Source organism: Methylobacterium sp. ap11, from assembly GCF_900110515.1.
Taxonomy (GTDB): Bacteria; Pseudomonadota; Alphaproteobacteria; order Rhizobiales; family Beijerinckiaceae; genus Methylobacterium; species Methylobacterium ajmalii.
In genome coordinates this window covers 1-54625 of record NZ_FOEB01000016.1, presented here as the reverse complement: position 1 = coordinate 54625, position 54625 = coordinate 1, and the positions used below count along the sequence as shown (strand labels likewise).

General features: G+C 66.2%; 56 protein-coding genes, 1 tRNA gene and 4 pseudogenes (1 of these 61 cut by a window edge). 24 read left to right on the top strand and 37 right to left on the bottom strand.

The genetic code is table 11. The annotated features are described in order from the left end of the window. The 3 genes in view from aspS to BMX97_RS21325 are tightly spaced (at most 9 nt apart) and all read left to right on the top strand, a layout consistent with a single transcriptional unit that may run on beyond the window. Nucleotides 1–356, top strand: the 3' portion of a protein-coding gene (gene aspS / locus BMX97_RS21335; protein ID WP_091753272.1) for an aspartate--tRNA ligase. It extends 1459 nt beyond the left edge of the window; only the last 356 of its 1815 coding nucleotides appear in the window; its start codon lies beyond the left edge, outside the window; it ends in the stop codon at nucleotides 354–356. Between the two features lie 9 nt (nucleotides 357–365). Next, nucleotides 366–1265, top strand: a complete 900-nt coding sequence (locus tag BMX97_RS21330) for a glycosyltransferase family 2 protein (RefSeq protein ID WP_091753271.1) — start codon at nucleotides 366–368, stop codon at nucleotides 1263–1265. Then, the gene (locus BMX97_RS21325) at nucleotides 1259–2410 is read left to right on the top strand and encodes an acyltransferase family protein (RefSeq protein WP_244538567.1); all 1152 of its coding nucleotides are present in this window, start codon (nucleotides 1259–1261) and stop codon (nucleotides 2408–2410) included. Before BMX97_RS21330 ends, BMX97_RS21325 begins: the two co-directional genes overlap by 7 nt. 11 nt (nucleotides 2411–2421) lie before the next feature. On the opposite strand, the gene BMX97_RS21320 is transcribed toward BMX97_RS21325, so the two are convergent. Further along, nucleotides 2422–3060 (bottom strand): immunity 50 family protein, encoded by a 639-nt coding sequence (locus BMX97_RS21320; RefSeq protein ID WP_244538566.1) that lies wholly within the window; start codon nucleotides 3058–3060, stop codon nucleotides 2422–2424. Between BMX97_RS21320 and BMX97_RS21315 the strand changes: the two genes are divergently transcribed. The 4 genes from BMX97_RS21315 to BMX97_RS21300 all read left to right on the top strand — a co-directional run bounded on the left by BMX97_RS21315 (nucleotide 3054) and on the right by BMX97_RS21300 (nucleotide 7230). After that, on the top strand, nucleotides 3054–3350 hold the full coding sequence (locus BMX97_RS21315; protein ID WP_091753269.1) for a nucleotidyltransferase family protein: 297 nt from the start codon (nucleotides 3054–3056) through the stop codon (nucleotides 3348–3350). The two genes, BMX97_RS21320 and BMX97_RS21315, sit on opposite strands and share 7 nt — an antisense overlap. Next, nucleotides 3350–3718 (top strand): HepT-like ribonuclease domain-containing protein, encoded by a 369-nt coding sequence (locus tag BMX97_RS21310; RefSeq protein WP_091753268.1) that lies wholly within the window; start codon nucleotides 3350–3352, stop codon nucleotides 3716–3718. The genes BMX97_RS21315 and BMX97_RS21310 overlap by 1 nt, the downstream gene beginning before the upstream one ends. Before the next feature lie 90 nt (nucleotides 3719–3808). Further along, nucleotides 3809–6289: an NAD-dependent DNA ligase LigA gene (gene ligA / locus BMX97_RS21305; protein ID WP_091753267.1), complete on the top strand. Its 2481-nt coding sequence runs from the start codon at nucleotides 3809–3811 to the stop codon at nucleotides 6287–6289. Nucleotides 6290–6321: 32 nt separating this feature from the next. Then, nucleotides 6322–7230, top strand: a complete 909-nt coding sequence (locus BMX97_RS21300; RefSeq protein WP_091753330.1) for a 3'-5' exonuclease — start codon at nucleotides 6322–6324, stop codon at nucleotides 7228–7230. Nucleotides 7231–7387: 157 nt separating this feature from the next. Here BMX97_RS21300 and BMX97_RS21295 read toward each other — a convergent pair whose 3' ends face one another. The 4 genes from BMX97_RS21295 to BMX97_RS21280 form a co-directional block, all read right to left on the bottom strand. Further along, nucleotides 7388–7612 carry an AsnC family transcriptional regulator gene (locus BMX97_RS21295; RefSeq protein WP_091753266.1) on the bottom strand — a complete coding sequence of 75 codons (225 nt, stop codon included), beginning with the start codon at nucleotides 7610–7612 and terminating at the stop codon, nucleotides 7388–7390. A 185-nt stretch (nucleotides 7613–7797) separates the two neighbouring features. After that, nucleotides 7798–8010, bottom strand: coding sequence for a cold-shock protein (locus tag BMX97_RS21290; protein ID WP_060846239.1), 213 nt, complete (start codon nucleotides 8008–8010; stop codon nucleotides 7798–7800). 226 nt (nucleotides 8011–8236) lie between these two features. Continuing rightward, nucleotides 8237–8443 carry a hypothetical protein gene (locus tag BMX97_RS21285; RefSeq protein ID WP_091753265.1) on the bottom strand — a complete coding sequence of 69 codons (207 nt, stop codon included), beginning with the start codon at nucleotides 8441–8443 and terminating at the stop codon, nucleotides 8237–8239. A gap of 27 nt (nucleotides 8444–8470) precedes the next feature. Continuing rightward, on the bottom strand, nucleotides 8471–8842 hold the full coding sequence (locus BMX97_RS21280) for a DUF6496 domain-containing protein (protein WP_091753329.1): 372 nt from the start codon (nucleotides 8840–8842) through the stop codon (nucleotides 8471–8473). Nucleotides 8843–9009: 167 nt separating this feature from the next. Here BMX97_RS21280 and BMX97_RS21275 point away from each other — a divergent pair, with 167 nt between their 5' ends. Further along, on the top strand, nucleotides 9010–9396 hold the full coding sequence (locus tag BMX97_RS21275) for a hypothetical protein (protein WP_048429110.1): 387 nt from the start codon (nucleotides 9010–9012) through the stop codon (nucleotides 9394–9396). A gap of 70 nt (nucleotides 9397–9466) precedes the next feature. Here BMX97_RS21275 and BMX97_RS21270 read toward each other — a convergent pair whose 3' ends face one another. The 3 genes from BMX97_RS21270 to BMX97_RS34215 all read right to left on the bottom strand — a co-directional run bounded on the left by BMX97_RS21270 (nucleotide 9467) and on the right by BMX97_RS34215 (nucleotide 10649). Continuing rightward, entirely contained in the window at nucleotides 9467–9685 is a 219-nt protein-coding gene (locus tag BMX97_RS21270; protein WP_060846237.1) for a hypothetical protein, read from the bottom strand. Between the two features lie 134 nt (nucleotides 9686–9819). Further along, nucleotides 9820–10317, bottom strand: coding sequence for a gene transfer agent family protein (locus BMX97_RS21265; protein ID WP_244538565.1), 498 nt, complete (start codon nucleotides 10315–10317; stop codon nucleotides 9820–9822). A 203-nt stretch (nucleotides 10318–10520) separates the two neighbouring features. Next, nucleotides 10521–10649, bottom strand: coding sequence for a hypothetical protein (locus BMX97_RS34215; RefSeq protein ID WP_280142810.1), 129 nt, complete (start codon nucleotides 10647–10649; stop codon nucleotides 10521–10523). A 169-nt stretch (nucleotides 10650–10818) separates the two neighbouring features. Here BMX97_RS34215 and BMX97_RS21260 point away from each other — a divergent pair, with 169 nt between their 5' ends. Beyond that, nucleotides 10819–11916 (top strand): GSU2403 family nucleotidyltransferase fold protein, encoded by a 1098-nt coding sequence (locus BMX97_RS21260; protein ID WP_091753264.1) that lies wholly within the window; start codon nucleotides 10819–10821, stop codon nucleotides 11914–11916. A gap of 13 nt (nucleotides 11917–11929) precedes the next feature. Here BMX97_RS21260 and BMX97_RS21255 read toward each other — a convergent pair whose 3' ends face one another. The 9 genes from BMX97_RS21255 to BMX97_RS21210 all read right to left on the bottom strand — a co-directional run bounded on the left by BMX97_RS21255 (nucleotide 11930) and on the right by BMX97_RS21210 (nucleotide 18052). Next, entirely contained in the window at nucleotides 11930–12334 is a 405-nt protein-coding gene (locus tag BMX97_RS21255; protein WP_091753263.1) for a DUF3168 domain-containing protein, read from the bottom strand. Next, complete coding sequence (locus tag BMX97_RS21250) at nucleotides 12331–12891, bottom strand: hypothetical protein (RefSeq protein ID WP_091753262.1); 561 nt, start codon at nucleotides 12889–12891, stop codon at nucleotides 12331–12333. The genes BMX97_RS21255 and BMX97_RS21250 overlap by 4 nt, the downstream gene beginning before the upstream one ends. Further along, nucleotides 12888–13448, bottom strand: coding sequence for a BrnA antitoxin family protein (locus BMX97_RS33840; RefSeq protein ID WP_244538564.1), 561 nt, complete (start codon nucleotides 13446–13448; stop codon nucleotides 12888–12890). The genes BMX97_RS21250 and BMX97_RS33840 overlap by 4 nt, the downstream gene beginning before the upstream one ends. 86 nt (nucleotides 13449–13534) lie before the next feature. Further along, complete coding sequence (locus BMX97_RS21235) at nucleotides 13535–13870, bottom strand: head-tail adaptor protein (RefSeq protein WP_091753260.1); 336 nt, start codon at nucleotides 13868–13870, stop codon at nucleotides 13535–13537. Nucleotides 13871–13872: 2 nt separating this feature from the next. Beyond that, a complete protein-coding gene (locus BMX97_RS21230; protein ID WP_091753259.1) occupies nucleotides 13873–14469 on the bottom strand; it encodes a head-tail connector protein in 597 nt (198 codons plus the stop codon). After that, nucleotides 14469–14750: a hypothetical protein gene (locus BMX97_RS21225; RefSeq protein WP_058619505.1), complete on the bottom strand. Its 282-nt coding sequence runs from the start codon at nucleotides 14748–14750 to the stop codon at nucleotides 14469–14471. Before BMX97_RS21225 ends, BMX97_RS21230 begins: the two co-directional genes overlap by 1 nt. An 11-nt stretch (nucleotides 14751–14761) precedes the next feature. Continuing rightward, entirely contained in the window at nucleotides 14762–16015 is a 1254-nt protein-coding gene (locus BMX97_RS21220) for a phage major capsid protein (protein ID WP_091753258.1), read from the bottom strand. Between the two features lie 71 nt (nucleotides 16016–16086). Beyond that, nucleotides 16087–16797 (bottom strand): head maturation protease, ClpP-related, encoded by a 711-nt coding sequence (locus BMX97_RS21215; RefSeq protein ID WP_091753327.1) that lies wholly within the window; start codon nucleotides 16795–16797, stop codon nucleotides 16087–16089. Beyond that, on the bottom strand, nucleotides 16769–18052 hold the full coding sequence (locus BMX97_RS21210; protein ID WP_091753257.1) for a phage portal protein: 1284 nt from the start codon (nucleotides 18050–18052) through the stop codon (nucleotides 16769–16771). Before BMX97_RS21210 ends, BMX97_RS21215 begins: the two co-directional genes overlap by 29 nt. Nucleotides 18053–18382: 330 nt before the next feature. Here BMX97_RS21210 and BMX97_RS21205 point away from each other — a divergent pair, with 330 nt between their 5' ends. Continuing rightward, entirely contained in the window at nucleotides 18383–19147 is a 765-nt protein-coding gene (locus BMX97_RS21205) for a response regulator (RefSeq protein WP_091753256.1), read from the top strand. Between the two features lie 29 nt (nucleotides 19148–19176). Here the strand turns inward: BMX97_RS21205 and BMX97_RS21200 are convergent, their stop codons facing one another. From BMX97_RS21200 to BMX97_RS21150, 10 genes are all read right to left on the bottom strand, one after another. Continuing rightward, nucleotides 19177–20922 (bottom strand): terminase large subunit, encoded by a 1746-nt coding sequence (locus BMX97_RS21200; protein WP_091753255.1) that lies wholly within the window; start codon nucleotides 20920–20922, stop codon nucleotides 19177–19179. A 6-nt stretch (nucleotides 20923–20928) separates the two neighbouring features. Beyond that, complete coding sequence (locus BMX97_RS21195; RefSeq protein ID WP_091753254.1) at nucleotides 20929–21387, bottom strand: P27 family phage terminase small subunit; 459 nt, start codon at nucleotides 21385–21387, stop codon at nucleotides 20929–20931. A 108-nt stretch (nucleotides 21388–21495) separates the two neighbouring features. After that, the gene (locus BMX97_RS21190; RefSeq protein ID WP_177202301.1) at nucleotides 21496–21843 is read right to left on the bottom strand and encodes an HNH endonuclease; all 348 of its coding nucleotides are present in this window, start codon (nucleotides 21841–21843) and stop codon (nucleotides 21496–21498) included. After that, nucleotides 21761–22558: a DNA-methyltransferase gene (locus BMX97_RS21185; protein WP_244538563.1), complete on the bottom strand. Its 798-nt coding sequence runs from the start codon at nucleotides 22556–22558 to the stop codon at nucleotides 21761–21763. Before BMX97_RS21185 ends, BMX97_RS21190 begins: the two co-directional genes overlap by 83 nt. A 202-nt stretch (nucleotides 22559–22760) precedes the next feature. Next, a complete protein-coding gene (locus BMX97_RS21180; RefSeq protein ID WP_091753252.1) occupies nucleotides 22761–23060 on the bottom strand; it encodes a hypothetical protein in 300 nt (99 codons plus the stop codon). Then, on the bottom strand, nucleotides 23053–24156 hold the full coding sequence (locus BMX97_RS21170; protein WP_244538562.1) for a recombinase family protein: 1104 nt from the start codon (nucleotides 24154–24156) through the stop codon (nucleotides 23053–23055). The genes BMX97_RS21180 and BMX97_RS21170 overlap by 8 nt, the downstream gene beginning before the upstream one ends. A 79-nt stretch (nucleotides 24157–24235) precedes the next feature. Beyond that, the gene (locus BMX97_RS21165) at nucleotides 24236–24526 is read right to left on the bottom strand and encodes a hypothetical protein (RefSeq protein ID WP_091753250.1); all 291 of its coding nucleotides are present in this window, start codon (nucleotides 24524–24526) and stop codon (nucleotides 24236–24238) included. 130 nt (nucleotides 24527–24656) lie between these two features. Further along, nucleotides 24657–25904: a pilus assembly protein TadG-related protein gene (locus tag BMX97_RS21160; protein ID WP_091753249.1), complete on the bottom strand. Its 1248-nt coding sequence runs from the start codon at nucleotides 25902–25904 to the stop codon at nucleotides 24657–24659. Nucleotides 25905–26304: 400 nt separating this feature from the next. Then, nucleotides 26305–27147 (bottom strand): hypothetical protein, encoded by an 843-nt coding sequence (locus tag BMX97_RS21155; protein ID WP_143074673.1) that lies wholly within the window; start codon nucleotides 27145–27147, stop codon nucleotides 26305–26307. A gap of 86 nt (nucleotides 27148–27233) precedes the next feature. After that, nucleotides 27234–27644, bottom strand: a complete 411-nt coding sequence (locus tag BMX97_RS21150) for a hypothetical protein (protein ID WP_091753247.1) — start codon at nucleotides 27642–27644, stop codon at nucleotides 27234–27236. Nucleotides 27645–27845: 201 nt separating this feature from the next. On the opposite strand from BMX97_RS21150, the gene BMX97_RS21145 reads away from it, so the two are divergent. The 4 genes from BMX97_RS21145 (at nucleotide 27846) to BMX97_RS21130 (ending at nucleotide 31878) form a co-directional block, all read left to right on the top strand. Next, nucleotides 27846–29504 carry an ISL3 family transposase gene (locus tag BMX97_RS21145; RefSeq protein WP_091753246.1) on the top strand — a complete coding sequence of 553 codons (1659 nt, stop codon included), beginning with the start codon at nucleotides 27846–27848 and terminating at the stop codon, nucleotides 29502–29504. A gap of 304 nt (nucleotides 29505–29808) precedes the next feature. Beyond that, nucleotides 29809–30480, top strand: a complete 672-nt coding sequence (locus BMX97_RS21140; RefSeq protein ID WP_091753326.1) for a recombinase family protein — start codon at nucleotides 29809–29811, stop codon at nucleotides 30478–30480. Nucleotides 30481–30785: 305 nt separating this feature from the next. Next, nucleotides 30786–31463: a recombinase family protein gene (locus tag BMX97_RS21135; protein ID WP_091753245.1), complete on the top strand. Its 678-nt coding sequence runs from the start codon at nucleotides 30786–30788 to the stop codon at nucleotides 31461–31463. A 118-nt stretch (nucleotides 31464–31581) separates the two neighbouring features. After that, nucleotides 31582–31878, top strand: coding sequence for a hypothetical protein (locus BMX97_RS21130; protein WP_091753244.1), 297 nt, complete (start codon nucleotides 31582–31584; stop codon nucleotides 31876–31878). Nucleotides 31879–31981: 103 nt separating this feature from the next. On the opposite strand, the gene BMX97_RS21125 is transcribed toward BMX97_RS21130, so the two are convergent. The 3 genes from BMX97_RS21125 to BMX97_RS21115 all read right to left on the bottom strand — a co-directional run bounded on the left by BMX97_RS21125 (nucleotide 31982) and on the right by BMX97_RS21115 (nucleotide 36215). Beyond that, nucleotides 31982–32761 carry a hypothetical protein gene (locus tag BMX97_RS21125; RefSeq protein WP_091753243.1) on the bottom strand — a complete coding sequence of 260 codons (780 nt, stop codon included), beginning with the start codon at nucleotides 32759–32761 and terminating at the stop codon, nucleotides 31982–31984. A 508-nt stretch (nucleotides 32762–33269) separates the two neighbouring features. Beyond that, nucleotides 33270–34292, bottom strand: coding sequence for an IS110 family RNA-guided transposase (locus tag BMX97_RS21120; RefSeq protein ID WP_091753242.1), 1023 nt, complete (start codon nucleotides 34290–34292; stop codon nucleotides 33270–33272). 453 nt (nucleotides 34293–34745) lie between these two features. Continuing rightward, the gene (locus BMX97_RS21115) at nucleotides 34746–36215 is read right to left on the bottom strand and encodes a protein kinase domain-containing protein (protein WP_091753241.1); all 1470 of its coding nucleotides are present in this window, start codon (nucleotides 36213–36215) and stop codon (nucleotides 34746–34748) included. Nucleotides 36216–36637: 422 nt separating this feature from the next. Here BMX97_RS21115 and BMX97_RS32975 point away from each other — a divergent pair, with 422 nt between their 5' ends. The 4 genes from BMX97_RS32975 (at nucleotide 36638) to BMX97_RS21100 (ending at nucleotide 42803) form a co-directional block, all read left to right on the top strand. Next, nucleotides 36638–36811, top strand: a complete 174-nt coding sequence (locus BMX97_RS32975) for a hypothetical protein (protein WP_177202300.1) — start codon at nucleotides 36638–36640, stop codon at nucleotides 36809–36811. Between the two features lie 67 nt (nucleotides 36812–36878). Next, nucleotides 36879–37274: a hypothetical protein gene (locus tag BMX97_RS21110; protein ID WP_091753240.1), complete on the top strand. Its 396-nt coding sequence runs from the start codon at nucleotides 36879–36881 to the stop codon at nucleotides 37272–37274. 83 nt (nucleotides 37275–37357) lie between these two features. Next, complete coding sequence (locus BMX97_RS32970) at nucleotides 37358–37522, top strand: hypothetical protein (RefSeq protein ID WP_177202299.1); 165 nt, start codon at nucleotides 37358–37360, stop codon at nucleotides 37520–37522. Continuing rightward, nucleotides 37515–42803: a phage tail tape measure protein gene (locus BMX97_RS21100; protein WP_091753238.1), complete on the top strand. Its 5289-nt coding sequence runs from the start codon at nucleotides 37515–37517 to the stop codon at nucleotides 42801–42803. The genes BMX97_RS32970 and BMX97_RS21100 overlap by 8 nt, the downstream gene beginning before the upstream one ends. A 100-nt stretch (nucleotides 42804–42903) precedes the next feature. On the opposite strand, the gene BMX97_RS21095 is transcribed toward BMX97_RS21100, so the two are convergent. Further along, entirely contained in the window at nucleotides 42904–43083 is a 180-nt protein-coding gene (locus BMX97_RS21095; RefSeq protein WP_091753237.1) for a hypothetical protein, read from the bottom strand. A gap of 464 nt (nucleotides 43084–43547) precedes the next feature. Between BMX97_RS21095 and BMX97_RS21090 the strand changes: the two genes are divergently transcribed. After that, nucleotides 43548–43751: a ribbon-helix-helix protein, CopG family gene (locus BMX97_RS21090; RefSeq protein ID WP_177202298.1), complete on the top strand. Its 204-nt coding sequence runs from the start codon at nucleotides 43548–43550 to the stop codon at nucleotides 43749–43751. Nucleotides 43752–43899: 148 nt separating this feature from the next. Here the strand turns inward: BMX97_RS21090 and BMX97_RS32250 are convergent, their stop codons facing one another. After that, nucleotides 43900–44433 (bottom strand): hypothetical protein, encoded by a 534-nt coding sequence (locus BMX97_RS32250; protein WP_143074672.1) that lies wholly within the window; start codon nucleotides 44431–44433, stop codon nucleotides 43900–43902. Further along, complete coding sequence (locus tag BMX97_RS21080; protein WP_348273130.1) at nucleotides 44433–44687, bottom strand: helix-turn-helix domain-containing protein; 255 nt, start codon at nucleotides 44685–44687, stop codon at nucleotides 44433–44435. Before BMX97_RS21080 ends, BMX97_RS32250 begins: the two co-directional genes overlap by 1 nt. An 80-nt stretch (nucleotides 44688–44767) precedes the next feature. On the opposite strand from BMX97_RS21080, the gene BMX97_RS21075 reads away from it, so the two are divergent. Next, nucleotides 44768–45079 (top strand): hypothetical protein, encoded by a 312-nt coding sequence (locus BMX97_RS21075; protein ID WP_244538561.1) that lies wholly within the window; start codon nucleotides 44768–44770, stop codon nucleotides 45077–45079. A 326-nt stretch (nucleotides 45080–45405) separates the two neighbouring features. On the opposite strand, the gene BMX97_RS32965 is transcribed toward BMX97_RS21075, so the two are convergent. Beyond that, complete coding sequence (locus tag BMX97_RS32965; RefSeq protein ID WP_177202296.1) at nucleotides 45406–45591, bottom strand: hypothetical protein; 186 nt, start codon at nucleotides 45589–45591, stop codon at nucleotides 45406–45408. Nucleotides 45592–45862: 271 nt separating this feature from the next. Continuing rightward, complete coding sequence (locus BMX97_RS32245; protein WP_143074671.1) at nucleotides 45863–49867, bottom strand: NACHT domain-containing protein; 4005 nt, start codon at nucleotides 49865–49867, stop codon at nucleotides 45863–45865. Nucleotides 49868–49951: 84 nt separating this feature from the next. Here BMX97_RS32245 and BMX97_RS33835 point away from each other — a divergent pair. Both BMX97_RS33835 and BMX97_RS21070 read left to right on the top strand, forming a co-directional pair. After that, a pseudogene (locus BMX97_RS33835) lies at nucleotides 49952–50325 on the top strand (transposase); the annotation flags it as partial. Between the two features lie 222 nt (nucleotides 50326–50547). Next, nucleotides 50548–52206, top strand: a pseudogene (locus tag BMX97_RS21070) (ISL3 family transposase). Nucleotides 52207–52677: 471 nt separating this feature from the next. Here the strand turns inward: BMX97_RS21070 and BMX97_RS21065 are convergent. Further along, nucleotides 52678–52755: transfer RNA gene (locus BMX97_RS21065), tRNA-Pro, on the bottom strand. Nucleotides 52756–53099: 344 nt separating this feature from the next. Here BMX97_RS21065 and BMX97_RS32960 point away from each other — a divergent pair. Next, the gene (locus BMX97_RS32960; protein ID WP_177202297.1) at nucleotides 53100–53264 is read left to right on the top strand and encodes a hypothetical protein; all 165 of its coding nucleotides are present in this window, start codon (nucleotides 53100–53102) and stop codon (nucleotides 53262–53264) included. Nucleotides 53265–53300: 36 nt separating this feature from the next. Here the strand turns inward: BMX97_RS32960 and BMX97_RS21055 are convergent. Then, nucleotides 53301–53605 (bottom strand): annotated as a pseudogene (locus BMX97_RS21055) (integrase core domain-containing protein); the annotation flags it as partial. Between the two features lie 44 nt (nucleotides 53606–53649). Here BMX97_RS21055 and BMX97_RS21050 point away from each other — a divergent pair. Further along, nucleotides 53650–54531, top strand: a pseudogene (locus BMX97_RS21050) (helix-turn-helix domain-containing protein); the annotation flags it as partial. Nucleotides 54532–54625 lie beyond the last annotated feature (94 nt).

Sequence of the window (54625 nt, the reverse complement as noted above, 5' to 3'; positions counted from 1 at the left end):
AGTACGACATCGTCTGCAACGGCATCGAGCTGTCGTCGGGCGCGATCCGCAACCACCGTCCCGAGGTGATGGAGAAGGCCTTCGGCCTCGCCGGCTACCCCAAGGAGGTGCTGGAGGAGAAGTTCGGCGGCATGCTGAACGCGCTCAAGCTCGGCGCTCCCCCGCACGGCGGCATCGCGCCGGGTGTCGACCGCATCGTGATGCTGCTCTGCAACGAGCCGAACATCCGCGAGGTCGTGCTCTTCCCGATGAACCAGCGCGCCGAGGACCTGATGATGGGCGCGCCCTCCGAGGTCGGGCTCAAGCAGCTGCGCGAGCTGCACATCCGCCTCAACCTGCCGCAGAAGCAGGGCTGATCGGAGCCGGTGCCCGGTCTCGTCGCGGTCGTCGTCGCGCATGACAGTGCCGGCGTGTTGCCGGCCTGCCTCGCGGCGCTCGCCCGCGAGCACGTCCCGGCGCTCGTCGTCGACAACGCGAGCCGCGACGGCTCGGCGGACCTCGCCGCCACGTTGGGCGCGCGGGTCCTGCGGCTGCCCCGCAACGAGGGCTACGGCCGGGCCAACAATGCCGGCATCTGGGCGGCGGGACGCGCCGAGTACGCGCTGATCGTCAACCCGGACGTCGAGCTCCAGCCGGGCAGCGCCGACGCGCTGCTCGCGGCGGCCGAGGCCTACCCGGATGCCGGACTGTTCGCCCCCCGCATCGTCGAGCCGGATGGGCGCTTCTTCTTCCAGCCGCGCTCGCTGCTCGCGCCCTACCTCACCAACCCGGGCGGTCGGCTCCATCCGCCGGAGGGCGATGCCTGCGCGCCGTTCCTGTCGGGCGCCTGCCTGATGGTGCGCCGCGACCTCTTCCTGTCGCTCGGCGGGTTCGATCCGAACATCTTCCTGTTCTACGAGGACGACGACCTCTGCCGGCGCATCGCCGATGCGGGCCGGGCGCTCGTCCACGTCCACGGCGCGGTGGCGCTTCACGGCCGCGGCGCGTCGAGCGCCTCGGTGCCCGGCCGGGTGCGCCGCTCGCGCTGGCACCAGGCCTGGTCGCGCGCTTACGTCTCGCGCAAGTACGGCCTGCCCGACCCCACGGGGGCGATGCTGGCGAAGAACGGCGTGAAGGCGCTGCTCGCCGCGCTCGCCTTCCGCCGCTCCGGGATCGAGCGCTACGGCGGCTCGGTCGCCGGTGCCTGGGCGGCCCGCAACGGCCGCTCCGCGCTGGCGCAGGAGGGCCTGACGGAAACGCCGCCGCAGGAGGCCGCGCCGTGGTGACGGTCGCGGCCGGCTTGGCCAAGCCGCACAACGCCTTCGGGGCGGTGCGCCTGGCGCTCGCGCTCCTCGTCGTGGTCTCGCACGGCTTCAGCGTCACCACCGGCGCCGTCCTCGACGAGCCGCTGGCGCGCCTGACCGGCTACACGCTCGGCGAGCACGCGGTGAACGGCTTCTTCGCCGTCTCGGGCTTCCTCGTCACCATGAGCCTGATGCGCCGCGGCCCGCGCGACTACGTCGTCGCCCGGGCCTTGCGCATCGCCCCCGGGCTCGTGGCGGCGACGCTCGCCGTCTCGCTCGGTCTCGGCAGCCTGATGACGACCCTGCCGCTCTCCGCCTACTGGGCCGATCCAGGCCTGTGGCGGTTCGTCCAGGGCACGCTCACCACCTTCAAGAGCAACGCCGCCCTGCCGGGCGTCTTTTCGGAGAATCCCTTCCGCTTCCCGATGGGGACGGTCTGGACGCTCAAGTACGAGGTGCTGTGCTATCTCGGCCTCCTGGCGGCGGGGCTCCTCGGGACGCTGCGCCGGCGCTGGCTCTGCCCGCTGCTGATCGCCGGCCTCGCGGTGGCACTGGCTTTGGCCGGGATGCGGGCGGGCGAGATGCCGAAGGGCCTCGAGACCTCGTTGCGGCTGCCGCTGATCTTCGCCACCGGCGCGGCGCTCTTCCTCTACGCCGACCGGGCCCGCCTGAGCTGGCCGCTGGCGCTGGCGGGCCTCGCCCTGGCGGCGCTCCTGCACGGGACCGCCCTCTACCCGCCGGCGCTGTTCCTCGCCGAGGCCTACGCGGTGCTCTGCCTCGGCCTCGTCCCCCCGGTGCGCCACCCGGCCCTCGACCCGCGGGCGGACCTCTCCTACGGCACCTATCTCTACGGCTGGCCGGTGCAGCAGGCCCTGCACGCGCTGATGCCCGCCGCCTCGGCCTGGGCGCTGCTCGGGCCGTCGCTGGTCCTCACCCTCGCGGTGGCGGCCCTGTCCTGGCACGTCGTCGAGCGGCCGGCGCTGGGATGGAAGGCGCGGCTGATCGGGACGCGCGTGGCGGCGGAAGCGGCCGTAGCATTCCGGCCCCCAGGGGGCCGCGATGCGAAGGGAGACACACCTCATCCGCGGCCGGTCGCTACCGGCACCACATACGGGGAGGATGGATGATCGCGCGGGATTCAGCCTTGCGGCTTGCCCGGTTGCACGGTGATGGATAGCGTGCGCGCACGGATGAACCCGCTCAAGCCGTAGCAAGGTAGAAGCTCGATCTCGAAATCTTGCGGCAGCGGGGGGAGCGAGAGATGCTCCCGGCGTTCCGGACGATGGAGTGCCCGCCGCAAGATCAGGCCGTAAATCACGTTCTGATGATTGAAGCCCTCGATCTGTAGATCGACGACTTCATCGAAGCGAAAAATTACGATCGCGTGTCGATCGAGAGCGATAGAGCCGTTTTCAGTGATCTCGTTCGTCATGATCCAACCGTGAATTTTCAGCTCACTCTGCCCATCGCGACGCAGATCGAGACTGAGAATTTCGGCATCGTGGAAGGCCGGCACTTCACCGAACCACTGCAGAAGCTCCGTACCGCCGGGGATCTCTCGGTAGATTGCGTGATCGTCTGCCATGAGCGCAACTCCCGACAAGGGCCGACGGTCCACGACGCACCGACGGGTAGCAACCTCGGCGACCGTACCGGCGATTTCGCCATGAACCCAATCAATGGTTCCGCCCGCTACCCGCAGCAGGGAACCTTCGCCTGTGGAGACGTCGGCGGTGGCGTCGCGCCGGTTCGCGCGATACCCTGCGCGCCATGACACGCGGCGACGCCATCTCCCGGCTCCGGGCCCATGCCGACAGCGTGCGGGCGATGGGGGCCACGTCCCTGTTCCTGTTCGGATCGACGGTCCGGGACGACGCCCGACCCGACAGCGACCTCGACCTGTTCATCGACTACGATCCCGAGAGCCGCTTCAACGGCTTCGATCTCGTCGGCATCAAGCTCTTCCTCGAAGACCGGCTCGGGACCGCGATCGACGTGACCACCCGCGACGGCCTGCATCCGCGCCTGAGGGATCGGATCGAGCGATCGGCGGTCCGGGTCTTCTGATGGCGCCGCGCGAGTTCCGCCACGCTCTCGACGACATGCTTGCCGCAATCGACGGCATTCTCCGTGCGACGGCAGGCAAGACCCTCGCGGATTACACCGGGGATTGGCTGCTCAAGCACGGCGTCCAGCGCGGCATCGAGATCGTCTCCGAGGCCAGCCGCGCGGTTCCAGACGACATCCAGATGCTGCGGCCGGACGTCCCGTGGCGCAAGATCCGCGGCATCGGCAACGTGCTGCGGCACGAATACCACAGCCTGTCCGATCGTATCATCTGGGGCATCGTCGTCGACGAGCTTCCATCTCTGCGGGAGGCCGTCGCGTTCCTGTTGTTGTACTCGAGTCGCGGTGACGGGCCGGGCGCTCCGTGAAGCCCCCTCTCTGCCGGGACAAGACGCAGGATCTGCATAACCCTCATCCTGTATCACACGCCGCAATCGTTGATTCGCGTAAGAGCGTCCATGCCCCCCACCCGCGACCCCGCCCTCGACGACCTCGACCCCAGGAGCGCGCAGAGCCTCCACGCCGCCCTCTCGGCGGAGATCGCGGAGCACGACCGGCGCTATCACGGCGACGATGCGCCGACGATCCCGGATGCCGAGTACGACGCCCTGCGCCGCCGGCTCGAGAGCATCGAGGCGCGCTTCCCCGATCTCGCCGGCACCGGCGAGGCCTCGGCCAGCGTCGGCGCCAAGGCGTCGGACAAGTTCGCCAAGGTGCGCCACGCGGTGCCGATGCTGTCCCTCGGCAACGCCTTCTCGGACGAGGAGATCGGCGACTTCGTCGAGCGGGTGCGCCGCTTCCTCGGTCTCTTGGGCGGGGAGCCCGTCGCCTTCACGGCCGAGCCGAAGATCGACGGCCTGTCCCTGTCGCTGCGCTACGAGAACGGGCGCCTCGTCACCGCGGCGACGCGCGGCGACGGCGAGGTGGGCGAGGATGTGACCGCCAACGTGCGGACGATCGAGGAGATTCCGGAAGGGCTGGTCGGCGCGGACTGGCCGGAGGTGTGCGAGGTGCGCGGCGAGGTCTACCTGTCGCATGCGGACTTCGCCGGCATCAACGCGCGCCAGGAGGCGGCCGGCAAGCCGCTCTTCGCCAACCCGCGCAACGCCGCCGCGGGCTCCCTGCGCCAGCTCGATTCCAGCATCACCGCCTCGCGGCCCCTGCGCTTCTTCGCCTACGCGGCCGGCGAGATGTCGGACCAGCCGGCCGACAGCCAGTTCGAGATGATCGAGGCGTTCCGCGCCTGGGGCCTGCCCGTCAACCCGCTGACGGTGCTGTGCGCCGACGCGGCCGCGATGCTGGCGCATTACCGGACGATCGAGGCGCGGCGCGCCGATCTCGGCTACGACATCGACGGCGTCGTCTACAAGGTCGACGACTTCGCGCTCCAGCGCCGCCTCGGCTTCGTCGCCCGCGCCCCGCGCTGGGCGCTCGCCCACAAGTTCCCGGCCCAGCGCGCCACCACCGTGGTCGAGGCGATCGACATCAATGTCGGGCGCACCGGCTCGCTCAACCCGCTGGCGCGCCTGACGCCGGTCACGGTCGGCGGCGTCGTGGTGTCGAACGCCACGCTCCACAACGAGGATTACGTCCACGGGGTCGATGCCGACGGAGCGCCGATCCGCAGCGGCGTGGCGATCTGGCAGGGCCAGACCCTGCGGGCCGATCTCGACCTCGCGCAGGGCTCCGACGTGCGCGTCGGCGACACCGTGGTGGTCTTGCGCGCCGGCGACGTGATCCCGAAGGTCGCCGACGTGGTGCTGGAGCGCCGCCCCGCGGAGGCCGTGCCCTACCGCTTCCCCGAGACCTGCCCGGCCTGCGGCAGCCACGCGGTGCGCGGCCTCAACCCGCGCACCGGCAAGCTCGACGCGGTGCGCCGCTGCACCGGCGGCCTGATCTGCCCGGCGCAAGGCCAGGAGCGGCTCAAGCACTTCGTGTCGCGCAACGCCTTCGACATCGAGGGCTTCGGCGAGACCTACATCGAGACCCTGTTCGAGGCCGGCCTGGTGCGTCAGCCCGCCGACCTGTTCCGCCTGGACTTCGAGCCCCTGAAGGCCGCCGTGGTGGCGCGCCGCCAGGCGCTCTCGGCCGAGCGCGCCGCGGCCGCCGGCAAGGAGGTCAAGAAGGCGGCAAAGAAGAAGGACGACGAGGACAAGGCGATCAAGAACCTGCTCGCCGGGGTCGAGGCGCGGAGAAAAATCCCGCTCAACCGGTTCGTCTTCGCGCTCGGCATCGAGCAGGTCGGCGAGGCGACCGCCAAGGCGCTGGCCAAGCATTTCTCCGACATGCCGGCCCTGATGGCGGGTGTGGCGGCGGCGGCCGCCTGCCAGCCCGGACCGGACTGGATCGCGCTCGCGAGCCTCGACCGGGTCGGCGCCACCACCCGCGACCGGCTGCTCGCAGCCGCCGCCGACTCGCCCGACGCGGACCTCCTGGCCGGCGGCGCGGTGGCGCGCCTGTCGACGCCGCAGCGCGCCGCCCTGGTCGAGGCCTACGGCGATGCGGCGGGCGTGCGCGCGGCGGTGGAACGGGCGATCGCCCAGGTCCCCGGCGACGCCTACCGGGCGCTGGCCGACGACGGCGAGGTCGGCGCGGTGACCACCGCCTCGCTGATCCAGTTCTTCTCGGAGGCGCACAACGTCGCGGCGGTCGAGGCCCTGCTCGCCGAGGTCGAGACCGAGCGGGCGGCCCCGGCGGCGCAAGGAGCGGCCTTCGCCGGCAAGACCGTGGTGTTCACCGGCACCCTGGAGAAGATGACCCGCAGCGAGGCCAAGGCGACGGCCGAGCGGCTAGGCGCCAAGGTCTCGGGCTCGGTCTCGGCCAAGACCGACCTGGTGGTGGCGGGGCCGGGCGCCGGCAGCAAGCTCAAGGATGCCGAGAAGCACGGCGTGAAGGTCGTCTCGGAGGACGAGTGGCTGACGATGGTCGCCTCCGCCTGAAATTCGGCGTCTTCGCCGGGGAGAGCGCGGGGATGAGCTTTTCCCGCACCCTCGCGATCGACTTCGAGACCGCCAACGAGCGCCGCGACAGCCCCTGCGCGGTCGGCCTCGCCTGGATCGAGGACGGCCGGGTGGTGCGGCGGGAATCGCGGCTGATCCGCCCGGCGGAGATGCGCTTCTCGCCCGGCAACATCCGGGTCCACGGCATCCGGCCGCGGGACGTGGAGCGGGCGCCGTCCTTCCCGGAAGCGATGGCGCCGTTCCTGCCGGAGATCGCCGGCAGCCTGGTGCTCGCCCACAATGCGAGCTTCGACGTCGGGGTGCTGGCGGCGACCCTGCGGGCCTACGGCCTGGCGCAGCCGGCCTATACCTCGCTCTGCACGGTCCAACTCGCCCGCCGGCACTGGCCGGGCGAGGGCGGACGGGGGCAGGGCACCTACCGGCTCTCGTCGCTCGCCGCGCGGGTCGGCGTGACGTTTCGCCACCACGATGCCGGCGAGGACGCCTATGCCTGCGCCGAGATCGCGCTCGCGGTGATGCGGGAGGCCGGCGCGCCCGACGTCGCGAGCCTCGCCCGCCGCCTCGGCCTCACCCGCGAGCGGGCCGGGGAGGGCGCGCGTGCGCCGGACGGCCTCGCGGCCCGCGCCCTGCGGGGCATCGCGGCCCCGAGTGCGACCCAGGATGCGGGCCGCGCCGCGGCGCCGCGCCAGGCCCGCGCGCCGCTGCTGCATTTCGTCGTCCGGGGCAGCAGCGGCACGCCCTACGACGTGCGGCTGGTCGAGGGCCGCGACGGCCCGCGGCTGCGCTGTTCCTGCGCCGGGGCGCGGTTCCGGCCGGATTGCCGGCACGTCCGGGCGCTCGCCGCCGGCGAGATCGACGCGCTCCTGTCGGACAATCCGGGGGACGTGGCGCAGCTCGCCGGGCTGCTGCGGGTGGGGTGAGGGATCGGACGCTCGTCCGCCCGTCCCGGCCGCCGCGATGTCCGCCCCGGGCCGAGCATGACGAAAACGACGGTCCAGACATGACAAAGGCGGGTCCGCGCTCGCGCGCGGCCCGCCTCGTACGATTGACGGCGGTCTGTGACGACCCGCGCGGCCCTCAGTGGGCTTCGCGCACGGCCACGGCACTCGGCGTCAGGCCGAACCGCTCGGCGAGATGCCAACGCAGCTCGCGGGACGAGTGGTATCCGTAGCTCTTGTCGATCAGGTGGCTCACATCGGTGGAGCCGCCATCGCCGAAGCGATTGATCTGGTCGACATGGAAAGTGGGGCCGTCGTTGAAAACGGTGGGCGCGCCGTCGCGCCGGGTGAACTCGAACAACATGGATGTCTTTTCTTCTATCTTTTCGGCGCTCCGCGCGGGAGCGACTGTGCGTGGCGGGCGGCCAGGGGGCCGCCGGCGGAGCGTAACCTGAGCCCGCAAGCTCATAACGCTCCAGTGCGGCCTGGGTTCCGTAACCTTAACGGAATTAGCGTTAAGATCACGTTAACCCGGGCCGGGGGCCGCCTTTAGGCGACCTGCAGGTTCACGGCAGACATCTTGCTGCTGTCGCGACGGTCGGCCTGCAGCTCGTAGGAGACCTTCTGGCCCTCGACGAGGCCGCGCAGGCCAGCCCGCTCCACCGCGGAGATGTGGACGAAAACGTCCTTGCCGCCATCATCCGGCTGGATGAAGCCGAAGCCCTTCTGGTCGTTGAACCACTTAACAGTACCAGTATTCACGCGGTCGTCCTCGTCTCGTTAGAAGCCGCAACGCTCTGCCCTCGCGTGAGAGCATGACGGTGCGACAGCGCCAATTGTCCGGGTGGGAGCTTCGATGGCCGGGGCCCACTGGGTCCCGGCCGGGCACGATGCCCGAGGCCGCCCGCCCGTTGCCGCTGGACCCCATGTAGGGGTGCAGTCTGTCCGGAACAAGGCAGGGCGGCCGCGACAACGCGCACCCCGCGTGTCAGCGGTTGGTGCGCCCGCGCTGGTTGGGGTCGACGCCGCCCTGGGGCGTGGTGTCGTTGGCGACGTCGCCCTCGTCGGTGTTGGCCCCGGCGAGATCCTCGGGATCGCCGCCGGACATGGTCATCCCCTTGGACGCACCGATGCCGGGATTGCCCTTCAGGTCGGCGTCGGTCGGGGTCGTGGTCTTCGGCTGCTTCGAGGTCATGCACGAACTCCTGTCGGAAGAACGCGCCTAACGGTTGAGCGCCCGCTCGAGTTCGCCGCGGGTCATGCGCGAGCGGCCCTTGATGTCGCGGCGCTTCGCCTCGTCGTAGAGCGCGGCGCGGGTCGCCTGGGACCGCGTGTCGCGCTCCTTGGACCGGGTGCGGAGAAAATTCGTGCGGTTGCCGGACGGGCTCTCCCGGTTCGACGCGCCGGCCTCCCGCAGCGCGATGGCGACGGCCTGGCGCCGGTCGGTGACCGGCTCGCCGTCGCCGCGCGCCAGCTCGCCTTCCTTGAACTCGTGCATCACCCGGGCGATCGTGCCCTTCTGGGCGTCCGTCGTCTTGTGTGGGCTGGCCTTGCGTGGGCTGACCTTGCCTGAAGTGATCTTGCGTGCGGCCATGGTCGTCATCCGCTCGTTTCGGGCGTCCGGCGCCCCGTTCCGGCGGATCAACGCCGCGGATCCGGCGTCGTTTCGCGCGATGCAGGCCGGCCCTGCGCGCGATTCCCTGTCGCGTCGGGCGGAGCGCTCCCATATACGGGCGACAATTCTACGGTGTCGGACTGTCAATGGCGGGTATCTCGGTTTCCCTCGAAGGCTCGAACATCCAGCTCTCGTTCCAGAAGGACGACCAATCGACCGCGGTCATCATGGATGCCAGCGCGGCCCGCGCCCTCGTGCGCGCGGTGGGTCAGCTCCTCACGGTGATGCACGAGCCGGACGAGGCCGAGATGGACGACCTCGGCGAGGACGAGGCCGCGATGCTCGACGTGACCTCGCCGGCGATCGAGGTCGGCACCGACGAGCAGGGCCAGGCGGTGGTGGCGCTCCAGGCGGGCGGCCTTCCGCCGTTCCAGCTCCGCCTCACCGACGAGGAGGCGCGCCACGTCGCGACCTCTCTCAACGAGATCCTGAACGCCCCGCGCGACGTGCGCAGCTCGCATGGCGGGCACTGACGCCGCCGCGCGAGGGAGACGGGACGACGCAGTGACGAAAAAGGGCGCCCGACGGGCGCCCTTCGTGTTTTCAGAACCGCGTGCCGGGATTGCTCGGCCCGCCCGGGAGATAGTCGGGCTCGGAGCCCGGCCCGGTCGGATCGGTGATGCCCGGATCGTTGACCGGGTAGGGCGAGCGCGGCCCGGTCGGGCCGGTATCCGGCAGATCGTCGGGGGTAATCGGCGGCGGGATATCGCCCGGAATCCCACCGGGAACCGGCTCGTGGCCGGGCAGGCCTGGATTGGCCATGGTCGTTCCTCCTGTCCGTCTGGGCATGCGGGTCAACCGGCCCGGGCAGGCGGGGTTCCGCGGCGGCAGAGGGCGGGGACGGGGACCGGAACCGGCCAGGGCAAGGGCGTCGACCGCCCGGGGCGTCAGCCCCATCATGCCGCCGGCGCGGTACCAGACGGAGAGGTCGCCGGGGCGTCGCTCCTCCCCTCCGTCACCCCGTTTCCCTCCGGCTCCACCCCGGCCACCGCGGCCGAGAGCAGGTCGGCGGCGAGCTGCAGGTGGGTGGCGAGCGGCTGCTGGTCGAAGTTGAAGCGCATCAGCGCCTCGGCCCCGGCCAGGTCTTCGCCGCCGCCGATCAGCCCGAGGCGGATCGTCTCGCGCAGGTCGGCGGCGTAGAAGCGGTGGCTGGCGAGCCTGAGCTGGATCTCGCCGATGCCGGCGGTGCAGATGCGCTCCAGCTCGCCGATGCAGCCGAGGGTAAGTTGCAGCTTGCGGTGCCGCCCGCCGAAGGCGGCGTAGACGGCGGTGCGGGAGGTGTCGGGCGCCATCAGCTCCGCCGTCCAGGCGAGGGGCCCTTCGCCGCGCAGCTGGCCGCTGAACTTCACCACGCCGTTGTCCTGCGAGGAGAGCTTCAGGTTCTCGAACCACACCGCGCCGTCCCAGCGCCCGCCGCCGGCGGCCGCGACCTTGGCGACCAGGACCTGGGTGTAGGTCGGCGGTCGCGCCGGCCTGGAGGATGCGGAAGCCCTTGGCGTCGGCGATGTCGGAGAACGAGGTGTTCCAGGCCCGGGCCCTGAGGAAGGAGCGGCGGCTCGGCACCTGGTCGGGGGCGTCAGTCTCCGGCACGGTGGCGTCATCGAACTCGTCGACCCGCTCGATCTCCTTGGTGGTGATCATCGCCACGAAGTCGGGGGGTGTCGGCGGCGGAGTCCTTGAGCAGGACGCGCAGGTCCTTGCCGCCGAAGGGGACGGTCTGGGTCATCGGGTTCGCTCCGGTGACGGGGGCTCGGCGTGCCGGCCGGGTGGACCCGGGGCGTGCGGGACAGGTGACGGCCTTGTTACCAAACCGCCGTTTTTGGTAACAAGGCGCTGGCTGGATCGGGTCCGGCTTGTTACCAATCACCCTGATTTGGTAACAAGGTCGTCGGTTCGTGCGCGCACTCTCCCACCTCGATCAGGTCGCCTTCGCGGACCTGTGCTCGAAGGCGTTCGACGCCCAGTTCGACCTGCGCTTTCCTGCGAACGGCAATTTCCTCAAGCAGAAGCGCGGCAACAAGGAATATTTCTACTACAAGGGCTACGAGCGGGCGGCCGAGGGCGTGCCCGGTAAACACAAGCTCATCTATGCAGGTCCTGCCGACGACCCGGAGGTTCAACGGCGCGTCGAGAATTTCGGGCGCAACAAGGACCTCTATCGGGCCCGGCGCGAGCTAACTGGAAAGCTCCGCCATTCCGGCCTGCCGGCACCGTCCCCGATCGAAGGCAGGATCCTGGAGGCCTTCGCCAGCGTCGACGCCTGGAGCAGGGTCGTGCTCGTCGGCACGCTGGCCTACCAGAGCTACAGCGGCCCCCTGGCCGCCGTGCTGGGTGAGGCCGAGTACCGGACGCAGGACGCGGATTTCGCCGAGTTCGTCGTTCCCGCCGCCCAGGACATGATCGACCTGCCCGCGCTGCTGCAGACGGTCGACCCGACCTTCGAGCCGGTGTTCCATCCGGCCGAGGCCACGGTGCCGGTCGGGTTTCGCAACCGGATGGGCTACAAGGTCGAGCTGCTGGTTCCCTCCAAGGGCGGTGCGAGCCCGGTCTACCCGTCCCGCGTCATGGCGAACATGGGAGCCCAGGCCCTCAAGTACCTGGAGTTCCTGGTCAGGGATCCGGTCCGGTCGGTCGCCCTCTACGATGCCGGGATCCCCGTCATGGTGCCCGCGCCCGAGCGCTTCGCCGTTCACAAGCTGATCGTGACCTGCCTGCGCGCGAGCCACGACCAGGCCAAGGTCGCCAAGGACATCGCCCAGTGCGGCGCGATCATCGATGCCAAGCGGCTCGCCGGCATGACGATCGACCTCGGCCTGGCCTGGGCGGAAGCGCATGGCCGCGGGCCGAAATGGCGCAGGTTCCTCGCCCTCGGCGCGGCACGGCTCTCCGACGACCGGCGGGCGACCCTGGAGGAGGGGATCCGCAAGCTGGCGCAGGTCGAAGGCAAGGACCCGGCCCCCTTCATTCCCTGGCTCGCGCGTCCGGGTGGATAGCCCGGCCGGTGCGTCATCCGTCCAGCATCACGGCGGCGACGTCGAAGAACACCGCCTTGACGGTGAGCGGGCTGATCACGTCGCCGGCCTGCCGCACGCTCAGCCGATCACAGAACCCGGCCTCCGGCGGCGGCTCGAACCCCTCGACCGCCCACATGCCCGCCCGGGCGAGGCTCCAGGTCTGGTCGCGGTCGAAGGCCGCCGACTCGATGAAGATCCGCAGGCGCAGGTCCCAGGCCGGCAGGCCGCCCACCTCGAGGCGGGTCGCGTTGAGCGGCCCGGCGAAGATCCAGGGCAGGTCCGGCTCGCCGTCCGCCGGCACGTCGTCGTAGATTTTTTCGCACACCACCGCGCTCACCGCCGGCGTCGTTCGCAGGCAGCCCAGCAGCGCGTCGCGCAAGCGCAGCTCCGGCGTCATGTCAGGCCCTCGCGGTTGGCCGCCTCGTTGATCAGCGCATCCGCCGCCAGGCCGCGCTCGGCCATCACCTCGTTGACCGAGGGCCAGAAATACGGGTGCGGGGGCGTGCCGGGATGGGTACGGCGGGTGCGCCGGTTGGCATCCGCCCTCCGGTAGCGCCGGCCGGTGCGCGGGTTGACCGCCAGCGCCCCGTCCGGGTCGCGGGGGCCGAAATAAGCCGCATCCGCCACCCGCTCGCCGCGGACCCCCGGCCAGGTGCCGTGCTCGACCAGGAAGGCGTAATCCATCTCCCGCGGGTCGCGCGGGTTGACCGCGCTCGCCTGCACGCCCCACACGCCGTCGACCTCGGTGGCCTCGATGCCCGAGAACAGCCGCCCGGTATCCTGCGGGACCCGGGCGCGGGCGCGCTCCACGATGTCCTCGGCCGCCTGCCGGTCGAGGGCGCGGCCGCGCAGGGCGAGGTGCAGGCCCATCCGGGTCAGGCTGGCGACCAGGGCGTCGACCCCGGACACGGCCGCGTAGCCGAGCCGGGCGAGGCTGACGAGCTCGCCGATCACCGGCCGGGCTGCTCCAAGGCCTCGCGCAGGATGGCGTTGATCCGGGCCTGCCAGCCCGATCCCGTTGCCCGGAAGCCCTCGATCACGTCCGCGTCGAGCCGCAATGTCACCTGCCGCTTCGGATTGTCGAGCCTGGGACGGCCCCGGCCGCGGCTGACGAGGCGGCCGGCCTCGTGCCGGTCTGCCGTTCCCACATCGACCTCCGACAGATCCGGCAGGTCGTCATATTCCTCCACCTTAGTCCCGTGCGCGTCCAGCGCCGCGAGATCGACAAGTCCCGTCTTCTCGTCAAAGAAGGGAGGCGTATTTCTTCTGCTCGCGCTCATTGGCTTTCGCATCGTGAAGACCCTGCGCCGATCGTCGCACTCGGTCCATCCCACCACGACCATCCGCCCGCGCAGCCGGCCGATGGTGATGAAGCGCCGCTCGCCGTAATCGCGCCGCGTGTCCTCGGACGTGTAGGTCTCGCCTTCGAACACCTCGTCGGCCGACGCGAAATCGAGGCCGCGTTCGGCCAGGGTCCTGTCTCGCTTCGCGGGATCGAACGGCTCGATCATGTGATTTTTCGTAGTGCCAAGAATTAGCTGCGTCAAGGAATTATGGCACTACAATAAATCGGAAGGAGGCGAAACGGCTCATGCGATCACGTCGAGGCCGCCCGGCGGCGCGAGACGCTGAGCGAGAGCCAGCCGGAGCGATGCGCGATCGGCACCGACTCGATCGCGAAGTCGTGGCCGGCGATGGTCACCCGGTCGGCCACGGTGGGGCCCCGCGTGCGGGCGGTCTCGCGCACGATCAAGGTGCCGTCGATCCCGTCCGTCACCGCCCCGGCCTCGACCAGACGCCGGCCGGCGAGCGGGCGCCAGGCGCCCCAGGCCCGGAACAGGTCGGCATAGTCGCCCGGCACTTGGCGGCCACCGCGGGTGATCAGGGCGCGGCCCCGGAAGGTGACGCGCTTGTCGAGCTGGCCCGGATCCATGGTCAGGCCTCCGAGGGCTGGTAGCGGGCGAGCAGGCGGGCGATGGTCGGGTTGTCGGTCAGCGTCGCGAGCTGCTTGCCGCCGCGGTTGTCGAACAGGTCGGCGGCGATGAGCAGGATCGCCGCCTGGATCGGCGGGGGCACCTCGGCGGGCGTGGCGTAGCCGGCGCGGAAGCGGATGCGCCAGGCCGCCGGGTCGGGATCCGCGGGCGGCCAGCGGGTGCCGGGCGCCGGCAGCAGGGCGAGGCTGCCGCGGCGGTTCGGCGACAGGGAGCGCCAGGTGGACACCGGGAGGTAGGCGCCGCCGGTCAGGGCCTCGACCGAGAGGACTGCCGCCACCGGCGGCAGGTCGAGGAGGAAGCCCGGCGCGTCGCCGCACCCGCACGGGCCCGGCGCGGGCGCCGTCGCCTCCCAGGTCTGGGCGAGGAGAGCGTGTCGGAGCGTCCCGGACCAGCCGTCGAGATGCTCCTCGGCCGCCGCGACGGCCGCCGTGACGGCCTCCGCCTCCTCGGTATCGGGCTCGAGCTTGAGGTGGGCAAGCGCCCGCGCGAGCCCGACGACGCGGCCGGCCGGCGGCGTCAGCCGGGCATAGCTGAGCATCACGCGGCCGGCGCCGCAGCCGCGAGCTGCGCCGCCAGGGCCTCGACCTGGTGGCGCAGGGCGTCGCGGTCGGCTTCCGCCTCGGCGAGCCGCGCGGCGAGGTCCTGGACCTGCGCCCGCAGGTCCTTCGCCGCCCGCTCGGCCGCCTCGGCCCGGGGCGGCGCCTCGGCGAGGCCCGCCGCCTTCCAGGCCTCGCCGATCGCGTCGGGCACCGTGACGGTCTCCCCGGCCTGGTAGGAGAAGCTGTCGCCGGCCATGCCGGTGAGCATCCGCACCTGCATCGTCGCCGCCCTCAGCTCGCCGGGTGCTGGAACGCCTTGATGGCGTCGTTGCTGGCGTCGATCAGGTTGCCGTCGTGGCGCGACCAGGCGAGGAACGCCACCTGGCCCTTCTCGAGGTACTTGCTGTCGGCGAAGCGAAACAGCGTCACCGCCATCACGTCGCGGATCAGGTACTTCTTGAAGTCGCCGAACAGCAGCGAGCGGGCCGAGGCGCCCATCGGCGCCATGTGCTGGTTGACCGTGTAGCCGTAGCCCAGGATGTCGGAGGGGTCGCCGCCGGTGACGCCCGGGCGCCAGAGCGGCCGGCCCTGGCCGTCCTTCAACTTCTTGAGCGCCTTCAGGGTCGTGTCGTGGAACATCCAGCGGCCGGAGGTCCGGTAGGCCGGATCGACCGCGTGCTCGAGGTCGACCAGGTCGTCGTAGGTGACCGCCGCGAGCTGGCCCGCCGCCCCGGTCTTGCCGGCGGCCGCCGCCGTGACCACGCCGCGGGGCTGGCCGGCGCCGGTGCCGGTCGTGAAGTGTCGGTTGGTGATGCGGGCGATGCGGGTGGCGAGCGCGACGTTGATGTAGGGCTCGATGTCGATGCGGCTGTCCTGCAGCAGCTCGAGGGGCACCACCACGGTCTTCGAGCTGTACTTGTAGGCGCCGATGCTCACCGTGCCGAAGGCGATGTCCTGGCCGCTCGCCGCCAGGCTCTCGCCGACGATCTCGCCCTCCTGGCCGGTCTCGTCCACGGTGGCGTAGTCGATGGCGTTGCCGCCGTCGGTCTGGATCACGGTGGCGACCGCCCGCATCCCGCCGAAGGCCGCCATGCGCTCGAGCATGGTCTCGGCGAAGTCGCGCGGGACCAGGTAGCCGCCGGCCGCGCCGGTGCCGACGGACTGGGCGCCGTAGACGCGCTGCGCCTCGTCGCGGCGTGCCTTGACGTGGGCGCGCTGGTCGTCGGTCAGCGCCTCGGCCCCGCCACGGGCCCAGGCGGAGAAGATCGCCTTCTCGGCCCGGATCGTGGCGGCGTTCTCGTCGACCGAGCGGCCGTTCCTCTCCGAGAGCACCCGGCCGCGCTGCTCGAGGCTGTCCTCGATGGTGAGCACGCGCTCGACCCGCGCGATCTGCTCGTCCAAGCGGTCGATCGCGGCGTAGATCGAGTCGACCTGGTCCTTCACCTCGGGGGTCCAGTCCTTGCCGGTCTTGGCGTCGAGGAGGGCGCGGGCCTCGCGGGCTTTCGCCGTGCGCTCCTCGCGCAGGGCCTGGATCGACTGCGTCATGGTGGGGCTCCGAAAACGACAAAGCCGCCCGGATGGGCGGCTCGCGAGGGTGGGAACGGGGGTTGGGTGGATCAGGCGGCGCGCTCGTAGAGGGCGAGGCGCGCGGCGTAGCGGCCGTGCTCGGCCGCAGCCGCCGCGAAGGTGTCGGGCGGGCGGTGGGCGAGGGCCGCCGGCGGGTTGCGGTAGGCGGCGAGGTTGAAGGCGTTGCCGATCGCCGGGGCCTCGGCCTTGCGGTCGGCCAGCCCCGCGGCGATCGCCTCCTCGGCCTCGAACCAGGTCTCGGCCTTCATCAGCGCCAAAACCTCGTCCTGCGGCTTGCCGGTGCGCCGGACGTAATCGGCCGCGATGGCGAGCCCGACCTTGTCGAGGAGGTCGGCCGAGCCGCGCAGGTCGTCGGCGGTGCCGAGCGCCAGCGACCAGGGCTCGTGGATCATCACGAAGGCGCCGGGCGCGATCGCGATCTCGTCGGCGGCCAACATCAGGAACGAGGCGGCGGAAGCCGCGAGCCCGTCGACATGGGCCACCACCCGCGCCGGGTGCTGCTCCAGGGCGGTCTTCATGGCGCGAGCGCCGAAAACGTCGCCGCCGGGCGAGTTGATCCGCAGATGGAGCGTGCCGGCGGTGACGCCCTGGAGGTCGCGCACGAAGGCCTGCGGATCGACCCCATAGGCCTCGCCGATCGCGTCGTAGACGTAGAGCGTCGCGCTCTCGCCATCGGCGGCCCGGACCAGGCGGTGGCCGGCGCCGCGGTTGCTATTCAGGAGCTGGATCAGGCGGTGCATCGGCGGCGGGTTCCGGTGGGGTGGTCGGGGCCTTCCAGGCGGCGAGGCTGTCGCCGTCGGGGCGGGCGCGGTCGTTCTGCTTGCGGCGGACCTCGTTGGGGGTCATCCAGCCCGGGCCGGAGGAGCCACCAAGCGCCAGGCGGTAGGCCTTGAACCGGCTCTCGATGTTGCCGCGGACCAGCACGTCGCGGTCGAACTCGCCGAGGAAGCGGGGTGGGTTGCGCCCCGGCCGGGCGGGCCGGCCGCGGCCGTAGAGCTTGTGGTTGACCTCGTCCTCGATCGCCACGAGATGCGGATCGAGGGTGTAGGTGACGAAGCCGATGCCGAGCGCCTCGATGCCCGAGCCCCAGCTGGTCTCGTCCATGCCGAGCAGGAAGCGTGGTACGCCGAAGATGCGGGCGATGTCCTCGATCTGGAACCGGCGGGTGTCGAGGAGCTGGGCGTCCTGCGCCGAGATCGGGATGCGGTTGTAGGTGCCGCCCTGGTCGAGGACGGCGGGCCCGGCATTCCGGCCGGACTTGCCGAAGGTGCGGCGCCAGAAGCCGCGCAGCTCGTCCTTGTCGCCCTTGTAGACCTGCGGATACGAGATGTAGCCCGAGGGCGCGGCGTCGTTCTCGAAGTAGGACTGGGCGAACCGGTCCGCCTCGATGCCGAGCCCGACGGCGGCGCTCATGGCGCGGATCGGGGTCATAGCGGTGAGCCCGTCCCACTCGGCCGAGCCGGGGACGTGCAGCACATCGTCCTGGTCGACCACGATGGCGGTGCCGGTGTCGAGGGTGAGCCGGTAGCGCAGGCGATCGCCGGCGAGGCTCACCGCCACGCGCTCGAACGGGATCGGCCAGAGCGCCACCGGATCGCCGGAGGCCTTGCGCTCGATCCAGGTCACGGCGTTGCCGCGCAGGAGCATCTGGGCGAGCGTGGTGCGCAGCCAGAGCGTGCGGCTCAGGCGCGGGTTGGGGCGGATGCGCAGCAGGTCGGCCGCGGGGTGGTCGAGGCTCGGCTCGCGGTCGCCGTCGTCCAGCTCGCGGTAGGTCTTGAGCGGCAGCATGGCGGCCGCGAAGGCGATGATCGAGACGCAGCGATAGACCGCGGCGTGGCGCATGGCGGTCGCGGGTGAGACCGTGCCGGCGAGCCCGCCGGGGAGGAGGGCGTTCCAGGCCTCCGCGTCGGAGGAGAGGAAGGTGGCGGAGGCTTCGATTTTGGGCTCCACGCGCGGCCGGGCGGCCGCGCGGGGTGAGCGGCGCCAGAAGGGCATGGGGGCTCCGAGCTTTATGCTAAGATTTTATTGCTGGGCGATCAATCTATGCGTCGGCTATGATAGATTTTATTGGCGACCTGATTTATATAGCTTCTGACTTATACTCATTATATTTTATCGCTATACACGTTGTATATAAATTATATTATTTATATTCAGAAATATACGTGACTTATAGGTTTATTTTTATATCGATCTTTTGGGTTTTGCTGTGGTCAAGCCTTGATTATTCACTCTCAGCATCAATTGAGGCGTAAATATAATTTGCTTGCAGCCTGCCGGCCAGCGCCGCATAATCTCGTTCGAAGAAATTACCTAGTGAGTCGCATGTCAACTCCCGAGCCGAACAACTCAGCGGGTGTGATAACGGCCGTCGCCTCGCTCGTATCAGCTCTAGCTTGGCCAGCACTTGTTGGCATTGTTTTTTACGCTATATATAGCAATTCAGCCAAGCTGTCCGATAGCTTAAACAAGTTTATGGCAGACAAACAATCCGCAAAACTTGGAATATCAGCCACAGGCGGCTTCACTTTTGAAATAGTCGAAAAGACTGCCGCCATTTCTGCACAGGCTGTGGTTGCATCGGCAAAGAACTCAACGTCTGGATCTTTGACAGATACTCAGGCCGCGCAGGTTGCGTTGAGCGCTCAATCAGCAGCTATCTCTCTTTCATTCAATGCGCTAGATCCACAAAAAAGGCTCAAAGTACTATGGGTGGACGATCACCCAGAAAACAACATCGATTTGCAGTTCGCTTTCCAGGCTCTTGGTATCGTTGTCATATGCATTGATAGCAACGAAAGAATTCAGAGGGCATTCGAAGAAACCTATTTCGATGCAGTTATTACTGATATGGCTCGAGACAATATGGGCAATAATCGCCCGGCTGACATGCAGGGCGGCTTAAAAACTGTCGATATTATCAGAAAAAACTATCCAACAACGAAGGTAATCATCTATGCTGCGCAATGGGCAGCCTCCCACCGCAATGATAATTTGCAAAATCCAGTTGTTCTAATAACAAATTATACTCAGGATGTCTATCGTGAGATAACTGAACTTGCCACAAGAAAGTCTAACAACATAAGATAAATTATGTAATTATTTGAATAAATATTATATCATAATTCAATAAATCCTTTCTCAATGCCTACGTCCTCGCCCGCCATACAACGAGCGAGGGCCATCATATGCGCCACCGGCCCGTCGATCTTATTCTCTGGCCGCTGCTTGGTCGGATAGACGTTGTCCTTGCGATCGGGCTTGGCCACCACGTTCGACAGCATCCAGGTGAAGACCGGGTCACCGTTATGGGCGATCGCCCGCGCCCGGACCAGGGCCTCCATCTGCTTCATCGGCTCGGAGAAGTTCAGCACCAGCGGCCGGACCTCGATGCAGGGCAGGCCGGCCTCCATCAGGGCCGTCACCAGCATCGTCGCCTGGTGCGGGTCGTAGGCGACCTCCTCGACCTGGTGTTCGCCCACCAGCCCGCCGCGGCGCTGCCCGTCCGCGCCCTCGGGGCCGAGGATCGCGTCCAGGATCGCGCCGTAGTCGATCATGTCGCCGTCGGTCTGCGTCAGCCAGAGCGGGGCGGCGTCGCGCCATCCGCGGTAATGCTCGTTCTCGCCGGCGTCGATCGTCGCCTCCGGCAGGAAGTAGATGCCGAAGCGGGCGTAGTGGTAGCCCTCCGCCCGTAAGCCGGCGGCCGTCGCGCCCTCGCACCGGGCCAGCTCGAACAGCACCTCAGCCGCCGCGATGTCGACCTTGCTGGCGAGGTCGAGCCCGATCCGGCACGGCTCGCCGCGGAAATCGGCGAGCGTCAGGCCCGGCCGGGCGCTCTCGATCCAGCGCTGCACGTTGAAGAAGGCGTCCCGCGCCTGCACCCAGATGTTGAGGTGCTTGGTCTTGAACACCCCGGCCTTGCGGGCGTTCGACCGCGCCGCCCGCTGGCGCGTCACCAGGTACTCGCCCGAGACCGAGACGTCGAAATTCGGGTTGGCCTTGCGGAGCGCCGCTTCCGAGGTCCAGTCGTCCTGCGGGTCGATCGTGTAGATCAGGGCGAACAGCTCGGGATCCTCGAGGACGCCCTCGAGCACCTTCTGCGCCTCCTGCTGGAGCGCGTAGCAGGGGCCGGCGAGGTTGTCGCCGGCCGTCGTGATGATGATCAGCAGGGGCTGCTCGCGGGCGCCCATGCCGGTCTCCATCGTGTCGACCTGCTCGTCGGTGGCATGCTCGTGGTACTCGTCGTGGATCGAGCAGGACGGCGAGGCGCCGTCGCCGGGCGTGCCGATCATCGGCTCGAACCGCGAGCCGTTGCCGAGGATGTGCAGGTTCTTGGCCCCGACCGCGATCCCGAAATGCGAAAGCAGGGCCGGGGTCTTCTGCGCCATCAGCTTGGCCGGCCGAAACACCTCCCAGGCCTGCTTCTCCGAGGTGGCGCCGGAATAGACCTCCGACCCGTACTCGCCGTCGGCGGCGAACAGGTAGAGCGCGATGCCCGCCGCCCAGGTGCTCTTGGCGTTCTTGCGCGGGATCAGCAGGAACAGCTTGCGGTAGCGCCGCAGGCCATCGGCCTTGCGCAGCCAGCCGAACGGCACCGCGGTCATGAACAGCTGCCAGGGCTCGAGGCGCAGGCGCTCGGCCTTGCGCGCCCGCTTGCCCTTGGTGTGGGGCAGGAGTTGCACGAACCGGCATACCTTCTCGGCCTTCGCCGGCTCGAACCGGTAGGGGAAACCCGGCTCGTCCTGGCGGGCGAGGTCGTCGAGGTGGCGCTGGCAGGCCAGGCGGATCCATTTGCAGGCCGGGATCCGACCGGCGACGACATCCCGGGCATAGCCGTTCGCCTGGTCCACGAACGGGTGCGCCATCGCTCCTCACAGGTCGGCGAACGGGTTTCCGTCCGGCGGGGTGGTGGCCGACACCTTGGACCACGCCGCCGGCGACAGGCCGAACTCGGCCAGCAGCGCCTGGGCATGGCGCATAGCCTCGTTGCGCATCCCGACCTCGGGCCGGGCCCGGTGCATGGTGGCGCCGGTGGTGCTCACCGTCTGGTAGACCCGCCCCAGATCCTCGATGATTGCGGTGCAGACCTCGATCTCCTCGAGCCGCGAGGCGAGGAGCGCCAGCATCGCCACGTCGTCCGGTGACGCGATCCGCATCCGGTCGGTGATCGCCGCGAGCTGGCCGAAGATCTCGGCCGCCCGCTCGTTCAGCCAGTCCGGCGCCTCGCTCTCCCCCTCGGACGCCACCGGCGCCTCCGGGTTCATCCGGCACGGCTGCGCGGTGCCGGCGAGCTGCTTCAGCGCATCCGGCTTGCGCTTACGCCCCGCCACCCCATCCTCCCCAGAAATCTCCTCCAAACCGCACGCGCATTTTCCTGATTAAACAATCGGTCCGGGCGGTGGGGGCCTTGGGACTTTGGACCCGGGGGGTGGGGTTGCTCATGGGACGGCCGCGCGCTCCTCGCGCTGGATGACGCGGTCGTGGCAGGACTTGCAGACGCTCTCGTGGTTGGCCGGATCGATGAACAGCGCCCAGTCGCCCCGGTGGGGCCGACGGTGGTTGACCACCGTGGCCGGGACGACCTCGCCGCGGGCCTTGTGGCGCTGGCAGAGCGGCTCGCGGGCGAGCTGGGCCTCGCGGGCGGCCGTCCAGGCGGTAAGGCCGTACCAGGCCCGCCAGGGGCTCGTGCGGCGGCGCTGCGCGTCATAGGCCCGGCGGCTCTCCCGGCGGGCCTCCTCGACCGGGCGGCTGCCGCGGGGGCGGTGCTGGGGCGGACGCATCGGCATGGATCAGCGCCTCCAGCCGCCGGCAGGCGACGTCGAAGTGGGCGGGATCGAACTCGACCCCGAGATACGGCACCCCGAGGGTGTGACAGGCCGCGCCGATCGTGCCCGAGCCCATGAACGGATCGAGGATCGGCCCGTCCATGATGGCGAGGAGCCCCTCCATCAGGGCGACGGGCTTCGCTGCCATGTGCAGCTTCACCCGCGGCACCGGCACGGAGAAGCAGCCCGGCGCGGTGGTGCCCGTCATGGGCCGCGGCTCGTTCGAGCCCCAGACGACGTACTCGGCCTGCGCCCGGTAGCGGCCGAGGACCGGCCGCACGGCCTGGGTCTTGTCCCAGGGCACGATGCCCCGCCAGACCCAGCCCGCCACCTGGACGGCGTCGGTGGTGACCGGCAGCTGGCGCCAGTCGCAGAAGGCGCCGATCAGCCCGCCCGGCACCACCGCCGCGCGGGCCCGCGCCATCCACAGAGCCGACCAGGCGAGGAGGCTGCGCTGGTCGCGCGTGTCCCCGGCGAAGTCGCGGTGCAGGTGGCGCTGCTCGCTCTGCTGGTACTTCTGGCTCGGCGGCCGCGCCCGCTCGCCGGCAGTTGTGCCGCCGCTCGAGTAGGGCGGGTCGCACAGCACCGCGCCGAAGGTCCCGGGCGCGGCCTCGGCCAGGGCCGCCAGCACGTCGAGGGCATCGGCCCGGATCAGCGTCGCCGATCCGATCCGCACCACCTCGCGAAAGCCGGAGAGCGCATCCCCGCACCGGCCGGGGAGGGCCGATGCGGGGAGCCGGTGTGCGCCGGGAGCGGACGCATGCAGGATTGGCTGCGCCGTGGCGGCCTTGGAATGGTGTTGAGGCATGGCCTAGCGCTATGGTCCTGCCGCCGCAGCGCGCGGTGGCGGGGTGACCGGTTGTCCGGCCGGCAAAGGGTCATGCGTGGGCACCAACCACGCGGTTCGGGGTGGTGATGACACCCCGGCTCCCGCCTCCTTTCGGAGCAGGATCAGTCTGGGCGCTCAAAGGCGCCTTGGCGAGGCAGCCGACCTCTGCGTCAGCCGCCGCGCAGGTCTTTTGCCGATCGAGCGCCGCGCGCACCCGCGCCATCTCGTCATCGAGCGCCCGGGCCCGCGCGGCCCAGCCCTCGAAGCTGTCGGCATACTCGAGCGCGGCCCGCTGCCCGGCGAGCTGCGCGAGGCGCGCCTCGAGGGCGGCGCTGGATGTCTCAGCCATTCACGCGGGTCCAGGTGCGAGGGCAGCCGGTGCAGGCCACCCGCTCGCGCAGGCGGCCGCGGGTGAGGGAGGCGCCGACCGTCCGGGCGGTCTGGCCGCTGCCGGGGGTCGGGCGGCCGTGCGCGTCGAGGGCGTCGTGCTGGCGGGCGCACAGGCAGGGCAGGGCGCGCCGGCGCAGCACGCCGGCGGTGTCGTCGGCGCGCATCAGCGGACCCGCGGAGCAGGCATCATGGATCGGCTGGCCCTTCGTCGGAGCGGTCGGCGATGATCGCCGCATGAGCGCCGGGGCAGAGCACGTGCTGCTCCTGACCCGACCAGCGAAACAGGTATTCCGACAGGCCCCGGTACTTCGGGTTGTCGAGCAGGTAGCCGACCCGCGCCCGCCGCGCGGGCCCGGCACGCCGTCGGCGTTCAGTCCCGCGGCGATCGCGCCCTGCGTCAGCCCGCGGGCCCGCTCGCGGAAGATCCGCCGCACGATCCGGGCCTGGGCCGGGTCGATCTGCAGCCGGCCCTCGCCGTCGCGCCGATAGCCGAACGGCACCCGCCCGCCGGCATAGCCGCCCCGGCCGGCCTTGGCGGCGCGCCCGCCGGCGGTGCGGTCGCGGATGGCGTAGCGCTCCGACTCGGCCATGCCGGCGAGGATCGCGAAGAGGGTCCGGCCCATCGGGGTCGCGGTGTCGATCGGCTCGGTGACGGAGCGGATCACCACGCCGTAGCGCTCGGCCAGCTCCGACACGGTGGTGACCGCGTAGCGGATCTCGCGGGCGAGCCGGTCGAAACGGTAGACCAGCAGCACCGCGAAGGCCCGGGCCTCGGCGAGCGCCAGGACCTCGGAAAAGCCCGGCCGCTCGGAGGGCCCGGTGGCGCCCGAGACGCCCGGATCGGCGATGACCGCGACCAGCTCGTAGCCCTGCGACAGGGCGAAGGCGCGGACCGCCTTGTCCTGCCCCTCGAGGCCGTGGCCGCTGGTCGCCTGCTCCTCGGTCGAGACCCGGGCATAGGCCACCGCCCGTATGCTGGTCTCGGCCTGCGCCGCGGCCGCGGCCTTGGTGCGCGCACGCAGCCGGCCGACGCGCCGGGAGCCGACCGACGCCATCAAACCTCTAATATAATTGAGTTTTATCGGATATCAGAATTGTGGCGCAACGCCACAAACCGATACTCTTGAGTATGCGTTATCGCAGGCCTTGAACCCGTCGGCGACGGGCCTCGACCGGCACTACGCGGCGACCGATCCGCACCGGGCCGAGGCGGATTTGGCCGCGCGGCGCCGGCTTGGCAGCCGCCGCGAGGGTGGCCTGGGCCCGGGCGAGCAGCTCCAGCTCCCGGGCGGCCCGGCGCAGGTCCCCGACCAGGGCGTGCTTCTCGGCGTGGAACCGCTCGGGATCGCGGTGGCAGGGCGCGAGGCGGGCGAGGCGATCGGCGAAGGTGGTGAGCTGCTGCGCCTCCACGCGGGGATCGAGCACGGCCACCTCCGGAAACGCAAACGCCCGCCAGGCGGTCAGCCTGCGGGCGCATGTCTTCGAACTTGGCTAAGATGCCGCGTTCACTGCGGCAGTGCAAGCCTGTCGGTAGGGTTCCGGCACCGGGGGCAGGCTATTGCGACAAGCGCACGGGTTGGTCCCGCGGTGGCCCGACACCCGACGGCACCGGAATGGGCGACGAGCTGTAATTCGAGTTGACGGTCAAGCGCGCATTCCCCTCCGTCCGAATGTCGCGCGCGACGATCACCGTCCAGGCCGACTGATCGGCGACCTTGCTGTTGCCCTTCACCGTCAGGTCGGCATTGGGAAGATAGATCGTGCCGAGGAGCTTGCGGGCGTTGTTGGTCGAGATCTCGACCGTGCCGGTGTAGCTGCGATCCGTGATGAGGACGAAGCCGGCATAGGGTCCGCTCTTGCGGCCTTCCAGCTGCAGCACGGAATTCGCCGTGAACTGCGCCGTCTCCAGCCCCTTCAGGATCACGACGACGTCGCTGCCGGTGATCGAGGTTTGCCCGCCGATGCTGAGGCTCGGCCCGACGAAGTAATGCTCGCCGGGCTCCAGCACGATCGTGGCGTCGCCGAGCAGCGAGATGCCGCCGCAATGGACCCCCGGCTTGAGATAGGTCGTGCCGCCCCCGATGCTGATGAAGGTCGAGCTGCAGAGCAGGGGCACGCGGATCGCGAGGTTCGCGAAGGGGTCTGCGATCGGGGGCGCATCCGTGATCGGCGCCGGCAGGATCGCCCCCGAGGCGCTCCCGGACGCCCGCGCCTCCCCGGCCGAGAGACTGGCCGCGCGGCCCACCGTCAGGTTGGCGTTGCTCTGAACCACGCAGTCCCTGGCCGCGATCGCGGAACTGTCGGTCACGGTCACGCTGTCCTGGCTGTCGGCATGCGAGCCCAGCACGCAGAGCGGCTTGCGGGCCGTGCGGATGGCGGTGGCCGACGCGGCCAGGGTCCAACCCCCGGGCGGCAGCAGGCTGCCGAAGAACGAGGCGCGGTGCGCCGCCAGGCTGACCGTGACCGCGCGTGCAACGGTGTCCACCGCGGCAGTCGAGGCGATGGTCCAGCGCAGGCGCAGGGGCGTCGCCATGGTATCGGCATACAGACGCGCCCGCTCCACCGTGGCCGTTGACTGGTCGACCCCGAATTCGCCGGCGCCCTGGATGGCCGCGGCATCGACGTAGCTTTGAAGCTTCGACTTCGCGAGCATCACTTCGGCCAGCTCAGCCACGCCCACCGATCCCATCGCCAGGATCGGCAGGAGGAGACTGAACAGCACGACGATCGTGCCGCGCTCGCATTGTAGGATCTGCCGGAACGGTGGGCGGAGGATGCGCATAAAGCTGCACATGTCGAGCATCTTGAGTGACGATAATGAAATCGGCAGTATGCACGCAGGAGTAGTTTTTGCTTGCAGCCTACAAATTCATCAGTTTTTTCTGTGCTATAAGAATATATGCTTTGGGAAAAACGTCGATAGGGTCTGACAAGCAACTTCCCGCAAGCGGTTAATGCTTTGCACCCCCGCCGGCTGCAACGATCGCAGCGCCGGCCCGGTGGAAGGCCGCGGCGGTCGGGGTGTATCGACGGCCGATCCGCGGCGGGCCGCTCCCGATCTTGGCCGGGCCATCCGATCATTCGCAGGCAAGACAGGTCGTCATCCGAGGCGAGGAGAATGGCCCTCGCACGCGCCGGAGCCGCGTGCCGATACCCTCCCGGCGGCAGCCAACCCCGAAGGCGCATCGCAGGCGGGGCGACCTCTATCGCCGCCGCGCGCCTCGGGTGCGAGCGAGCGCGGCCTGTGCCTGCCGCTCGGCCGCCTGCCGCTTCCAGGCCGGCTGCCAGCGCAGCGCCCCGTCCGGGTCGGCGCCCACCGCGTAGGCCTGTCCCGCCGGCACCAGGCACCCGGCGGCATCCGTGGCCTCGCCGGGCGCGCCGGGGGCCGCGGCCGCGCCGACGATCCGGCCCGTCTCCCGCCCCTGGCCCGATTGCCGCGCCAGCCAGTCCGCCGCCACGTCCTCGAGGAGATCGCGAAACCGCTGCGCCACCCCGGCCACCGCCACCCGCCCGTCGCCGCGGCCGAGACCGCGAGCGATGCCGGCGAAATCCCGTCCCTCGGCCAGGATCTGGTGCAGGAACCGCGTCCCCACCGTGCCGATCGCCTCGCGGAGCTGGTCGAGCAGCCCCTCGACCAGCCGCCCGTCATCGATGGCGAGCAGGATCGCCAGTTCGTGCGCCACGGTGTGGTCGACCCGGTTGCCGCCCTCCGGCGAGCCCGCGCCGCACGGCCCGGCCCGGCGCTCGAACACCTCGGCGATCACGCGCCCGATCAGGTAGGCCTCCCGGCTGATCCGGCCGTGGCTGGCCTCGCGCTCCAGGAGATCGGTGCAGCGGTTGACCGTGACGTGGACTCGCTCGGGCTCGGCGAGGGGATCACGCTCCGGATCCGGCCAGGGATCCGCGACCGCGGCGACGGCGGAGCGAACGCCCTCCGACGGGCGAGGCCGGGCGAGACTGCCCGGCGTCACCGCCCGGCCGCCGTCGTAGCGATCCCGGGCCGCGTAGAGCGGCGTCCGGCGGATGAGGTGGTCTACGGAGTCCATCGGCACCGGCCCCTGAAACGAGCGCGCAACACTGGCGTCCGGGCCCGGTGTGACACGGGCAATGTGCCACGCGGTCGCAGCGCGGATCAGGGCGGCGTGTCGAGGCCGGCCGGCGCCAGCCCTTCATTCTGCACCAGCGCCGCCCCGCCGGCCGCGGCCCGCTCGAAGTTGAGCATCACCGTGATCGTCGCAATGGCCTCCCCGACGCGCCGCAACCCCGTGCGATACGACCAGCCCCGGCGCTGATGGCACACCTGCCGGAAGCTCTCGGCGTGGGCCTCGCAATAGATCCAGGCCTTGAGATACTGCCTCGTCTCGTAATCCTTGATGTAGAGGTCCGGCCAGCGGATCGCCTTGCTGGTGCTGTGGATCGCCACCCGTGCCTGGTGATCGGTCGCGGCCCCTCGCTCGGCGTAGACCAGCCACAGCTTCACATCCTCGGGGGTGAGGGGAGTTACGTTGATCGCGCCGATGAGCTGGGGAGAGGGGGCGGACATGGGTTAGGCGGCGATCATCAGCGAGGGTGTAGGCGGGAGCGCATTCAGCAACCCGCAAGGGCGACCCGGCTCTAGTCGACACAGCGCGCTATCTGGGATTGGGATTGCCCCGGATCGGTGGTTCTTGCTCACTTTGCGTGGATGGCGGTGGAACGCCTCGGGCCGATGATGGTCTGATCCGCCCTCCCCATCGTGGGAGGCATGAACATTCCCTTCGCCATCCCCGAGTGCCGCGTTGCGCATCTCGTCGAACGACACGACGATCACCTCGTCGTCCCGGTGCGACTGGACGCAGCCACAGGCTGCTGCCCAGAGTGTGGGCATGCGAGCCGGTCCGTCCATAGCCGCTACCACCGCCATCCCGCCGACCTGCCGCTGTCGACATCGCAGACCAAGCTCCGCATCGAGGTGCGGCGGTTCTACTGCCGCAACCCGACCTGCCGACGCCGCACCTTCGCCGAGACGCCTACGGACCTCCTCGCACCGCGTGCCCGGCGCACGCGGCGGCTTGGCGAGGCACAGGCCAGGGTCGGCCTCGCCTGCGGCGGTGCAGGCGGCGCGCGTCTTCTCGCGCACCTCCACATGCCGGCAAGCCGCGCGACCGTGCTGCGGCTCGTCGCCCGCATGCCGATGCCCGACACGCCGGCTCCCATCCGGGTCGGGATCGACGACTGGGCGATCAGGAAGGGCAGCCGTTACGGCACGATCGTCGTCGACCTCGACCGTCACCGCGTCATCGATCTCCTCCCGGATCGCACGGCACCCACGGTGGCCGGCTGGCTCGAACAGCACTCCGGCGTCGAACTCGTCGCCCGGGATCGCTCGACCGAGTATGCCCGAGGCGCAAGCCTCGGTGCTCCCCAGGCGCAACAGGTCGCCGATCGCTGGCACCTGCTCACCAACCTGCGGCAGGCCGTCGAACGCTGGCTCCACAGTGCCCATGCCCGGTTGCGGAACCTTCCACTCCTCCCTGGCTCGACCGCTCGTCCCGCCCGGCGCAGCCGCGCTTTTGCCCGCTCTACGACGGAGTTGGAAGCGGGGGCACAGAGCCGGATGCGATGGCAGGCCATCTACGATGAGGTCCGCCGTCGGCACGCCGGCGGGGAGCCCCTGCTCGCGATCGCCCGTGCCCTGGGGCTGGCTCGTGCGACGGTACGCAAGTATGCCAGCGCCGAAGCGTTCCCGGCGCGGTTGCCTCACGGTGCCGGACCGAGCCTGCTTGATCCGTACGTCGCGTACCTGGCGGAGCGGATCGACGAGGGCTGCGAGAACGCGATGGCCCTGTGGCGCGAGATCCGGGAACGGGGCTACCCGGGGACGAGCCGGCAGGTGCACCGCTTCGTCGCCGAGCGCCGGACGAGGCCGGTCCGATCAGGCCGCAAGGCCCGCAGTGCCAAGGCTTCCGCTTCGGAGCCGCCTGGATCGGAAGCCCCGTTGCCGCCAGCACGGCAGCTGGCGTGGCTGCTCGTGCAGCCGATCTCGGTGTTGGATGTGAGGGAAGCGGCTGTGGTGAGCCGCCTTGAGCAGGACGACACCGCGCGGGCCGTCACGGGTCTGGCCCGCCGCTTCACCGCACTCGTGCGCGCCGCCGGGAAGGGCAAGACCGTCACCAATGATCAGGACGCCGCTGCAGACATCGAGGCCTGGATCACGAAGGCCCGGACCTGTGAGGCTTCTGCGATTGCGACGTTCGCCTCGGGATTGGAGGCGGACATCGCGGCCGTCCGGGCTGCTCTCAGGGAGCCCTGGAGTAGCGGCCAGGCGGAAGGCCAGGTCAACCGGCTCAAGCTCATCAAGCGCCAGTGCTACGGACGGGCAGGCCTCGATCTCCTGAAACGCCGCATGGTTCTGGCCGCCTGATCCACGCAAAACGAGCAAGAACCATAGAAACGGGGCAATCCCAATCCCAGGCTCGGCGCCTCGCTGAGCGCGCGGGGCCTGGTGGCGTGCCTTTCACCGCCCCCGGATGGCGGCAGTACCTGCTCAGCCTCAGCCCCGCGGCGTAGCCCGAGAAAACGACCTACCAGGCGCGGTTTCGTATCGTTAGCCTGTACAGGTACCCGGTCCAGGCCTTCGCGGCGGCCCGTCCAAGTTCTTGTTTCCGTATCCTTAGCCCGTCTAACCCGTACAGGCTGCTGATACGTTGAGGGTGGAGTACCAAGCCATGGCCAGGGGCCAGTTTGTCACCTACCTGCAAGGCACCTCCGGCCCCGGGCTGGAAGCGCAACGCAGGGCCGTGGCCGACTTCTTGAACGCTGATCGGCGGTACCTGGTGACTGAGAAAGAGGTGGTGGAGGCCGAGACCGGCAGGCGGGCTGCCCGGACGAAGTTGGCTGAGGCCATTCAGCTCTGTCGCCGTGACGATGCTACGCTGGTCATCGCCGAGCTGGCCCGGCGGTCGGATGATGTCTATTTCCTCCGGGAGCTTCAGCGGGCGAAGGTGCATTTCACTGCAGTCGATATGCCCGGAGCCAACATGATGATGATCGGTACCATGATTGAGGTGGCGCAGGCGAAAAGCGCGGCGGTCTTGGCCCGCACCAAGGCCGCGCTCGCCGCTGCGAAAAAGCGGGGCGTGAAGCTCGGTGGCCCGACCCACCACCACCTCCCGGCTCAGGCCAGTCGAGCCGCCACCGCCAGCGCAACGGTGCGGTCAGCCAATGCCCAGCACTGGGCCGAGACCCTGGCGCCCGACGTTGCCGAACTGCGGGCGGAGGGGGCCACGTCCCTGCGCAAGCTGGCAACCGGCCTCAACCGGCGGGGGATCACTACGCGTCGAGGCGCGGCCTGGACCCCAACGGCTGTGCAGCGGGTGCTCGAGCGGATTGAGGGCTGAGCACCCGACCGGCATGAGTTCCCGGGAAATTCCAGGGTATTTCCCCGCCACTGGCTGGATGGCGGTACTTCGAAGTAATGCTACCATAAGGAAAAAAGTAAAATTTTCCTGAAATGTAAAATGCACTTAGTGTTATTGTGATGACACAGGTATACAGAAAAAAGACCCACCCATTATAGGTTTGATGTCAAGCAATTTATCTGATTTATTCATGTCGTTGTTCGGTTGACCAACAAGGTCGGCCTCTGCCATCCCTGTCACGAACCAATCGACGTTGGATGATTGTTCGTGACAGAGGTTCGGCCATGGCTCGGGGCAAATTCGTCACCTACCTCCGCGTCTCCACCAAGCGGCAGGGCGACAGCGGCCTTGGCCTGGAGGCGCAGCAGCGGGCGGTGACTGACTACCTTAACGGCGGGACCTTGACGGTGGCCGGTGAGTTCGTGGAGGTGGAGAGCGGCAAGTCCGACACGAACCGGCCTCAGCTTCAGCGCGCCATCGCGGCGTGCCGGGTCTACGGGGCCAAGCTCCTCATCGCGAAGCTGGACAGGCTCAGCCGTGATGCCGGCTTCCTTCTTGGGCTGGAGAAGGCCGGCATCGAGTTCGTGGCCGCCGACATGCCGAACGCCAACCGGCTCACGGTCGGGGTGATGGCCATGGTCGCGGAGGAGGAGCGCCGCGCCATCTCGGCCCGCACCAAGGCCGCGCTCGCGGCAGCGAAGGCGCGCGGGGTGAAGCTCGGGGGCGACCGGGGTGCCACCCTCTCCACCGAGGCCAAAGCCAAGGGGGTTGCCGTGGTCCAGGCCCGGGCCGAGAGCCGGGCCGCCGACCTCGCCCCGATCATCGGCGAGCTGCGCGCGTCCGGGGCCACCAGCCTCCGCGCCCTGGCGGCTGGCCTGAACCGGGCCGGCATTGCCCCGCCGCGGGGCACCACTTGGTCACCCATGGCGGCGAGCCGGGCCCTGGCACGGATCGGGGTCTGAAGCACGGCGCACCGGGGCCGCACCAACGCACTGGCGCGGCCGGTCAACGCGGCCCCCGCGGGGAGGCCTAGACCGCCACGACGACCTCACCGAGGTCAGCGACCCCTACCGGATCGCGATGCGCCAGATCGCGGGCGTCTTCGCTCAGCTCGAGAAGGCTCGGCTGGAATCCAAGCTCAAGGCGGCCTGGGACCGAAAGCGCGCCACCGGCGCCAAGGTGGAGGGGCGGAAGTCCCACCAGGAGCTGCGCCCGGAGGTCGTGGCCGAGGCCCGGCGGCTCCGGCGAGCGCGCCCGAAGGGCGGCCAGCGATCGTTGCGCGATGTGGCGGCCGAGCTGGCGCGGCTCGGCTACCTCAACGAGGCCGGCAAGCCCCAAGGCGTCGAAGCCGTCCGGCGGATGTGCGCGCCGGGCTGACGCACCGGCTTCCGGCTGGCTGGGCAGGGTCGGGAGCCAGTGCGTCGACGTGATCACCGGACCCGGTAGATGGCGTTTGATGTGCTGTCGCAGGACAGCAGCATCATCCGTCTTGGATGTCACCCGGCTTCATGGCCATGAACTTGTCATATCTGGCTATGCTCTCCTTAGTTGGGACGGTTCGATCCGTTGCGAGTGCCCGCATGCCGTCACCGAACGAGCGGCGGGTGACCTCGTCCAAGATCGCGAAGTCATTCGAGAGTTCATAGGACATCGAACCCGTCCACATGTCGATACGGGCATAGCCAGGTGCCCGTGCAAACAGCTTCGGACGGCCTGAAACCTCATGCTTAGCAAGCGCTACACGCAGGAATTCGAGTTGTCGGAAGAGCACATGTGTGCGCGCCAGGTCGTCCTCGATTTTCTTCGCGATTGACGGGTCCGCGATTATGCGCCGGAGGGCACGGGCGAAGGCATCGCGTCCGAGGTTCAGGTCGCTCGGCTTACCTTCTTCCAGGGCAGCCGCCTTGAGTTCGAGGCCGCCGTTAGCCTTCCATTTCAGGACGTTCTTAGCGCGCTCGCGCCACGTCCGCAGAAGTTCGTAGACGGCGAAGAGCCATTGCTGGCTGAGCGCGTTCAGCAGCATCGCGTGACCAATGTCGATGCCCTCGTCGGCGGAGCGGTAAGCACGGGCCTCGCTCTCTAGCGGCATGAGGAATTTATCGACGAGCGCGACGTTTGTGGCCTGCATGCCGAGGAAGGGATCGTCGCCGAGTAGCGTCAATCCGCGCAGGGCCTGATCGAGTTCGTATGTCTCGATCTCCTCCGGCTCGCGCGGCATGGGCTCGCCGTGTTCGTCGTCGTAATCCTCGATCTCGTCCATCACTGCCTCGTTTGGTCGCTTTCAACGCCGCTGCCCAAGATGGCGAGGAAGGCAGGGTAACGTCGACAACCAACGCCCTCTCTGCCGCGATCCAGTCGGCAGCGCCGGTCGGTCGGCTCCTGGCGCGCGATCCTCTGACGATGCGATGACGATCCCGCGGATCGTCATCGCATCGTTGGCCGGCTGCCAGCGCCGTGACGTGTTCGATCAATGCCTGACTTTGAACTGGGGTCTGCTTCCGACCGAGGGTGTCGTCTAATCGCCTCGCATAAAGCAAGTCCTTTTTGGATCGTCGGGCTGTCGTTTGCCGGGAGCACGGTCGTCTCCGCGGTCGGCATGAGCCGCCGCATAATGGGGCTTCGCAGGAAGAACCTTCCGATGTGTGAAGCGCATTCGACGGATCGGTCTGGATCTCACGATGCAACAGCCTCGGCGGAATGGTTCGCCCACGTCCCGGCAGGGACGCCTCGACGCACTTTGACGCGCGGCAAGCTTGGGTGCTGTCGTGTCAGGCCATGGCAGCCTTTGCACGGTAGGATTGGCCGGACTTCAACATGGAGTGCATGACCACGGCCAGCTTGCGCGCGACCGCTACGGCGGCGCGCTTGAAACCGAGCCGCTCGCGCAGCTTCAGCCCCCAGGCACGCAGGTCGCTGTCCACCCGGCTGCGCGTCAGGAGCACGGTCGCGGCTTCGTAGAGAAGCCCCCGCATATGGGCATCTCCTCTGCGCGAGATATGGCCGTCATAGTCGACCTCGCCCGACTGATAGCGTCGCGTTGTCAGCCCGAACCAGGCGGCAACGGAGCGTGACGATCGGAAGTTCGCAGGATCCTCGACCGCGGTCATGAAGGCGGTCGCGGTGATCGCCCCAATCCCGGGGATTGCCATCAGTCGCCGACAGGCCTGGCTTTGGCGGGCTCCGGCCAGGAGCTGACGTCCGAGTTCCGCCGCTCGCCGGCGGACTGCGCCCCAGGCTTCCAGCAGTGGAAGGATGACGCGCGCCAGACCGTCGTCGCCTGACAGGAGACGGCGAACCTCCGCCTCGAACGATCCGCCCTTGGCGCCCGGCACGATCAAGCCGAACGTCTTCATCAGGCCACGGATCTGATTGGAGAGTTCAGTCGTCACCTGCACGAGCTTGCTGCGTGCGGCGACCAGCGTTCGCACGAGCATGCTGTCGTATCCCTTCACGCGTACCTCGCGGAAGAAGCCGACCTCGGCCAGATGAGCCAGTCCGTCGGCATCGTTGGCGTCGGTCTTGTTGGCAGCCATGTCGAGCGCGGCCTTGGCATGGCGCGCATCAATGCAGATCGCCGGCAAGCCTTCGGCGCGCAGCGCGTGGTAGAACCAAACCGACAAAGGCCCTGTCTCGAACACGATCCGCAAGGCTTCGGGCGCATGCTTGCGCAGCACGCTGGCAATGAGGGCAGGATCGGACGCGCACGTGCCGCGCCAAACACGCTTGCCGTCCCGCCGCACGCTGAGCGCGGTCTCTTTCAGGGAGACGTCGAGACCGATATACTCGCCCATGGTTGTTCTCCGCTCGATGCATGGGCCCGGCGTCCAGTCGTGAGCCCGCTACTTCATCCTGCCGGGGAACAACCACCTCTTCCATCGTGAACCGCACATTGCGGCCCGAGGGGAGCGCTCCCGCGATTACCCCATGTGTGAAAACGCAAAGGCCGTAGAAGGATCTCCCCCTCTTGCACCCTTAGCGGCGGCAGCATGGGCATCACAATGGCATTCGGCCACCAACCCGGTTCCTTGGATAGCGGTAGCGCAGAAGATTGTTCTAAAAATTCCGGGCGTTCCTGAGTTTTCACGCACCCTCGACCTTTCTCGGACCTTCGGAAAATCTGCTCCGCAGCGCCCTTATGGTCGCAATGACTGGCGACGTGATCCCGTCCTCAGCCTACGTCTTGGGCTGCCTGTGCTGTCGACTGCCAGCCACGTCGCTCGACCATCTCAGGGGTAGCCGCGCCCCTATGCCGGATTTCGCTCCGGGGGCGGGTCGGGTAGCCTTTCTGCATGTCGGGCGATGTAGTTGCGGAATTCATCACTGCTCATGCGCTGATGCCGAGCGTCATACGTGGCAGGATCCCGGTTGTACCAAGACCCCTTAGCAAAAATCACGAAAGCGCCTTTAAGGGTCCGAGTAAGGAACCGGGCCGTTTTAGGTAATGGCTGCCCAAGGTATTGGCTACGATCCCAAGCGTCGTATGTGACGTAATGGCCGGGCGTCAGTTCGCAAACGATCTCGTCGATCCCATCTTTCGTTAGAACCGCTCCGGCCGTGCCGCTTGGCGATATGTGTTCGGCTTCAAGCCAGAAGTAATTCCAGGGTGAGCCCGGCCCGAAAGACTCAAAGCTCAGAAGACGGGGCTTCAGAATTACCCAAGCTCCAAGTTTGAGGGCGATGAAGCCCGCCTCCGCCGCAAGGGTCACTTGTGTAAGATCCATTCCTCCCTTGCCAGGAAGGAATACATGATTGAGACTTCCTGTGTCGGCGGCTAGACGAAGGACCGCGCAGATTTCGTCGATACCGGTCCAGTGAGCGCGTTGGGGCGCACCCGCAGGGAAGAGGCGACTCTGAATGCTCACCCATTCTCTGAGGTTACGCGCGTCGAAGTCCTTCATCGTGCGCACCCACGATGCGAGACGCGTCCCCACGTCGCCTATCTTGGGGCGCAGCAATGGATCGTTGTCGGTGCATTCCGAAAGCAGCTCATCCAGCGGGGCCGCGAAGATATCGGGATGGAATTGCCTTAGGCTTAAGCCGCCGACGGACGAATATTGACCATCAAACGCGAGCGGCTGCCCTGACAACGCGATCCATAAAGTTTTAGCAAACGAGTAGACGTCGGCTGGCGCGCCGTCGGCGGCTTGCGCGTCCCGGCGCATTTCCGGCGCCATCGTGAACTTCGGTCCGAGGGTGTGCTTTGAGGGCGTGACATCTGCTCGTCCCGGGTACTTCACAAGGCCAAAATCCGAATAACAGAGCCGGCCCCGGTACTGAAGGATATTGCTGGGCTTGATGTCCCTGTGATGGATGCCGAGGGCGTGAAGGTCGGCGAGAGTGCGAGCCAGTGGAATGAATGCTGCTGCAATCCCGACCGCGTTCTGTCCCGCAAGGCCGTTCGCGCCAGGCTCTGCAAGCGGCATGACATACCAGCGCGGGCCGGCATCAGGGCCGTAGTGCAAGTCCTCATCAAGGAGTGGGACGATACCGTCAACTCTCTCCGCCTCAGCCTGCTTGAGAGCGTGAATTTCGGCGGTGAACCGCGCGAAGACCGTATTACTCGTTTTTTTTAGCAGCTTGAGAGCCCGGTCCTCACCGCCTCCGCCGATTGGCGAGACTCGCCAGACGTAGCCATTGCCGCCACCGCCGATGAGCTCTCGGAGCATCCAATTGCCCAGCTTGTCGCCCGGTTTGCGCTTCGCGAGTGTTCCCATACCCCATTGATAGCAGGGACACGCCCCAGCTAGTCAATTTGCGTTATGTCGCTCCCTGGCAACGTCGCTAAGAAAGCTGCCGGCCCGTCGGCCCATCTGTCCGCTTCAGAGCAGGGCGCCAGCCCTGCTGGTCGCCGCGCCCTGATGTAGACGCAGGCGCACTAGGTCGCCGCCCACACCGGCGTCGAGACCAAGCGGCTGGCCTGAACCACAACAGACAAACGGTCGGGCAACGATGCTGCGCATCGTTTTTACATCGTTCCAGGATCTTTTTGTACGATCCCGGGCATCGTTTAGTTGCGGGGTGCCGCGTTCGCGCCCACCTTTCCACTATGTCACGCCACCAGCATCTTGCCGCCATGGCAAACCGGGCCGGCCGCGCCTCTGCCCTCGCCCGATCCGAACGAGCCCGCCAGCGCGCGGTGGCCCTCGCCCCGATCGTCGCCGAGCTGCGCGCAGCCGGCGCCACCAGCCTGCCGCGCCTGGCGGCCGGCCTCACCCGCGCCGGCATCCCGGCGCCCCGGGGCCCGGTGTGGTCGCACGTCGCTGTTCTGCGGATGCTGAAGTTGATCCCTGCGCCAGAGGCCGGCGCGTAAGTTGACAACGGTATTGAATAGAGCTGTACAATAACCATTTCTCCGGTAGCACCCCGGAGAATGTAAGATGACGGCAACTGCACCAGCGCCGACCCTCGACGTAAACATCGGCGACAAGTCGCATCAGGTCCTGATGTCGTTCGGCATGTTGAACGAGCTGGCCGAGTTGGTCGGATCGATCGAGCAACTGCCCGCGATCGACTTCGACACGCACACCCGCACCACCACCCTGGAAGTCTGCCTTGCCTCGCGCGACGAGCGCGGCCGGCGCGACCCCGAGTGGTTCCTGCCGCCGGCCCTCACCGTCGAAGCGGCGGAAGCGGTGCTCGACTTCGCGAAGGAGCACCTCTTCGATTTTTTCGTCGGGCGACTGGAGAAGCACCTGTCCAGCCTCCAGGCGAACGGGACCCGACTGAAGGCTGTCGGGTCGTCGCTGAGTGGTTCGGCGGCCTCAGCTTCGTAGACACCCTGATTTTCACGCTCGGCGTCAAGCCGAGCGCGCTCCCGGTGATCTACTGGTCTCACACCTTCGAAGACCTCCGGCGGATGACCGACATCAGAGTCCAGTTCGAGATGGTGAAGGCCATGTCCTTCACCGAGAGCCTTCTCTACACGGCCGGCCAGATCTTCGGAACTAAACGGCCCGAGTTTGCTGACAACCTTACCAGTATGAGCGACATGCTGGCATTCGCGAAGATGGTAAATGGCTGACGACAACCAGATCAACATCGATCTCGCGATTGATGATGCGAGCCTGAGCCCCGGCCTCCAGCGGATGGCACGGAGCTTTGTCGAGGCGACACAGGCCGCCAGCCGGCTGCGCGAGGTGCTCGCGGGCGCGGCGCGGGACAATGACGCTCTGGCGTCGTCGGCAGCCAAGGTGAAGGCTGAGCTGTCCGCGCCCGTCCAGGCCGGGCTCCGGGATCAGCTCCGCCAGGCCGAGACCGACCTTCGGGCCGCAACCGCGGCCCTGACGGTTGCCCGGCAGGCCGCTTCGGCGCCGTCGCCCGCACCGGCTTTCGGCGGTGGCGGTGGCGGTCGGGGCGGGGCCGGTGGAGCTGGTACCGGCGGCCTTCCTCCGGGTGCTGGTGGTGGCATCCCTCCCGGTGCGGGCGGCGGTGCGGGTGGTACCGGCGGCCTTCCTCCGGGTGCTGGTGCCCCCTGCAGCCTGTTCCAGCTTCAGGCTCAGATCGCGGCCAACTATGCCGCCATCGGTTCTGGCATCACCGTACTTCGGACCGGGCTTCAGCAGCTCACCGAGTTCGACGACCGCCTGAAGCAGTTCCAGGCCATCACCGAGACCACGAATACCGAGCTGGCCGGCTTCCGGGACCAGCTCCTGAGCGTCGCGGCCACCTCGCGCTTCAGCGTCATCGAGCTGGCCAACGTCTCCATCCAGCTCGGCCAGATCGGCCTTTCGGCCCGCGGCGTCGGCCAGACTCTGAAGCCGGTGCTCGACCTAGCCGCCGCGTCCGGGTCCACCCTCCAGCAGTCGGTGGAGGCCATCACCTCGGTGCTCGGGGCCTACAATCTGGAGGCCAGCCGCTCGGGCGACGTGGCCGACGTGTTCGTGGGTGCCCTGAACCGCACCAAGCTCGGGATGGACCAGCTCCAGCTCGGCATCAGCTACGCGGCCAACGTGGCGCGCGACAGCGGCGTGTCGTTCACCGAGCTGACGGCGGCGCTCGGTGGCATGGCGCAGGCCGGCATCAAGTCGGGTTCGACGCTCGGCACCGGCCTCCGGCAGTTCATGCAAGAGCTGACGGCACCGACCGACAAGCTGAAGGGTGCGCTGCGCGACGCCGGCCTGTCCATGGCGGACGTGGACCTGCGGGCCAACGGCCTTATTGGCGTGCTGGAGAACATGCGTCGGGCTGGCTTCACCACCGCCGATGCGCTGCGCTCCCTCGACCTGCGCGCCGCGGCGGCGTTCGCGGGCATGCTTGGCCAGCTCGATACCATCAAACGGCTCGGGGGCGACCTCACGCTGTCGAGCGCGGCGACCGAGGGCGCGGCCAAGGCCAACGAGAGCCTGACGGCCAGCCTCACCCGGTTCAACAACGTCGCCTTCGGGGTGCTCGACAAGAGCCTTCGGCCGATGATCACCGGGCTCACTAGCGCGGTGGACGGGGCCGCTGCGCTCACCGCCGCCGCCGACAAGCTCGGCGTGGTGCTCCCCATCGTCGGCACCGGGCTCGGCACCATCGCGGTGGCCGCCGCCGGGTTACGCCTCGGGGCGCTCGCGGCCAGCCTCGCCCCGCTCCTGGCGGGCCTCGCCAACCCGGCGGTGCTCGCCATCGCGGCGACCGGCGCGGCGATCGGTGGCGGGGCCTACCTCGCCCGCATCCTGTCCGACACGGAACGCGCCAAGGCCGCCCTGGACCAGGTGCGCGCCGTTCGCAACGAGGTGCTGTCCGAACAGCAGTCCATTGAGACCGGCATCTCGGGCGTGGACCAGCAGCTCGGCCTCTTGCTGGAGCGCCGGGAGAAGCTGAACGCTGATCCGGTCCTGCGACGCATTACCATCCTGGAGGCGCAGAAGGCGTTCGGTGAGCTCGGGCTGTCCATCTCGGCCAACGCGGCTAGCATCGATGAGCTGATTGCGGCCTACCGCCGGCTCCGCACCGAGCTTCAGGGCCAGAACACCGAGCTGTTGCAGCGCCAGTTCGCCGTCACTGCGAAGGAGCTGGACGCCCTGGTCACCAAGGGCAACGTGGATCGGCGCTCGGCGGACCAGCGCATTACCGATGCGCTCGGCGGCGGGGCTCCCGAGTATGCCGACCCCCGATATCCGGTGCGGCCGGTCACCGGCCCCCGGACGGATGACGCAGCGCTGGCCCGCGCCGGCCTCACCGCGCTGAAGCCCCTGCTGGACGTGATCCGCAACCCGACCTCGCTCGGCCAGGACGATCCGCTCGGGGTGTCGCGCTATCAGCAGCTCATCCTTGATGAGCGCCAGCGCCTCGAGCGCGAAGCCGCCCCGCTCCGGCTCAGCGGCGCCAGCCCGGTGCGGCTCGCAGGGATCACCGAAACCCTGGACCGTCTGGACAAGATCGCGGCCCTATTCGCGGACGCGGTGAAGACCAACAGCAACGCGGTGGCGGCGCAGGGCAAGCTCACCGAGCTGTCGGCCCGGGCCGACGTGTCGCGCCTCCAGCAGGCCCCCGAGTTTCAGGCCTTCGGCCAGCGGGCTGCCGACCTCCAAGCGGGACTGGCCGAGCGCAGCCGGGCGGTCGACGCGGACCGCGGCCTGTCCGGCACCGAGAAGAAGGACCGGATCGTCGCCGCGATCCGGGAGACGCAGGGCGACGCCGCGCGCCTCGAGGCCGAGTTCGGCCGGTACCTGGACGGTCTGCGGGCAGCCGGTGCGGCCGACAAGACGGTCACCGAGGCCGGTGCCCGCATCGCGGACCAGCTCAAGAGCCTCCGGCGCGGCGTCACGAAGGAGCTGGATGAGATCGCGTCCAGCATCCGGCCGGACCTGACGCGGGAGCTTCAGGCCGAGCGCAAGGCCACCGCGGCGCAGATCGACACGCTCATGAAGCGCGCCGGCACCACGCGCGACGCGGCCGAGCCGGGCGAGATCGAAGCGCAGGTGAAGGCCCTGGTGGAGCGTCAGCGCGCCATCGCCCGGCAGCTCATCGAGGCTGAGACCGCCAACCCCGATGAGGTGGTGAACCGGGCCGAGCTGCGCGACCGCCTTGCCGCCGCGAATGAGGAGCTGGACGCGCGCCTAGCCGGCTACACCGACCGCTTGGTGGAGGCCCGCAAGCGGGTCACCGAAGCGGTGCTCGCGTCGCAGGAACGGGCGCTCGGCCGGCAGAAGGCCGTGATCGACGCACAGGTGGCGCAGCTCGACAAGCAGATCCGCGACCCGGCCACCACCGTGGACAAGGCCGCCGAGCTGGCCGCCAAGGTGCGCGAGCTGTTGCAGCAGGCCATCGGCATCGTGGACCAGCAGGGGCAGTTGCGGGTTGCCCGGGAGGCGGTGAGCGCCCCGGTCGGGTTCAACCGGACCCCGGCCCTGTCCGAGAGCGCCAACGCGGTGGCGCGCCAGGTCGCGGACGCGGCGGAGGGGGCGGGCCGGAACGACCGGCTGCGGACCTTGCTCCGGTTCGGGTCATTCGAGAGCGACTTCAACCCGCAGGCCGTCAGCTCCACCGGGGCGAAGGGCGTGTTCCAGTTCACCAGGGGGACGGCGGCGGACTTCGGGTTGTCGGACCCCACCAACGTGGCTCAGTCGGCCCTGGCCGCGATCCGGTACTTTGACCAGATCGACAAGACCCTTCGCTCGAAGGGCCTGAACCTGTCCGACGACAACCGCTATGTACTCTACAACCACGGTGAGGGCGGAGGCTCGGCCCTGCTAGCCAACCCCGGCAAGGGCGCGGTTCAGGCCTTGATTGATGCCGGGGTGGAGGCGGGCCGGGCGCGGCAGGCCATCACCGCCAACGGCGGCCGGGCGGACGACACGTCGGCCGAGTTCGTCACCCGTCTGCTGGCCGCCTTCAACGCCAAGGCCTCCCGGGCCGACCGCCTGGCGGCCCCCACCGGGGATGCGCTCGATGAGGGCGAGGCAGCCAGCCGCAAGGCGCGGGCGGAGGCTGCGGCGACCGAGGAAGCCAACGCTCGGGCCATCCGCCAGAAGCGCCTGGCGCTGGACCAACGGCAGCTCGCCCGTGACGAACAGGCCCTGTCCGACCGGCTGTCGCTCGACAAGCGGGCCGTGGGTCGGACGGCCGACCTCGCGCCGGCCTCCCGCACCATCAACGACTTGGCGGCCCTCCGGGATAAGGAGTTGGAGCGGGAGAAGGCCAGCGACCGCTTCACCTCCCTCGCCCCCGATGAGAAGACGGACCAGGTGGCGCGCATCCAGCGCAGCTATGCCGACCGGGCTGCCAGGCTGGTGGAGGAGAACGCGAAGGCCATCGGTGAGGCCACGCTGAAGACCTACCGGGAGGAGGCCGAGCGCACCAAGGCCCGGGCCGACTTTCTGAAGGGTGAGGAGACCTCGGGCAAGGTGTCAGCCGGTGAGGTGCAGGCCGCCGACACCGCGGCGCGCCAGGCTGCCGACCGGCTGAAGCTGGAGGGCCAGGCCGCCGCCGTGCGGGCGGAGGAACTGGCGCTGGAACAGCAACTCGCTCAGCTCCGGGACAAGGGCTTGGTGTCCGAGACCGGGCGCGCGGCGATCCAGGAGCGCATCACCGAGCTGAAGAAGAAGGAGGCCGAGTACGCGGCCAACGCGGGCCTCCAGCGCGGTGTGGAGGCACGGAAGGACGACTTTGGGGCCGCGCTCAGCCGCGGGTCCCTCGACTTCTTCACGTCGGCCGGGATGATCGACCGCAAGACCGGCGAGTTCAAGACGGCAGCGCAGGAGATGGCCGGCTACTGGCAGCAGGCCATGGGCGGCATGTCGAACAGCATGACGAACCTGTTCACCGGGCTCGCCTCCGGCACCATCAAGGGGAAGGACGCCTTCAAGACCTTCGCCACGTCGATCCTCACCGACATGCTCCAGATCGCGAGCAAGGCCGCCTCGAACGAGATCATGAAGGCCCTGTTCGGGGGCCTGATGGGTGGCAGCTCGGGCGGCGGGTTGCTCGGCAGCATCCTCGGTGCTTTCACCGGAGCGCCGGCCGCGCCCGGCATGGCGACCGGCGGCCTGGTCACGGGCGGGGTACCGAACCGGGATAGCGTTCCCCGGACCCTCATGCCTGGTGAGTTCGTGCTGAAGCGGAGCGCGGTGGACGTGATCGGCCGGGAGAGCCTGGACCGGATGAACGCCATGGGTGCGGGCGTGATGGCGAAGGCCCCGCAGGTGGAGCCGGCCCGGTTCGGGAACTCGGCCCGGGCCGAGACCAGCGTCTATGTGGTGGACCGGGACCAGGTGCCGCCGCCCGGCCCCAACGAGATCGTCCACATCATCGGCAGCGACATTCAGCGCGGCGGGGCGATCAAGCAGCTCATCAAGAGGGTATCGGCCGGCGGGTAGTTGACCGGCCCGAGCAACGATTCCCAGACGATCCCGAAACGATGTCCTCAATCGTTTCGGGATCGTAGGAGAAGGCCGAGCCCTGGCCGCGGCCTGGCCCTCAATCGGTGAGGCGCGCCCGAGCCTTCCGGGCCTCCGCCAGCAGGCGGCGCGCGTCATCGTCGGAGAGGCCACCGATCCGGGCCTTGCCCGAGAGGTGGTCCGAGTAGAGGAAGGCCGCGGTCACCACCGAGAGGGTGGCGTGCTCACGGTCATGGTTCTGAGCTGAGGTGGTCGTCATCGCATATGGCTCCGCTGATGCGCCTGGAGCGCGTCAGTCGTTCGAGTTGCCGCCGATGCGATGCGACGCGCTGTGACACGGGTGACCCCGGCCGTTGAGCGTGCGGTAGTCCGGTCATTGAGCGCGCGGCTGATCAATGCGCTCATCCACCAAGGGTGCGGTGGCCCTCAATGGAAGGTCTAGGGGACCCTCGGCCCGGTGTCCAGTCTCTCCATCTGGAGCACCGTCCGTCTGGTCGAGCGGGCAGGAGGCCAGCGCGGGTTGCATGCGGAAATCATCGCGCGATCAAGTTGCATAGGTCTGGCGCAGCGGTCCGAAGTACGAATCGTACAAGTAAAAATATCCAATATCATTATGCGCTCTACATCGAATTAGTTCCTTATGATATAAAAAATAAAGATCTTTCTGCCAACCATATTTGTGATTAACATCGGATTTAGACCACAATGCTATTATGGTGTATCATGAGCAACGAAGACGAAGGCGATAAAAAGCCGCCCCTAAAAGATAAAAAGGGAATCCCGGCCGCAGGAAATGTGAAAATAAAGACGCTAATCTATCGAGATTTGCTCAAAGGCATTGAGGCTTTTGCAAGGCAGCGCGGCATATCTCGAAGTGATGCGATCGCAATAGCAATAGATGAATACATAAAAAGCTTCAAACAATAATATAACAATATTAAATCTAAAATATATTCAGATTTTCGCCTCGCATTCCAAGGGTATATTTAAGTTATTACTATATATTTTATTAACGCCTACGACGTGACTCTCGCCGCGGCATTGCCGTTCGTCAAACGGCGTCAGCGCTGCCCCCCTAGACGAATCGGACTCGCAAGCTCTTGAGGGTGAGCGGGTCCACCAGGATTTCGCACTCCTGTCGGGTCTGATAGGCCCCGAGGATTGCACCTTTCGCGACTGTGGCTGAGACCAGAACGGGATCGGGGACCACCATGCCTCGATGCCCTTTGGTGAACGTGAGGGCCGTTGCCTTCTCTGTTGTCCAGGCAAGGCCCATTGTCCTGTCCATATGACACCCCCGGTAGATCGTAATGCGGTCCGGCAAGGCCGCGTAGAAGGTGCGATCCTCCACTTCTATCAAGTGGTCACAGGGTCGCTCATCGAAATCAGACAAATATTGGCGGAAATCTCGCGCCAACTCTAGCAAATTGTTGCGCTGGCACCACGTATCATCACAGATATTCCACGCTTGATGGAAGCCAGACCAAAACAGATCCGGCTTTGAACTAAGCTCCGAACCATGCCGACCAGTCCAGTCCAGGAAGGCCGCCAAGCGCGTTTCTGAGTTCACTCCCGGCCCGTTCAGGGTCCTAAGCAGAGCCTCAATCATCAAACTTCTTCCCCACGGTCCCGCAGGCGTACGCCCGGGCCGCCGCCCGTGCTGGTGCTGCCCTCGGCTATAAGCGCCACGCCGGCAGCTTCGAGGGCTGTCGCCAACTTTCCCATGGCATCCGACGAGACGGCGCGGCGCTCCTTCTCGAAATCGACCACGGTGGACAGGCCAACACCAGCGGCTTCCGCGAGCTGCGGCTGTGTCCAGTTGAGGAGGGACCGGGCGGCCCGGCACTGAGCGGCATTCATCATTTATCAACATTTTCTGTTGACGACCCCATCGGCCGCTCATAGTTATATCAACATAAAATGTTGATGAAAAGGACGCCTCAATGACCTCTCGCCGTACCCTCCACTGGAACGTCGCCCTCCACAGGATGAAGGCCGACCGCGCCGACCGGCAGCCGGTGCGCGAGGAGCGGTTACGCTCTGGCGCCACCGGCGACCTCACCGCGTGGCGGGGCCGCTCCGGGCGCCGCTATGTGTGCAGCGTCTATCCCGCCAGCGCGGCCGGCGACCTTGCGGGCGATGCCGCAGCCTTGGTGCTGGCGGTGGCCCGCAACGCGGCCGGCGCCGCGGCCTTGCTGGCGATCGGCAGCTGTCCCGGCCGGCGCGACCGAGTTGCACGTCCATCGCCTCGCTGAGACCGCTGACGACCGCGCCGCCTCGGTCGCGGACCTCGCCCCGCTATCGGTGGCCGAGGTGCTGGACGCCCTGCTCACCCTCTACGCGGCGCCCGGCACTTGGAGCCGCCAGGGCGGTGGCGGCTTGGACCTCGAGGCGGCCCTGTACCGGCTGATCGGCGACCCCGAGGAAGCCGGCATCGGCGAGGGTGAGGCCAGACGGCGCGAGGCGCTGGTGGCCGGCACGTTCGAGGCCTGCGGCGCTGACCTGATGGCACTTGAGGCTGCCGCGCGCCGGCAGGACGTGGTGGTCGCGGTGCTGCGGGCTGGCCAGCGGGCGCTACCGCTCAGCCTGGCAACCCGCCTTGAGCGGCAGCGATTTCCACCACCTCCAGCACGGTCGGGGCGACAGGGTATTGCTGCCGCTCGAGGAAGGCCTTCGCTGCCGCCAGCCTGTCGAGGGCCGGGCTTGGCCGGCGGTACTGCTCGACCATGAGGTCGGCAGTCAGGGCGAAGGCCAGCTCCTCAGCCAAGGCGGCCACTAGCGGTGCGGCCTCGGATGATGTGTTGGGGCGCTGGACAGCGCGGGCTCAGCAGCTGAGGTTAGAACGCTGAGCAATGTCGCTTGTGGGGTCGTCCCGCACCAGCTCCAACCCGAGGTCGAAAGCCAACCGTATGCACTGCAGGCTGGCCGGGATGGTCTGCCGGTATAGCAGGCGAACAACGAAACTGAGGATCGCCTGCAAACGCAGCATTACAGCACCACAACCTATATTGTGTTGCGTAAGTTTTAAGATACGAGGATCATATAGGGCGCGGCAACATCAGATCATTATAAATATCAACCTCCAAAAGTCTCGATTTTGTTTTTTCTGTCTCCTCCAGCAGAACTTTGTAGCAAGTTTCGATGTCAGCTTTATTTGTTGCGTTGGAATTATATCTGTGAAGACATAAATTTCTTATGCTATAAGCCAGCCTTGTACGACCGGCAGGAGGATGATCTGTAAGATATTTAATGACAGAAACAGGAGTATTTTTTACGTACGACGCATCAAAACCGACACCCGCGGCAAGCAGGAGAACTGATATCGCTTCTTTTATAGCACCCGTATCATCATCCATAATATTAAGATCAGTCTCGTATACCCATCCTAAATCAAACGGTCGATAGCGACTATTATGGATGCATGCAACAATTAGTACGAGCATGAAACGCCGACTGCAGTCCTCAAGGTAAATATCCACAAACTTCTTATACCATGATGAATCTAAGTTAATTATCAAATCGTGCCCAATAACGATTTGCTTAACTAGTGAAATAATATCCTCGTTAGAATGATGATTGCGGAGCATCCGGATTAAAGCAAAATATAAGTTATGAAACGACGTAATATTATGCTTGTTAACTAATTTGCTTTTCAAGAATTCTAACAAATCCCATGTTATCGCAGTAACATCACGCGAGCGAAGATACCAGATCAAAAAATTATCAGCGACATGTCTATTTACAGAATGATTTTTCCTGAAAAATAACAAATAATTAACGATATCTTGTGTGCGCTGAGATCGAAACTCGTAATTTTTTCTTGCCACTTTCATAACGGGTCGAAGGAATTCGGCAGGAAATATGGATATATCCTCGTCAGAGGGCATGAATCTATCAACCTCGACACCTTCCTTGATCCATTTGCTTTCTTTCGCCTCCCAATCAGATCGAGAGCCAAATTTTTCATCGAGAATCAAAGCCATGAAGTCGGCCGACTCAGCACTTAAAGCGCGCAAAGATAGTGCAGACAGTAATATCCAAGGAAACTCAGCAAGTGGCAGCTTAGATGGGTTGAGAGAAATAATTAATTTAATGCAATCTATTAGGTTATCCTTATCAGGGTCTTGTGAAAATTTTTGCACGCGCGCCATTATAATCCAATCAGAGTGCGCGAAGGGGGGAGGATCTTGAATAGAGATGACTTCCGATAACTTTTTGAAAATGTACACAGCGTCCGTAGGCGACCCGTCAGATAGACATAGTCGTGCATGAGAAACTGGTGCCTCCGCTAGGCCAATTGCTTCATATATATCAGCGGTATTGGGATGAGTTTTATCTGAAGCGGCGATATTGTACGACCATCTTCTTGCGTCAACAATGCTTGTACTCCACAAAGCATCTCTCAATTTGCTGGAGAGCGCTTCATTGACGGGTATCAGCTTTCTGGAATTGATAATCTGTAGCAATTCTAATGGATCATCAGCAATATAAGCGTTTAACTGCGAAGAAGCCCACTGTTTTATCAGCATGTCTTTGGATTTTTCCATTAATATTAGGAGACGTATCACATTAAATTTGCTGTAATCACCACCAGAGATTATAATTTTACTAATATTACTCTGTATCACTTTGATTGTAGACTGATCAATAATTTTTTCGATTATATAGCAAGCGTCGACGTTTGGCGTTCCAAGGATATTCAACGCACGGGCCATAAGATTCCGCTTTGAGGCGGGTGCAGTACCTGGCACACCATCGGCTAGCATTTGTGCTGCCAACAAACTTCCACTCGCGACTATTGAGTCTTCGTTCGTCCTATCTCCTGCGTTGAGAGAATCTAGAATTGCAAGGACGTCATCTCGCATGGATTCCAATTCGGCTGAAGAATAAACTTTACTACATGCTATCTTAAAAACATGCAGCCAGTGAGACATGCCCGCAATTTCTTTAAGCCTTTTTCTAATTTTATCTTGCGGACTCGCCATTATACGAGCTGCTGCCATAAATTCCTGGAGTGATCTAACGTCAAAAGCTATCTGATGGGCGGTGCGACATCTCAAAAATACAAGACGTGTGGTTGCTAAAAGTACAATACGTTCGGTTAGCGCCTCCAGCTCTACATCATATCCTGACCTAGACAAAGTATCTCGAATCAAATTTGCGAATTCATCTGGCTGGAGAAACGGGTTTGCGCTGCCGATTTTTTCTCCTCTCAGATGTAATAGGTACCCCACTTCGTAATGAAGCCAATCTATTTCGCTACGATACTCCCCTATGAGTCTGCCATTCTCGCCACCTTTCGAAATTTCTCGATCTCTTAATATTTCATAGTAGCGAATAAACAAAGTCCACCGATCTTTCGGTATATTATTCCGCGTTTCGACTAGAGCAAAAAGCAAAGAAACTTGAAGCGGGCTGGTCATAAGAGGCGCAGTAGCCTCTAACTTTGAAGCGTGAGCCAAATTATCTACTATTTCTTGCCGTCTAATATCGTCTGAAACAAGAATATTTGCTAGTTGTTGTCCAAACCTGAGTGCGTCCTCAGTACTCAAATCAGCCATATGCCAATGAGACCAGTTTTTTTGGCTTAATTCATACTGATAACCCTGAGGTCTGCTTGTTACAAGTATAAATGTATCAGATTTGAACTCATATATAGAGTCGACTAGCTCGTTTATTGCTTCTATTACATCAGACCGATTGCCTGAGTGAGGTATTTCATCGAGTCCATCTAGAATGAATATTGTAGGAGCGACAGATAGCCAATCCAAAACCGCAGTCCGGGTAACTCCCTCACTGCCGCCATTTATAGCTGCGCGAGCATGGTCTAATATGGAGTATTCTTCATGGTGTCCAGTATTTTTGCTCAAAATGTCAGCATATGCCGGCAAATCAATGAGAAATGGGAAACGAGCGGGACCGGTGAGAGGTATATTTTCATGCTCAGCACGAGATAGAACGGAGCGAACAATATCTCTAATTTCCGGCGTATTACCAATCTGTTTTTCGATTAACCGCGCTCTATATATTTGAGCTATGTATTGACTTATAGTAGATTTTCCTTGACCTGGTCCTCCCATCAACACTACTCTATTTCGATCTCTGGGTCTATTCTGAGACTCGACCGATTCTAGATCAACAGAAAATTTGTCTGCGCATCTTTCGACAATAGATCTAACAATCCTATTATCTTCCGATTGGTCGTACTCGATATCTTCAAAATCTACTTCGTCGAAGTTTTCATCTGAAGTTTCGTCATCATGAGTTTCGGTCTCAACTCCATCAACTGAGATAATCTCGTCATCAAAATCTATCATTTCAAAATCATCGAGTAGACTAGATATGTCAATTGGCAAATCGACGAATATCTCATCAAGAACAATTCTTTTCCCAGTTGTTTGCCCTGCATCTTTGGTTTTAATATCCCGACTTTTGCGAATCTGCGATCGCAGATATCTTGGCAAGTATGATTCTATTGGTTGACCTTTGAAATGTGATAGTGCCGCTGAGAGTACATCTCCAGGCGTGATAAAGAAATTATAATTTAATCTAACTTGTGGTTCACTTTCCAATATTACGCTCAAAGAGTCCTGGTGCCAAAGTACGCATGATTTTATCCCGAGATTTTTTGATCGCGTTGCAAGGTGTTTTTCTACGCGGTCGATTCCACCTTCACCCTTGCCGTCGCTTGCTGCCGCAGCCGCACTTAAACGCGTATTTGTTGCAATTATGTAGTAATCGGGTCGCCGTAGAGATCGCTTAGGGTTGGCAAATTTATCCATCTCGGCATCAATTTGTCGGATGAGCCAGGCGGCATTTTCAGGTGATTTTCCTACGTTTTCGTGGAATTTTGCTTGAACAACTACATATCCACTCCATTGTTCTGATTTATTTAGTGAAAAATTTCCCTCGAACGTCGCTTCACGTGCGCCATCCTTGCCTGCACCAAAAATCTGTGTACTCAAGCCAAACTTTGCGACCGCTAAAGATTGTATGAATTTCTCAAACGACTGCGTCGAGAAGCGAGAAAAATCGTACGTCAACCCAAAATCTCCCAGATCCCAAAGATCGCTCGTGTAAGTTGTGACTCGAGTCGAATTTTGTATCAAGGGACAAAAGCAAAATCCTTGCACTCAGGCGTACCCGTTAGCGACGCTGACCTTACCCGCAAGAGGCGGTCCTATGCAGCCTGCCTGGGCTGCCCTGAGGGGCGGTGCTCGTCCCGCGGCTGCCCGCTCAGTCTTGGGCAAGCCGCTCCTGGTGCCGGCCCCTGCATGCGACCTTGGATGCCAATTTAATAGTGTCGCGCACCGGCTGCGCATGGTGCCATCTACCCGACAAGTTCCCAAATGGAGTACCGTACCCGCTGGTTCCCGGGCTAATCGAAGACGAGCGTGTGCGTGCAACTGGCCCACGCCCTTACGATGGCTGGCTGCGATCCAGCTCGCCGCGTAGTCGGGCGCGAGCACTAACCGACACCGATAGCTGCCTGCTTATCGCGGTAATTGCCCTGTTGCCGGCCAAGCGGCGGAAGAACGCCATCCAGACGAAGACGCGCTCGACCACCTATTGACGTGGCAGCAGGACGAAGCCGCGCTTGGCCTAGGGCAACTTGACTGGGATTGGGATTACCCCGTTTCTGGGTCTTGCTCACTTTGCGTCGATGGCGGTGGATTTACCCAGGCCGATGATGGGTTGCCCCACCTTCCCCATCGTCGGTGGCATGGACATTCCCCTCGCCATCCTCGAATGCCGCGTCGCACGGTTTGTCGAGCGACACGAGGATCACCTCGTCGTCCCGATGCGACTGGACACAGCCGGCGGCCGGTGCCCCGAGTGCGGGCATGCGAGCCGGTCCGTCCAAAGCCGCTACCACCGCCATCCCTCCGATCTGCCGCTGTCAACATCGCAGACCAAGCTCCGCATCCAGGTGCGGCGGTTCTACTGCCTCAACCCGACCTGCCGACGCCGAACCTTCGCGGAGACGCCTACGAACCTCCTCGCACCGCGCGCTCGGCGCACGCGGCGGCTTGGCGAGGCGCAGGCCAGGGTCGGCCTCGCTTGCGGCGGTGCAGGCGGCGCGCGTCTTCTCGCGCACCTCCACATGCCGGCAAGCCGCGCGACCGTGCTGCGGCTCGTCGCCCGCATGCCGATGCCCGACACGCCGGCTCCCATCCGGGTCGGGATCGACGACTGGGCGATCAGGAAGGGCAGCCGTTACGGCACGATCGTCGTCGACCTCGACCGTCACCGCGTCGTCGATCTCCTCCCGGATCGCACGGCACCCACGGTGGCCGGCTGGCTCGAACGGCACTCCGGCGTCGAACTCGTCGCCCGGGATCGCTCGACCGAGTATGCCCGAGGCGCAAGCCTCGGCGCTCCCCAGGCGCAACAGGTCGCCGATCGCTAGCACCTGCTCACCAACATGCGGCAGGCCGTCGAACGCTGGCTCCACGGCGCCCATGCCCGGTTGCGCAGCCTGCCGCTCCTCCCTGGCTCGACCGTTCGTCCCGCCCAGCGCGACCGCGCCTTTGCCCGCTCTACGGCGGAGTTGGAAGCGGGGGCACAGAGCCGAATGCGATGGCAGGTTGTCTACGACGAGGTCCGCCATCGGCACGCCGGCGGGGAGCCCCTGCTCGCGATCGCCCGTGCCCTGAGGCTGGCTCGTGCGACGGTGCGCAAGTATGCCAGGGACGAGACGTTCCCGGCGCGGTTGCCTCACGGTGCCGGGCCGAGCCTGCTTGATCCGCACGTCGCATACTTGGCGAGACGGATCGACGAGGGCTGCGAGAACGCCATTGCCCTGTGGCGCGAGATCCGGGAACGGGGCTATCCAGGGACGAGCCGGCAAGTGCATCGCTTCGTCGCCGAGCGACGAACGAGGCCGGTCCGATCAGGCCGCAAGGCCCGCAGTGCCAAGGCTTCCGCATCGGAGCCGCCTGGATTGGAAGCCCCGTTGCCGCCAGCACGGCAGCTGGCGTGGCTGCTCGTGCAGCCGACCTCGGTGTTGGACGAGAGCGAAGCGGCTGTGGTGAGCCGCGTCGAGCAGGACGACACCGCGCGGGCCGTCACGGGGCTGGCCCGCCGCTTCACCGCACTCGTGCGCGCCGCCGGGAAGGGCAAGCCCTTGGCCGATGATCAGGACGCCGCTGCAGACATCGAGGCTTGGATCACGAAGGCCCGGACCTGTGAGGCTCCTGAGATCGCGACGTTCGCCTCAGGATTAGAGGCGGACATCGCTGCCGTCCGGGCTGCTCTCAGGGAGCCATGGAGTAGCGGCCAGGCTGAAGGCCAGGTCAACCGGCTCAAGCTCATCAAGCGCCTGTGCTACGGACGGGCAGGCCTCGATCTCCTGAAGCGCCGCATGGTTCTGGCCGCCTGATCCACGCAAAGTGAGCAAGAACCACCAATCCGGGGCAATCTCACCGCAGCCAGCCTTGGGCCTGATACTACACGGTCTGCTACGGCGACCGGTCGTGGGACATCGCGCGCCACGCCACGCTGTCACGAACCACATGGCGTAGCCCGCAAAACACTCATATAAGCTATGCTCGCGCTGGGCAGCGGTCCCAGGTAAGGCACGATAAGCGCCCATTCTGCATCGCTTATCATCGCATCGGTAGGCGCGGCGCTGCTACATCCCTCCGAAAGTGGTTCACCCGCTGGTCCGCAGCAGCCTCTGGGCTTGACACCGCCATACCAGGACTTCTCGTTCTGGTCACCCAGGGGCTCCCCGCAACTTGGAGGGGCTACCGCATCTCGATTTCAAAGATTGGCTTACTGTCAGCTTACCAATCCCAATTTCCGGTAAGCCATCAGCACTTGCATTCCCGGCTAAGTGCTTGATTTTGAATGGTCGGAGCGAGAGGATTCGAACCTCCGACCCCTAGTCCCCCAGACTAGTGCGCTAACCGGGCTGCGCTACGCTCCGACGCCCCTTAGGGCCTGGTCGATCTAGCTTTTCGGTTCCGGTCGCGCAACCCCCTTTTTTCGCGCCGCTGGTGACGAACGGCGAACAAACGCGGCTTCCAGAGCAGACGGTTCCACGGAAGTCCCACGCGATGTTCCGCGCTCGTTCCAGCGGGGTAGGGGCCTCGCGCGCGAGTCGCGAAGGGCTTACAGACGGGGATGGCATCGACCATCCCGGACGCCGTTCTCTCCTGATCCCGCGGCCTCGACAGCCTCTCCCCGGGCGTCGTCCCGTGCTGCGGCCTGCGACCCGACGAGTGACGCGAGACCCATCGGCTGTGCGGCGAGTTCGTCGAGCGGTGGGGGGTGCAGGCGCACGCGGCAGGCTGGGACACGCTGCACCTGTTCGGGGTGTTGCCGACCCTTGGCGCCATCCGCGGCGATTTCTGCGGAATGCTGATTCCGCCGCCCCTCGACGTGCACGAGGTCACGGCCGAGTGGACCAAGATCGGAAGGGCCACCGCCTACTGAACCGCCCCAGGTTTTTCGGAGGCTGATTGGCTTGGGTCAGGCGGTGAGGGCTTGGTCGCCGACGTGGGTATGATAGCGCGCTTCGGCCTCGGCGGGAGGGACGCTGCCGGTCGGCGCGAGCAGGCGACGGTGGTTGGACCAGTCGACCCACGCTAGGGTGGCGTACTCGACCGCTATGATGGAAGCGCCACGGGCCACGCCGATGGATCACCTCCGCCTTTGAACAAGCCGTTGATCGTCTCCGCCAAGGCGTTGTCGTACGAGTCGCCGACGCTGCCGACCGACGGCTCGATGCCCGCACCGACCAGGCGCTCGGTGTACCGTAGAGCCAAGTATTGGGTGGATTCAAGTGATCGTCGCAACGGCTTGGCGGAGGTCGGTTGTGATGGCAGGTCGGCGGCGTTCGGATCGGTGTCTTCGAGAGAAGCTGCGGTCACCGGGTCGTCCCGGGGTTGGTTTGTGCGCGACGCGGCGGGAGTACTGGGCGTTCATCGCCCAAGGTCTCTCGAGCGAGGACGCAGCGATGAAGGTCGGGATCTCGCCACCGGTCGGCTCGCGGTGGTTCCGGACAGCAGGCGGGATGGCACCTTCCCACCTGTCGCCATCATCCAAATCGCCTTCTATGCGCTACCTGTCGTTGGCTGAGCGTGAGGAGATCGCGATACTTCAGGCGCAAGGTCACGGGGTCCGGGAAGTCGCTCGGCGTCTGGGACGGGCGGCATCGACCATCTCGCGCGAGTTGCGGCGCAATGCAGCGACCCGCAGTGGCGGCCTGGACTATCGCGCCACGACGGCGCAGTGGCACGCTGAACGCGCGGCACGCCGGCCCAAGCCAGCAAAGCTGGCGGGGAACGCCGCGCTGCGGACCTCCGTGCAGGACCGGCTCGCCGGTGCCGTAGCGACACCGGGCGGGAGCGCTCTGCCTGGACCGAGCGTTGCCTGGACGGGACGGCGGCACGGGCGACGCCAGAGCCGGCGATGGGGTCGATCCTGGAGCCCGCAGCAGATCGCCGAGCGCCTGCGGCTCGGCTTTCCGGACGATCCGACGATGCGCATCAGTCATGAGGCGATCTATCAGGCGCTCTACATTCAGGGCCGGGGGGCGCTGAAGCGTGAGTTGACCGCCTGTCTTCGCACAGGACGGGCTTTGCGCGTGCCGCGGGCCCGCTGCCTGCGCCGCGGCAAGTCGTTCGTCACCCCCGAGGTGCTGATCAGCGAGCGTCCGCCCGAGGTGGAGGATCGCGCGGTACCGGGTCACTGGGAGGGTGGGATTGCCCCGTTTCTATGGACGGCTACGGGGCTTGGCTGACCGGGGTCTCGGTTGCGGGTTTTGGGCGATGCTCCTGTTCGTAGACGAGGGG

Bases quoted from the DNA above. Each gene is read 5' to 3' on its own strand.
- BMX97_RS34215 (WP_280142810.1), bottom strand. From the start codon at position 10,649: ATGACCCAGACCGTCCCCTTCGGCGGCAAGGACCTGCGCGTCCTGCTC.
- BMX97_RS21315 (WP_091753269.1), top strand. From the start codon at position 3,054: ATGACACGCGGCGACGCCATCTCCCGGCTCCGGGCCCATGCCGACAGC.
- BMX97_RS21110 (WP_091753240.1), top strand. From the start codon at position 36,879: ATGACGGCAACTGCACCAGCGCCGACCCTCGACGTAAACATCGGCGAC.
- BMX97_RS21255 (WP_091753263.1), bottom strand. From the start codon at position 12,334: ATGACGCCGGAGCTGCGCTTGCGCGACGCGCTGCTGGGCTGCCTGCGA.
- BMX97_RS21225 (WP_058619505.1), bottom strand. From the start codon at position 14,750: ATGCAGGTGCGGATGCTCACCGGCATGGCCGGCGACAGCTTCTCCTAC.
- BMX97_RS21200 (WP_091753255.1), bottom strand. From the start codon at position 20,922: ATGGCGCACCCGTTCGTGGACCAGGCGAACGGCTATGCCCGGGATGTC.
- BMX97_RS21140 (WP_091753326.1), top strand. From the start codon at position 29,809: ATGGCCAGGGGCCAGTTTGTCACCTACCTGCAAGGCACCTCCGGCCCC.
- BMX97_RS21170 (WP_244538562.1), bottom strand. From the start codon at position 24,156: ATGGCGTCGGTCGGCTCCCGGCGCGTCGGCCGGCTGCGTGCGCGCACC.
- BMX97_RS21285 (WP_091753265.1), bottom strand. From the start codon at position 8,443: ATGACCTCGAAGCAGCCGAAGACCACGACCCCGACCGACGCCGACCTG.
- BMX97_RS21090 (WP_177202298.1), top strand. From the start codon at position 43,548: ATGAGCAACGAAGACGAAGGCGATAAAAAGCCGCCCCTAAAAGATAAA.
- BMX97_RS21075 (WP_244538561.1), top strand. From the start codon at position 44,768: ATGACCTCTCGCCGTACCCTCCACTGGAACGTCGCCCTCCACAGGATG.
- BMX97_RS21235 (WP_091753260.1), bottom strand. From the start codon at position 13,870: ATGGATCCGGGCCAGCTCGACAAGCGCGTCACCTTCCGGGGCCGCGCC.
- BMX97_RS21155 (WP_143074673.1), bottom strand. From the start codon at position 27,147: ATGGACTCCGTAGACCACCTCATCCGCCGGACGCCGCTCTACGCGGCC.
- BMX97_RS21190 (WP_177202301.1), bottom strand. From the start codon at position 21,843: ATGCCGATGCGTCCGCCCCAGCACCGCCCCCGCGGCAGCCGCCCGGTC.
- BMX97_RS21180 (WP_091753252.1), bottom strand. From the start codon at position 23,060: ATGGCTGAGACATCCAGCGCCGCCCTCGAGGCGCGCCTCGCGCAGCTC.
- BMX97_RS21220 (WP_091753258.1), bottom strand. From the start codon at position 16,015: ATGACGCAGTCGATCCAGGCCCTGCGCGAGGAGCGCACGGCGAAAGCC.
- BMX97_RS21160 (WP_091753249.1), bottom strand. From the start codon at position 25,904: ATGCTCGACATGTGCAGCTTTATGCGCATCCTCCGCCCACCGTTCCGG.
- BMX97_RS21275 (WP_048429110.1), top strand. From the start codon at position 9,010: ATGGCGGGTATCTCGGTTTCCCTCGAAGGCTCGAACATCCAGCTCTCG.
- BMX97_RS21135 (WP_091753245.1), top strand. From the start codon at position 30,786: ATGGCTCGGGGCAAATTCGTCACCTACCTCCGCGTCTCCACCAAGCGG.
- BMX97_RS21270 (WP_060846237.1), bottom strand. From the start codon at position 9,685: ATGGCCAATCCAGGCCTGCCCGGCCACGAGCCGGTTCCCGGTGGGATT.
- BMX97_RS21230 (WP_091753259.1), bottom strand. From the start codon at position 14,469: ATGCTCAGCTATGCCCGGCTGACGCCGCCGGCCGGCCGCGTCGTCGGG.
- BMX97_RS21130 (WP_091753244.1), top strand. From the start codon at position 31,582: ATGCGCCAGATCGCGGGCGTCTTCGCTCAGCTCGAGAAGGCTCGGCTG.
- BMX97_RS21215 (WP_091753327.1), bottom strand. From the start codon at position 16,797: ATGCACCGCCTGATCCAGCTCCTGAATAGCAACCGCGGCGCCGGCCAC.
- ligA (WP_091753267.1), top strand. From the start codon at position 3,809: ATGCCCCCCACCCGCGACCCCGCCCTCGACGACCTCGACCCCAGGAGC.
- BMX97_RS21295 (WP_091753266.1), bottom strand. From the start codon at position 7,612: ATGTTGTTCGAGTTCACCCGGCGCGACGGCGCGCCCACCGTTTTCAAC.
- BMX97_RS32970 (WP_177202299.1), top strand. From the start codon at position 37,358: ATGACCGACATCAGAGTCCAGTTCGAGATGGTGAAGGCCATGTCCTTC.
- BMX97_RS21150 (WP_091753247.1), bottom strand. From the start codon at position 27,644: ATGTCCGCCCCCTCTCCCCAGCTCATCGGCGCGATCAACGTAACTCCC.
- BMX97_RS21205 (WP_091753256.1), top strand. From the start codon at position 18,383: ATGTCAACTCCCGAGCCGAACAACTCAGCGGGTGTGATAACGGCCGTC.
- BMX97_RS21080 (WP_348273130.1), bottom strand. From the start codon at position 44,687: ATGATGAATGCCGCTCAGTGCCGGGCCGCCCGGTCCCTCCTCAACTGG.
- BMX97_RS21310 (WP_091753268.1), top strand. From the start codon at position 3,350: ATGGCGCCGCGCGAGTTCCGCCACGCTCTCGACGACATGCTTGCCGCA.
- BMX97_RS21300 (WP_091753330.1), top strand. From the start codon at position 6,322: ATGAGCTTTTCCCGCACCCTCGCGATCGACTTCGAGACCGCCAACGAG.
- BMX97_RS21210 (WP_091753257.1), bottom strand. From the start codon at position 18,052: ATGCCCTTCTGGCGCCGCTCACCCCGCGCGGCCGCCCGGCCGCGCGTG.
- BMX97_RS33840 (WP_244538564.1), bottom strand. From the start codon at position 13,448: ATGATCGAGCCGTTCGATCCCGCGAAGCGAGACAGGACCCTGGCCGAA.
- BMX97_RS21145 (WP_091753246.1), top strand. From the start codon at position 27,846: ATGAACATTCCCTTCGCCATCCCCGAGTGCCGCGTTGCGCATCTCGTC.
- BMX97_RS32250 (WP_143074672.1), bottom strand. From the start codon at position 44,433: ATGATTGAGGCTCTGCTTAGGACCCTGAACGGGCCGGGAGTGAACTCA.
- BMX97_RS21100 (WP_091753238.1), top strand. From the start codon at position 37,515: ATGGCTGACGACAACCAGATCAACATCGATCTCGCGATTGATGATGCG.
- BMX97_RS21125 (WP_091753243.1), bottom strand. From the start codon at position 32,761: ATGGACGAGATCGAGGATTACGACGACGAACACGGCGAGCCCATGCCG.
- BMX97_RS21095 (WP_091753237.1), bottom strand. From the start codon at position 43,083: ATGACGACCACCTCAGCTCAGAACCATGACCGTGAGCACGCCACCCTC.
- BMX97_RS21120 (WP_091753242.1), bottom strand. From the start codon at position 34,292: ATGGGCGAGTATATCGGTCTCGACGTCTCCCTGAAAGAGACCGCGCTC.
- BMX97_RS21280 (WP_091753329.1), bottom strand. From the start codon at position 8,842: ATGGCCGCACGCAAGATCACTTCAGGCAAGGTCAGCCCACGCAAGGCC.
- BMX97_RS21115 (WP_091753241.1), bottom strand. From the start codon at position 36,215: ATGGGAACACTCGCGAAGCGCAAACCGGGCGACAAGCTGGGCAATTGG.